The 44,585-nt window shown below is 48.1% G+C and carries 35 protein-coding genes and 1 pseudogene; 12 read left to right on the top strand and 24 right to left on the bottom strand.

The annotated features are described in order from the left end of the window. The first annotated feature begins 350 nt into the window (after window positions 1-350). Window positions 351-1,109: a helix-turn-helix domain-containing protein gene (locus tag AC5RDV_RS11805; protein ID WP_282747329.1), complete on the top strand. Its 759-nt coding sequence runs from the start codon at window positions 351-353 to the stop codon at window positions 1,107-1,109. 199 nt (window positions 1,110-1,308) lie between these two features. Here the strand turns inward: AC5RDV_RS11805 and AC5RDV_RS11810 are convergent, their stop codons facing one another. The 4 genes from AC5RDV_RS11810 to AC5RDV_RS11825 all read right to left on the bottom strand — a co-directional run bounded on the left by AC5RDV_RS11810 (window position 1,309) and on the right by AC5RDV_RS11825 (window position 6,833). Further along, the gene (locus AC5RDV_RS11810; RefSeq protein WP_282747331.1) at window positions 1,309-4,269 is read right to left on the bottom strand and encodes a PEP/pyruvate-binding domain-containing protein; all 2,961 of its coding nucleotides are present in this window, start codon (window positions 4,267-4,269) and stop codon (window positions 1,309-1,311) included. Between the two features lie 141 nt (window positions 4,270-4,410). Then, the gene (gdhA, locus tag AC5RDV_RS11815; protein ID WP_008624504.1) at window positions 4,411-5,748 is read right to left on the bottom strand and encodes an NADP-specific glutamate dehydrogenase; all 1,338 of its coding nucleotides are present in this window, start codon (window positions 5,746-5,748) and stop codon (window positions 4,411-4,413) included. A 236-nt stretch (window positions 5,749-5,984) separates the two neighbouring features. Further along, the gene (locus AC5RDV_RS11820; protein WP_008616818.1) at window positions 5,985-6,185 is read right to left on the bottom strand and encodes a winged helix-turn-helix domain-containing protein; all 201 of its coding nucleotides are present in this window, start codon (window positions 6,183-6,185) and stop codon (window positions 5,985-5,987) included. Between the two features lie 180 nt (window positions 6,186-6,365). Then, window positions 6,366-6,833, bottom strand: a complete 468-nt coding sequence (locus tag AC5RDV_RS11825) for a C-GCAxxG-C-C family protein (RefSeq protein WP_008624503.1) — start codon at window positions 6,831-6,833, stop codon at window positions 6,366-6,368. 68 nt (window positions 6,834-6,901) lie between these two features. Here AC5RDV_RS11825 and AC5RDV_RS11830 point away from each other — a divergent pair, with 68 nt between their 5' ends. After that, a complete protein-coding gene (locus AC5RDV_RS11830) occupies window positions 6,902-7,327 on the top strand; it encodes a DUF8479 domain-containing protein (RefSeq protein WP_282747334.1) in 426 nt (141 codons plus the stop codon). Window positions 7,328-7,448: 121 nt separating this feature from the next. Here the strand turns inward: AC5RDV_RS11830 and AC5RDV_RS11835 are convergent, their stop codons facing one another. From AC5RDV_RS11835 to dnaB, 5 genes are all read right to left on the bottom strand, one after another. Next, the gene (locus AC5RDV_RS11835; protein ID WP_008624500.1) at window positions 7,449-7,700 is read right to left on the bottom strand and encodes a TIGR03905 family TSCPD domain-containing protein; all 252 of its coding nucleotides are present in this window, start codon (window positions 7,698-7,700) and stop codon (window positions 7,449-7,451) included. Window position 7,701: 1 nt separating this feature from the next. After that, window positions 7,702-8,433 carry a YebC/PmpR family DNA-binding transcriptional regulator gene (locus AC5RDV_RS11840; RefSeq protein WP_008624499.1) on the bottom strand — a complete coding sequence of 244 codons (732 nt, stop codon included), beginning with the start codon at window positions 8,431-8,433 and terminating at the stop codon, window positions 7,702-7,704. A 32-nt stretch (window positions 8,434-8,465) separates the two neighbouring features. Continuing rightward, window positions 8,466-8,624, bottom strand: coding sequence for a hypothetical protein (locus AC5RDV_RS11845; protein WP_172604661.1), 159 nt, complete (start codon window positions 8,622-8,624; stop codon window positions 8,466-8,468). Window positions 8,625-8,632: 8 nt separating this feature from the next. Further along, complete coding sequence (gene pheT / locus AC5RDV_RS11850) at window positions 8,633-11,140, bottom strand: phenylalanine--tRNA ligase subunit beta (RefSeq protein WP_282747339.1); 2,508 nt, start codon at window positions 11,138-11,140, stop codon at window positions 8,633-8,635. A 128-nt stretch (window positions 11,141-11,268) separates the two neighbouring features. Beyond that, window positions 11,269-12,828, bottom strand: a complete 1,560-nt coding sequence (gene dnaB / locus AC5RDV_RS11855; RefSeq protein WP_282747340.1) for a replicative DNA helicase — start codon at window positions 12,826-12,828, stop codon at window positions 11,269-11,271. Between the two features lie 132 nt (window positions 12,829-12,960). On the opposite strand from dnaB, the gene ispE reads away from it, so the two are divergent. Further along, window positions 12,961-13,842 (top strand): 4-(cytidine 5'-diphospho)-2-C-methyl-D-erythritol kinase, encoded by an 882-nt coding sequence (gene ispE, locus AC5RDV_RS11860; protein WP_282747342.1) that lies wholly within the window; start codon window positions 12,961-12,963, stop codon window positions 13,840-13,842. Between the two features lie 351 nt (window positions 13,843-14,193). On the opposite strand, the gene AC5RDV_RS11865 is transcribed toward ispE, so the two are convergent. The 11 genes from AC5RDV_RS11865 to AC5RDV_RS11915 all read right to left on the bottom strand — a co-directional run bounded on the left by AC5RDV_RS11865 (window position 14,194) and on the right by AC5RDV_RS11915 (window position 28,517). After that, window positions 14,194-14,940, bottom strand: coding sequence for a hypothetical protein (locus tag AC5RDV_RS11865; RefSeq protein WP_282747344.1), 747 nt, complete (start codon window positions 14,938-14,940; stop codon window positions 14,194-14,196). 28 nt (window positions 14,941-14,968) lie between these two features. Then, entirely contained in the window at window positions 14,969-15,730 is a 762-nt protein-coding gene (locus tag AC5RDV_RS11870; RefSeq protein ID WP_282747346.1) for a hypothetical protein, read from the bottom strand. 10 nt (window positions 15,731-15,740) lie between these two features. Then, window positions 15,741-17,171 carry a DUF707 domain-containing protein gene (locus tag AC5RDV_RS11875; RefSeq protein ID WP_282747347.1) on the bottom strand — a complete coding sequence of 477 codons (1,431 nt, stop codon included), beginning with the start codon at window positions 17,169-17,171 and terminating at the stop codon, window positions 15,741-15,743. Beyond that, window positions 17,171-17,374, bottom strand: coding sequence for a hypothetical protein (locus tag AC5RDV_RS11880; protein ID WP_008624471.1), 204 nt, complete (start codon window positions 17,372-17,374; stop codon window positions 17,171-17,173). Before AC5RDV_RS11880 ends, AC5RDV_RS11875 begins: the two co-directional genes overlap by 1 nt. Continuing rightward, window positions 17,371-19,587, bottom strand: a complete 2,217-nt coding sequence (locus AC5RDV_RS11885; RefSeq protein WP_282747349.1) for a peptidase domain-containing ABC transporter — start codon at window positions 19,585-19,587, stop codon at window positions 17,371-17,373. The genes AC5RDV_RS11880 and AC5RDV_RS11885 overlap by 4 nt, the downstream gene beginning before the upstream one ends. Window position 19,588: 1 nt before the next feature. Beyond that, a complete protein-coding gene (locus tag AC5RDV_RS11890) occupies window positions 19,589-22,480 on the bottom strand; it encodes a TonB-dependent receptor (RefSeq protein ID WP_282747350.1) in 2,892 nt (963 codons plus the stop codon). A gap of 458 nt (window positions 22,481-22,938) precedes the next feature. Then, window positions 22,939-24,549, bottom strand: coding sequence for a vitamin K epoxide reductase family protein (locus AC5RDV_RS11895; protein WP_008624464.1), 1,611 nt, complete (start codon window positions 24,547-24,549; stop codon window positions 22,939-22,941). Then, window positions 24,546-25,304 carry a galactosyltransferase-related protein gene (locus AC5RDV_RS11900; protein WP_008624462.1) on the bottom strand — a complete coding sequence of 253 codons (759 nt, stop codon included), beginning with the start codon at window positions 25,302-25,304 and terminating at the stop codon, window positions 24,546-24,548. The genes AC5RDV_RS11895 and AC5RDV_RS11900 overlap by 4 nt, the downstream gene beginning before the upstream one ends. After that, complete coding sequence (locus tag AC5RDV_RS11905) at window positions 25,286-26,905, bottom strand: glycosyltransferase (RefSeq protein WP_282747351.1); 1,620 nt, start codon at window positions 26,903-26,905, stop codon at window positions 25,286-25,288. Before AC5RDV_RS11905 ends, AC5RDV_RS11900 begins: the two co-directional genes overlap by 19 nt. Then, window positions 26,902-27,504: a hypothetical protein gene (locus tag AC5RDV_RS11910; protein ID WP_276786382.1), complete on the bottom strand. Its 603-nt coding sequence runs from the start codon at window positions 27,502-27,504 to the stop codon at window positions 26,902-26,904. Before AC5RDV_RS11910 ends, AC5RDV_RS11905 begins: the two co-directional genes overlap by 4 nt. 35 nt (window positions 27,505-27,539) lie before the next feature. Then, a complete protein-coding gene (locus AC5RDV_RS11915; RefSeq protein ID WP_282747353.1) occupies window positions 27,540-28,517 on the bottom strand; it encodes a UDP-glucuronic acid decarboxylase family protein in 978 nt (325 codons plus the stop codon). A gap of 186 nt (window positions 28,518-28,703) precedes the next feature. Here AC5RDV_RS11915 and AC5RDV_RS11920 point away from each other — a divergent pair, with 186 nt between their 5' ends. The 8 genes and pseudogenes from AC5RDV_RS11920 (at window position 28,704) to AC5RDV_RS11955 (ending at window position 35,738) form a co-directional block, all read left to right on the top strand. Continuing rightward, window positions 28,704-29,441 carry a helix-turn-helix domain-containing protein gene (locus AC5RDV_RS11920; RefSeq protein ID WP_130893209.1) on the top strand — a complete coding sequence of 246 codons (738 nt, stop codon included), beginning with the start codon at window positions 28,704-28,706 and terminating at the stop codon, window positions 29,439-29,441. A gap of 116 nt (window positions 29,442-29,557) precedes the next feature. Continuing rightward, the gene (locus AC5RDV_RS11925; protein ID WP_282747355.1) at window positions 29,558-30,028 is read left to right on the top strand and encodes a hypothetical protein; all 471 of its coding nucleotides are present in this window, start codon (window positions 29,558-29,560) and stop codon (window positions 30,026-30,028) included. Then, window positions 29,997-32,250 (top strand): annotated as a pseudogene (bioA, locus tag AC5RDV_RS11930) (adenosylmethionine--8-amino-7-oxononanoate transaminase). Before AC5RDV_RS11925 ends, bioA begins: the two are co-directional and overlap by 32 nt. A gap of 24 nt (window positions 32,251-32,274) precedes the next feature. After that, window positions 32,275-33,438 carry an 8-amino-7-oxononanoate synthase gene (locus AC5RDV_RS11935; protein ID WP_008624440.1) on the top strand — a complete coding sequence of 388 codons (1,164 nt, stop codon included), beginning with the start codon at window positions 32,275-32,277 and terminating at the stop codon, window positions 33,436-33,438. A gap of 13 nt (window positions 33,439-33,451) precedes the next feature. Next, on the top strand, window positions 33,452-34,120 hold the full coding sequence (locus AC5RDV_RS11940; RefSeq protein ID WP_282747359.1) for a DUF452 family protein: 669 nt from the start codon (window positions 33,452-33,454) through the stop codon (window positions 34,118-34,120). Further along, window positions 34,105-34,866: a malonyl-ACP O-methyltransferase BioC gene (gene bioC, locus AC5RDV_RS11945; RefSeq protein WP_276786388.1), complete on the top strand. Its 762-nt coding sequence runs from the start codon at window positions 34,105-34,107 to the stop codon at window positions 34,864-34,866. Before AC5RDV_RS11940 ends, bioC begins: the two co-directional genes overlap by 16 nt. Continuing rightward, complete coding sequence (bioD, locus tag AC5RDV_RS11950) at window positions 34,863-35,504, top strand: dethiobiotin synthase (RefSeq protein ID WP_282747361.1); 642 nt, start codon at window positions 34,863-34,865, stop codon at window positions 35,502-35,504. Before bioC ends, bioD begins: the two co-directional genes overlap by 4 nt. Before the next feature lie 21 nt (window positions 35,505-35,525). Next, the gene (locus tag AC5RDV_RS11955) at window positions 35,526-35,738 is read left to right on the top strand and encodes a hypothetical protein (protein ID WP_172604663.1); all 213 of its coding nucleotides are present in this window, start codon (window positions 35,526-35,528) and stop codon (window positions 35,736-35,738) included. A gap of 91 nt (window positions 35,739-35,829) precedes the next feature. Here the strand turns inward: AC5RDV_RS11955 and AC5RDV_RS11960 are convergent, their stop codons facing one another. From AC5RDV_RS11960 to AC5RDV_RS11975, 4 genes are all read right to left on the bottom strand, one after another. Beyond that, window positions 35,830-36,945: a hypothetical protein gene (locus AC5RDV_RS11960; protein ID WP_282747363.1), complete on the bottom strand. Its 1,116-nt coding sequence runs from the start codon at window positions 36,943-36,945 to the stop codon at window positions 35,830-35,832. Continuing rightward, window positions 36,921-38,063, bottom strand: a complete 1,143-nt coding sequence (locus AC5RDV_RS11965) for a DNA cytosine methyltransferase (protein ID WP_130893216.1) — start codon at window positions 38,061-38,063, stop codon at window positions 36,921-36,923. The genes AC5RDV_RS11960 and AC5RDV_RS11965 overlap by 25 nt, the downstream gene beginning before the upstream one ends. Before the next feature lie 376 nt (window positions 38,064-38,439). Further along, on the bottom strand, window positions 38,440-39,498 hold the full coding sequence (gene mnmA, locus AC5RDV_RS11970; protein WP_282747364.1) for a tRNA 2-thiouridine(34) synthase MnmA: 1,059 nt from the start codon (window positions 39,496-39,498) through the stop codon (window positions 38,440-38,442). 599 nt (window positions 39,499-40,097) lie between these two features. Then, on the bottom strand, window positions 40,098-43,052 hold the full coding sequence (locus AC5RDV_RS11975) for an outer membrane beta-barrel protein (RefSeq protein ID WP_282747365.1): 2,955 nt from the start codon (window positions 43,050-43,052) through the stop codon (window positions 40,098-40,100). Between the two features lie 291 nt (window positions 43,053-43,343). On the opposite strand from AC5RDV_RS11975, the gene AC5RDV_RS11980 reads away from it, so the two are divergent. Beyond that, window positions 43,344-44,327 carry a hypothetical protein gene (locus AC5RDV_RS11980; RefSeq protein ID WP_282747366.1) on the top strand — a complete coding sequence of 328 codons (984 nt, stop codon included), beginning with the start codon at window positions 43,344-43,346 and terminating at the stop codon, window positions 44,325-44,327. Window positions 44,328-44,585 lie beyond the last annotated feature (258 nt).

A 44,585-nucleotide genomic window follows, 5' to 3' on the forward strand; every position in this document is an offset into this window, starting at 1 on the left:
GTTCTTTGAAGGTTACGCAACGCGCAGAAGTATATTTAAGGAGATAACTCTCTTATTCGTAACCTATTACCATAATGAGCGAATAACCTATGCTCATTTTCAATATCTTAGGCCTTTTTCATAACTTCCTGGAACAAATATAAATTGTTTGCGCGAACACCACCAAACAAACAAGCTTATCTTTGTGCACAGACACACTAAATGCACACAAAAGTGTGCAACGAATTACGAAATTCATCAAAAACGGGAAACATTCCTTATTTTTTTTAACCAAACAAAGTAAATTTGTACCTCAAAATGAGACGGGGAGGTTAAAGACCTAATTTCACATATTAATGACGCAAAAAATCATGGACAAACACCTTTTTGAGTTTTTCAAAACCATCAGCGAGCCACACAGACCATACGAACGTGACAACCTGCAAACAAGCTTAATCGAAAGAACCGCCGATGCCTTTGCAAGGAATACGCACTTGTGCATGTACATCTCGAATGCACAAACTCAGAAGTTCTTCTATGCATCAGGGAAATTCGAGCGTTTGTCAGGCCTGACGGCAGAAAAAGTCAAGGAAATGGGGTTCCGGTTTTATTTGGACTTCGTACCCGAAGAGGAACACCGCATACTTTATACGGCATTCAAAGAAGGACTGCATTTTTTTTGCAACCAACTTTCGTCAGAACGCACGGAATACAACATCTCATGCGACATACATCTCCTGAACGGCAGGAAAAAGCTGTTAGTCCACCAAACCGCAACCCCCATCCTTATAGGACGGGATGGCATGCCGTTGTTTTCCCTATGCATCATGAAACATTCCGTAATGCATGAAATAGGAAACATTACCGTAAAGAGAAAAGGGCACCGTGCATTTTATAAATATGACATGGACAAGGGCGAATGGATTAAGGACAGTGGGATTATATTGAACGAGACGGAACGCGGAATCCTCACGTTATCTGCCCAAGGCCATAAGATGGAAGACATCGCAAACAAACTTTGCAAGAGCCTCGATACGATAAAATCAGCCAAAAGGAGGCTGTTCCTCAAAATGCACGTGAGCAACCTCCAAGAAGCCGTAGCTTACGCAGAATATTATGATTTATTATAATATATCCCGACAATCCGGACACGAAAAATCGTTTGCCTGAGAAATGAAAATCAATCTCAGGCAAACGATTTCTCATTCTCCTGCAAACGATTTTTCATTCTGCGGAGAAAAACAAGAGGCTCTCAGCATTGCCTCAAACATCTATCAACCAATCATTTACAAAATTCGTCTTCTTATTCTGCCAATAGGCCATAAATCTTTACTGTTCCACTCCGGGAAGCATGACCACCCCTTCCTTTTTCATCCCGTCCACCTTGATGACCACGGGCGAAGAAAAGCGCACATGGCGCACGTGGGCCGTTTCTTCCACAGCCGGTTGGCTGTTCAGGAAAGCCTGGTTGTATACCCCGTCGCCCAAAAAGTCATTCACCGTGAAATATCCCACGCCGAAACTGGTCAGGTTCTGGAAGAAGTGCGTGCCTTGGCTAGGGTCTACACGGTAATTCGTCAACCCGGACTCCACAATGACACGGGCGGCTGAAATGTTGGGCCATTTCACCGGAACGCCTAACCATGGGTCGCTACTGCCCCACCGTCCCGGGCCGACTAGCACATAGTTGCGCCCCTCCTCCAGGAAGCGGCGGTTGATACGGTCTATCTCGTCGGCTATGGCCGGATTGTTGTAAGCGGAATAATCGCCGGTCTTCACATAGACCACATCGTACACCTCGTTGCTCACCCCTTGGCCGATGGCGTTATGCGAACGTATCAGCGTCTTCTCGTCGGGAATCTCCGTCAAGTCTTCGTCGAGCATCATCTTATTGTCCACCATCGGACGTATCTGCAACAAATAGAACACCCCCGTACGGTCGGGATTCAGCTTCACGGCAAATTCTATCTCCACCTCGCGGCGCATGCTCTCACGCCCAAGTTTCAGAATCAGCCGCAAAAGCTCCGGAAGGGGAAACACCCCCTGTTGCAACACGCCGCAGAAGGTGACGAGTTTACGTCCTCCGTCGTAAATACCGTCGCGAATCACCATGTCGTAAGGGTCGTACGTGGAAGCAATGAATTGCAGCGAACCGTCCAGTTCGGCCTCCTTCACCGGAAGTTTCAACAGGTTGAAACCGTCGTCCACCCTGAAATCCTCCTCCACGGCTTTCATTTCGAGGGCATAAAACCGCGTCTGCGTCTCGCGCAAGGCTATTTCCATCTCGCTCGTCTGCAACACCTTGTCGGGATGGGCCGGACAGACGCGCAGGTTCATGCCGCCGTCCACGATGTATTTCCCCAACCCGAGCGCAAGGTTTACCGTGCCGTCTTCGGCCTTTTCGTCCCCGATGGGGTAGTAGTTCACCGAACGGGCCACACCGGAGATGTTCGGGTAGAAACGGTCACCGTAACGGTTTCCGGCCACTTCCTGAAGAATCACCGCCATTTTTTCCTGGTCGATGACGTTGCTCGTGGCCGTCATATACGCCTTGCTGTCGCGGTAGAACACCGAAGCGTATACCCCCTTGATGGCATCGCGCAACATCTTCAGCCGCACGTCACGACTCTCCACGTAAGGTATCATATAGGTGGAGTATATCCCGGCAAAAGGCTGGTAATGTGCATCTTCGAGCAAGGAAGAGGAACGGATGGCTATGGGTTGTCGCACGACATCGAGATAGGCCTCCAAGTCACCAATCAGGCGTTCGGGCAGCCGGGCTTGCAAGAATGCACGGAGAATCTCTTCGTCCGGAATGTCCGAAAGCGCAATCTGGTAAAGTTCGTTCGTGTCCATGAACTCGTCAAAGATATCCGTACAGAGCACCACCGTTTTGGGTATCATGACATCCGCGTTGTCGAACGCGTTCAATTCCGGATGCTGCTTGATGATGTGGTCCAGAAAAGCCAGGCCACGCCCTTTTCCGCCCAACGACCCTTCACCGATACGTGCGAAATTGCTGAAACGGTCGAAACGGTCGCGGTGGAACACGGCTACCACGCCCTGGTTCTTCATCCGGCGGTAGCTCACAATCGCGTCATATATGATTTGACGATGGGCATCCACGTCTTGGAGCGAACGCCATGTGATATGTTTCAGGAACTCGGATATGGGGAACAATGCCCGCGAGCACAACCAACGCGACACGTTGTTGCGCGTAATATGATAAAGGAGCGATTCCTTGGGCAAAGTGAAGATATTGTTCTGAAGGTCTTTCAGGTTCTTGATGCGCGCCACCTCTTCCATCGTGTTCGGGTCGAGGAAGACAAAATCTCCGAAACCGAAATGCCGACGTACCAAACGTCGCAAGTCGACCCCTATCTTCTTGGAATTCTTGTCGATGAAATGCGCCCCGCACTTCTCGGCCCAAGCACTCTTATCAGCTTCCGTAGACTCCATAATCAGCGGCACGAACTCGTCTTCGGCACGGATGGCCGACAATAACTCGTAACCGGCCATCTCGTCCGTCTTCCCGTTACGGGGAAAGCGGCAGTCGCTGATGACCCCTAATGTATTCTCTTTATGACGAGTGTACAAGCCCCAAGCTTCTTCATACGTACGTGCCAACACGATCTTAGGCCGCCCACGCATGCGCAACGTCTCGAGTTGGGCGTTCAGTGCCTCTGTGGCAAATTCCAGGCTTTGTTGGAGCACGAACCGGTAGAGGTTGGGCAAGATGGAGGAATAAAAACGGATGGAGTCTTCTACCAACAATATCATCTGTACTCCGGCCGCCACGTCGTTCTCCAAGTTCATTTTGTCTTCTATCAACTTGATGATAGAGAGCAACAAGTCCGTATTACCCAACCAACAAAACACGTAATCGAAAATAGAAAAGTCCATGTTCTCCATACTCTTCCGGATACCATGGCTGAACGGAGTCAGCACGACGATAGGTATCGTGGGATTGTCCGTCTTGATGCCCCGTGCGATGTCGAACACGTCATTATTGTCCGTTCCGGGCATACAGATAATCAAATCGAAAGTGGTCTTGCCCAACTCTTCTTCCGCCTCTTCCTGCGAAGCGACTTGGAAAAAACGGGGAGGATAACGCAAACCCAATTTCACGTATTCATCGAAAATCTTTTCCTCTACCCGTCCGTCATCCTCCAACATGAAAGCATCATACGGGTTGGCGATGAGCAACACATTGAAAATGCGCCGCTTCATCAGGTCCACAAAAGCGGTGTCCCGCAAGAGCGGGCATTCTTTGTTTTTATCGTCTGTCATAATAGCCTGTCCTTATCTCTGATTGCGGAAACAAATAAACACAAAAATCCGCAAGCATGCAAAAAATGCGGCACAAAAAAGCGGTACCCGAAAATGATTATTTCCGGCACCGCTCCCTTTTCTACCTCATGACAAAACCACCTATACTACTCCTTGCGCCATCATGGCCTTGGCCACTTTCATGAATCCGGCCACATTGGCTCCTTTCACATAATTGACATAACCGTCCGGCTCAGTGCCGTATTTCACACACTGCTCATGGATACCGTGCATAATGGCATGAAGTTTCTGGTCCACCTCTTCGGCCGCCCAACTGAGGTGCATGGCATTCTGGCTCATCTCCAATCCGGATGTGGCCACGCCTCCGGCGTTGACAGCCTTGCCCGGAGCGTAAAGCATCTTATGGGCAATGAACGCATCAATGGCTTCGGGCGTACATCCCATATTGGAGATTTCGCCCACGCATATCACTCCGTTTTCGATAAGGTGCCGGGCATCTTCTCCGTTCAGCTCGTTTTGCGTGGCGCACGGCAAGGCGATATCGCACTTCACTTCCCACGGACGACGGCCTGCCACGAACTTAGCCCCCGCAAAGCGTTCCGCATAGGGGCTGCAAATATCGTTCCCGCTCGCACGAAGTTCCAACATGTACGCAATCTTTTCTTCGTCGAGCCCGTCTTCGTCATAAATGTATCCGTCGGGACCGGAAATAGTCACCACCTTGGCGCCCATCTGTGTGGCCTTTTGGGCAGCGCCCCAGGCTACATTGCCGAATCCGCTGATGGCCACGCGCTTGCCCCGGATGTCGATACCTTTGTCGGACAACATTTCACGCACAAAATAGAGCCCTCCATATCCGGTGGCCTCGGGGCGCACCAACGAGCCACCGAATTCAAGCCCTTTTCCGGTGAGCACACCGCTCCAATCCCGCGTAAGCTTCTTATACTGCCCGAAGAGGTAGCCCACTTCTCTTGCCCCCACACCGATATCACCAGCCGGGATGTCGATTTCCGGACCGATATAACGGTAAAGCTCGTTCATGAAAGCCTGACAGAAACGCATGATTTCGGCATCGCTCTTGCCGCGTGGCGAAAAATCGGAACCTCCCTTACCTCCCCCCATGGGCAGTGTGGTCAGTGCATTTTTGAATGTCTGCTCAAAACCAAGGAACTTCAATATGGAAAGGTTCACGGACGCATGGAAACGCAATCCACCCTTATACGGGCCGATGGCACTGTTGAACTGTACCCGATAACCCAAGTTGACCTGAACCTCTCCCTTGTCGTCCACCCAAGGGACCCTGAACATGATGATGCGTTCCGGCTCCACCAACCGTTCGATTAATTTGGCACGTTCAAATTCAGGATGGCGATTATACACGTCTTCTATGGAGATAAGCACTTCACGAACTGCTTGCAAATACTCCTTTTCACCAGGATGCTTGGCCTCAAGCTGAGCCATTATTCTCTGAATATCCATAGCCTACAATTTTAAGGACATCTAACATTATGTTGACTAACACTGGGGCAAATCTACAAAAACAAGCCAACAAAAGCAAGAAATAGAAGATTAAATATCCTATATAGATACCAAAATGTCAAAAAACAAAAGAACCACAAAAAAAGAAACATGTCTTAAGCGGTATTTCCTCCGCCTAAAACGAAAGATTCCGCGCTTACGACATGCTTTCTTGTCAGTCAATCAAAGCCCCTTTATTACTTCAAAGAGAATACGGGTTCTTTTTCCGTGCCTGCAACAACCAATTTATCTTCACGAAGCAACCAACCCAGTGCAAGATACAATTCTTTGTCTGTTTTCACTTTTGCTGCTTTCTTCAGATCTTTTGCACTCAACGGTGCACTCTCATTCAAGGCATTCCATACAAGGCCTGCCACCTCACCAGCATTTTCAAACATAATACTCAAATACTTTTAGTTAATAATCTCATCCTCTCAAAGGATATTCTTTCATAAATACGTACAAAGGTAGTATTTTATTTGTATGCCATATAAAAAAACTTAAAATAGTTGTGGGTTTATATGCTATTTTAACGCAAAAAAGACTTTTTAGGTGTATTATGTGGCAAAACATTGACATCAACGACCGATAGAGTCCAAATAATCAGCAAAAATGCGGGCAGCCGACTCTACCATCTTCGGACAAGGACGCTTGGCATAATAAGCCGCCGTACGGGCTTCTGCCTGGTTGCTTACCGGTGCATCCCGTTTCAATCCCAACAATTCCCCGCAGGTTATGGAACCGTTTTCTGCTTTGAACCTGGCGGCAAGCTCTTGCACGATGGCATAATTCCGCGATTTCGTCTCACGGTCTTTGCCTTCCATGGCTGCCACTTCCAGTCCCACCAACTGGAACATGCCACAAGCCGCCCCGCAGGTGAGCCGCATGCGGCCTATCCCTCCGCCAAACGAAGCAGATATATGCAAGGCCTGTTCATGCGTAAAGCCGTACAGGTCCGCAAAAGCCGCCACTACGGACTGCGAACAATTATACCCCTCTTTGAAATATGCCACAGCACGGGCTATCCTTTCTTCTTTGTCTTTCATATCATTTCAATGGATTGATTTGCAAAATTACAAAGAATAAATTAATTTCGCACGTAAAACCATCAGATATGAAAAAGATTAATACCACACTTTTACTGGGTACGCTGTTGGGGGTCTGTGCCTGCCACTTTGAAAGTTTCGATGAACGTTGCGCCCGCGAAGCACGGGAATACACGGAAAAGCAATGCCCCCGCAGAATGGACCAGTACACCCTTATGGACAGCCTCACGTATGACGAGCATTCGCGTACACTAAATTATTATTATACTTTGGAAGGAGTTTTGGATAACGACACGGTGATGAACGCTCAAGCCTGCGAATCGCTTAAGGATCTTTTGCGCAAAAACGTGGTCAACTCCGTGGATTTGAAATCCTACAAAGAGAAGGGTATCAGTTTTTCCTATTGCTATTATTCCAAAGCATCGGGAAAAGTGCGCTTTCAGGTACGTTTCACCCCCGAAGATTATGACAGCCACTATAGCCCGGACCGCTAACCTCCAAAAACGATGGAAGACAGGTTGAACACCCAACTTCCGTCACCAGACGACTCCTCCCCGTCCCTACCTTATATTATATAGAGGTAAGGACGGGGAGGAGTCCTTTATAATCATGCCATCAAGACCGGGAAACAGCCTGCTGCAGAGCCAACGTTAGTTGGTCCGGACACGAAGTTGGCTTCATGCCGCAACGAATGCCGCTCAAACGGCTTACCACATCTGCGACCGGCATGCCTTCCACCAAACGGGCAATCCCTTGAAGGTTACCATGGCAACCGCCCAAAAAACGTACGGACTTCACCACGTCCCCGTCAACCTCCAGTTCTATCTGCTTGCAACAGGTTCCCTCCGTCTGATAAACCGTTTTCATCTTATTCTTCTTCAGGCTTCATATTCGTATAAACCGTCTGCACGTCGTCGAACTCTTCCAGTTTTTCCACCATCTTGTTCAACGTTTCACGCTCTTCGGCCGACACTTCCTTCAAATCATTCGGAATATAAGTGAATTCACCACCGACATCCTCGAAGCCCTGCTCTTCCAAGTGCTTCTGGATAGCACCGTAACTCTTCGGGTCGCCGTAAATCGTAATCGTACCTTCCTCTTCGTCCATGTCGTAATCCTCTTCCACCCCGAAATCTATCAAGTCGAGTATCAACTCATCCATGTCCACCGTAGCCGGTTTCTTGAAGGTGAATACACACTTATGGTCGAACAAGTAAGCCAAGGAACCCATCGTACCCAATGTTCCTGAGAACTTGTTAAACACCGAACGGACATCCGCCACCGTACGTGTCGGGTTATCGGTCAGAGTATCCACGAATACAGCAATACCGTGAGGACCGTATCCTTCGTAAGTCATGTTCTTATATTCGCTCTGGTCTTTTCCCATTGCGTTCTTGATGGCACGCTCGATGTTATCCTTCGGCATGTTCTCACGCTTGCAAGTCGCAATAATCGAACGCAACGTAGGATTGTTTTCGGGTTCCGGCCCACCGGCCTTTACGGCTATGGCGATTTGTTTACCCAATTTTGTAAATGTCTTGGCCATGTGGCCCCATCTCTTCAGCTTTGCAGCCTTTCTATATTCAAACGCTCTTCCCATTGGAATAAAATTTTAAATATGATGATTTCTATTTATCTTTTTCTCATTTTATAGTTGAGCACCAGGCCATATACGATAAGCACCACCGTAGGGACAATCAACGCACGCGTGTACCCCTGAAGGGTGATCTGCAACAACCAACAAAACACCAGTACATAATATATGGCCTTGGCTACGACTAATCCTTTCATATCGCGGGTTATCTCAATTTAGCACCCAACTTGGCCTGCAAGTTTGCAATCAACTTATTCATGATTGCGTCGATTTGCTTGTCGTTCAAAGTCTTCGTCTCATCTTGCAGCACGAAGTTCACGGCATAACTCTTCTTCCCGGCTTCCAGGTTCTTTCCTTCGTACACATCAAAAAGCGTCACTTCCTTCAGCAGCTTCTTCTCTGTGGAATAGGCCACCTTTTCTACTTCGGCAAATTCCACACCCTTGTCCAACAAGAGAGCCAAATCGCGGCTCACAGCGGGGAACTTGCTGATTTCCGTGTAACTGATCTTGTTGTTGCGGATGGCCTTCATCAGAAGTTTCCAGTTGAGGTCGGCATAATAGACTTCCGCGTCCACATCCATCATCTTCCGTATCTTCCGGCTCACGATACCCAACATGGCCAAGACCTTACCGCCACGGTTTTGAATTTCGATACCTTTTGAATAGATATCGTTACGGCTCGGCGCAAAAACCAATGCACCGAAATTCACACCCAAACGGGTCAGGATGTTCAGCACGTAAGCTTTCAGTTCATAAAAGGAACTGTCTTCGTCGGGATGCGCCCACGAACCGCTCACCCGCTTGCCCGTCACCCACAGTCCGAGGTGATAGTCTTCCGAATAAGCGTCGAGCACATGCTTGATGACCTCCGGGTCGCGGCTGCTGCTCACGCCGGGAATGATGTCGGGACATTTGTCCTCTTCGCGGAAATAGTAGCAATTCCCGAACTCGAAGAACTTCAGGTCGGCATTCTTGCGGTTGGCGTTGTGCGCCACACATTCCAACCCGCCGAACAGCAGCGTCTGGCGCATCGCGTTCAGGTCGGAACTCAACGGGTTCATCAACTTCACCAAATGCGAAGCCGGATAACTCTCCAACCCGTCATAATAGGCCGCACGCTGCAAAGAATTGTTCAGGATTTCATTGAAACCGCAACCTACCAACTGTTCTGCCACGAGGTTCTGCAACTTATGGCTTTTGTCTTCATCGCCTTTGACATTCAGCGTGGATTTCACAGATGAAGGAATCTCCACATTATTATATCCGTACACGCGCAAGATGTCTTCCACCACGTCGCACGGGCGCTGCACGTCCACACGGTAGGCCGGCACCTGAAGCTTCAATCCCTCGGCCGTTTCCTCCAGAATCTTCATCTCCAGGCTCGTCACGATGCTTTTCACCGTGTCCGCCCCGATATTCTTTCCCATCAGGCCGTAAGCGTATTCATAATTCAAGTCCACGATGAAATCAGGCAACGGGTTGGGATATACGTCCTTAATCTCCATGGCGATTTCCCCGCCTGCCAGTTCCTTGCACAACATGGCAGCCTGTTTCAGTGCATAAATCACACCATTCGGGTCGATGCCACGCTCGAAACGGAAAGAAGCATCGGTGCTCAAACCATGACGGCGTGCGCTCTTGCGAATCCACGTCGGATTGAAATAAGCACTTTCCAACAATACGTCACGGGTCGTTTCATACGTTCCGCTCCCTTTTCCGCCGAACACACCGGCAATGCACATCGGCTCTTCCATGTTGCAAATGGCCAGGTCACGGTCGCTCAGCTTATGTTCCTCGCCGTCGAGCGTCACGAAAGGCGTACCATCGGGCATGGTCTTCACCACCACTTTACCCCCTTTGATCATGTCGGCATCGAAACAGTGCAAAGGCTGCCCATAGGCGAACATGATGTAGTTCGTCACATCCACGATATTGTTAATCGGACGCAAGCCGATGATGCGCAATTTGTCCTGTAACCATTCTGGACTTTCCTTCACCTCGCAATTCCGGAGCGTCACGGCAGCATAACGGGGACAAGCCTCCACGTTTTGCACTTCGATGTCGATGTCCAACTCGTGGCTGTCCACCTTGAAACTGTCGCACGACGGACGATGCAAAGCCGTCTTATGGCCGTTCTGCACCAACCAGGCATACAGGTCGCGGGCCACACCGTAATGCGAACAGGCATCCGCACGGTTGGGAGTGATGTCCACTTCGATAAGATAGTCGCTCTTCAGGTTATAGTATTCCGCAGCCGGGGTTCCGGGCACAGCCGTCCCGGGCAGCACGATGATGCCGTTGTGGTCCGTACCGATACCAATCTCATCTTCCGCACATATCATGCCATTGCTCTCCACCCCGCGCAACTTGGATTTCTTGATGGTAAAACATTCGTCGCCGTCATACAATTTGCAACCCAACGTAGCCACCACCACCTTCTGTCCGGCTGCCACGTTCGGCGCACCGCACACAATCTGTACTGGTTCCCCCTCGCCGAGGTTCACCGTACATACGTGCATGTGGTCTGAATTGGGATGGGGCACGCAAGTCAGCACCTCACCGACGACCAGTCCCTGCAAACCGCCCTTCACCGGTTGCACTTCTTCCACGCAACCCACTTCCAGGCCTTCCGACGTCAACGCATCGGCCACTTCCTGAGCTGTCAAATCAAAATCGACATACTCTTTCAGCCAATTATAAGAGATATTCATATCTTAAGATTTTAATTTATTTCGAAATAACGCGCAAAATTACACTTTTTCAGGCAATCCGCCAAGAAGAATGCAGACAAAGCCTCAAGAAGCCAACGAGTTTCATTCCACCACCGAAACCACCGCTCTCAAAAAGGAAGAGGCCCCTCGGGCAAAGGCGCACCGAAAGGAGAAGCCGCATCCGACGGAGGCATCATGTCGGCCGCAGGCAAAGGCACATCCGGCCCCCGCCCGGTACCAAAAGCCACTGCCTCGCCCGGCATGGGCACGTAGGCATCTTCTTCCGGGTCCTGGAAACGGGCGTATTCTCCACGGAATTTCAGCAGCACGTCGCCCACGGCACCGTTACGGTGCTTGGCGATGATGATTTCCGCCATGCCGTGCAGGTCGTGCCCCTTCTCGTCCTGATATATCTTATAGTATTCGGGACGGTGGATGAAACAAACCATATCCGCATCCTGCTCTATGGCACCAGACTCACGCAAGTCGCTCAACTGCGGACGCTTGCCGTCGATTCCCTCACGGTTCTCCACCCCACGGTTCAGCTGGCTCAGCGCAATAATCGGAATGTTCAATTCCTTGGCCAGCCCCTTGAGCGAACGCGAAATGGTGCTGACCTCTTCCTGACGGCTGCCAAACGACATGCCGCTGGCATTCATCAGTTGGAGGTAGTCTATCAGGATAATCTTGACCCCATGCTCGCGCACCAAGCGACGGGCTTTCGTACGCAATTCGAAAACGGACAGCGAAGGCGTGTCGTCCACATAAAACGGGGCATCATACAGTTGGGTGATTTTATTATCCAACTGCGACCATTCGTAAGGCGCCAACTGCCCGCTTTTCAATTTCTCTCCCGGAATCTCGCACACGTTGACAATCATACGGTTGACCAACTGCACGTTGCTCATTTCCAACGAGAACATAGCCACGGGAATCTTCATGTCCACCGCCATCTTTTTGGCCATGGAAAGCACGAAAGCCGTCTTTCCCATGGCCGGGCGGGCCGCGATGATGACTAAGTCGGAGTTTTGCCAACCGGAAGTCATCTTGTCCAACTTCTCGAAACCGCTGCTCAACCCGCTCAACCCGTCGCTGCGCGCCGCCGCCTTCTGCAACATGTCGTAAGCCTCGCGAATCACGGGATTGATTTGCGTATAGTCTTTCTTCATGTTCTGCTGCGAGATTTCGAAAAGCTTTCCCTCGGCCTCCTGCATCAGGTCGTCCACGTCCACCGTCGCGTCGAAAGCCTTCGTCTGCACCAGACTGGTGAAGGTAATCAGTTCGCGCGCCAGGAATTTCTGCGCGATGATACGGGCGTGATATTCGATATGGGCGGAAGAAGCCACTTTTCCACTCAACTGCGTGATATAGAACGGACCACCCACTTCCTCCAATTTGCCCATGGAGTTCAGGTGTTCCGTCACCGTCAGGATGTCCACCGGCTTCTGTTGGAGATTCAGCGTGCGGATGGCCTCATAGATAAGTTGGTGGCGGTGGTCGTAAAAGCTCTCGGGACGCAATATCTCGCTCACCTGCGAATAGGCATCCTGCTCTATCATCAAAGCACCCAACACAGCCTCTTCAAATTCAAGAGCCTGCGGCTGCACGTGCCCGTAGGCATCCTCCTCCGGCACGTTCACTTTGGCGCGCGCGGATGTGCGCCGCCCTGTCTTTCTCGTTTCTGCCATATCAAGTCTGGTTTTGCGTGCAAAGATAATCCTTTCCATCCTAAAAAAAGCCTGTGGGCTGCATTCTTTTATGAAGATTTTATCTACCGTTGCCAAACATTGCTTACCTTTGCATACATAAAACATCATATCATGATTTGCCATCCCAACGCTAAAATCAATTTAGGACTGAACGTCACGGAACGCCGTCCCGACGGTTACCATAACCTGGAAACCGTGTTCTACCCCATCCCACTGTGCGACACTTTGCAACTCGAAGCTGCCGGCAACACGGACAGCCGCCCGGAAGGTATCTTTCCCGACGGCATCCCCGTGCAAGAACACGCCACGGAAGATTATACATTCCGGTGGGGCGGCATCGGCATCGACTGCCCGCCGGAACAGAACCTGCTCGTCAAGGCTTTGCGCCTGATACAGGAACGCCATTCCCTTCCCCACCTTTCCATATCGTTGCATAAGCAAATCCCGTCGGGCGCAGGCTTAGGGGGCGGCTCGTCGGACGCGGCCCATACGATGAAAAGCCTCAACCAAATGTTCCACCTCGGCCTGTCCGACAACGAACTGGAAGAACGTGTAACCGGCTTGGGGGCCGACTGCCCTTTCTTCGTACGCAACCGTCCGGTATTTGCCACGGGCATCGGCAATATCTTCACTCCTATAGCCCTTTCCCTCTCCGGATGGCACCTCGTTCTGGTGAAGCCCGGTATCTTCGTGTCCACGAAGGAAGCCTACGCCCGAATCATCCCCCGAAAACCCGGAATACCTGTAACAGACATCATCCGCCGCCCCGTAGAGGAATGGAAAGGCCTCCTGACGAACGATTTCGAAGAAGGGGTCTTTGCCCTCCATCCCGAAATCGCAGACATCAAGGCACGGCTGTACGGTCAAGGAGCGGCATACGCTTCCATGAGCGGTTCGGGTTCGAGCGTCTTCGGCCTTTTCCGGACGGCACCGGAAGAAACGGACATGCGCAGGCTGTTCCCGGAAAGCTTTTATTTCCAGGCCTTGCTTTAGGTGAATGCCCTTTCCCCACCACATCTTTCACTATAAGTCGTTGAATAACAGCATCAAAGCAAAAATGGTGAAGGATGTTTTCACACCGCGAAAACGCATCCCCGTGAAAGCACGGTGAAGGCCAAAAGCACAGAGCCTTCACCATAAGTCACTGTCATTGAGGCAGTATGAAGGATGCGAACCCTTTTTCCGCATTCTCGTATAGAAAGGGGTGGAAGACGGGAAAAAGCCTTCCATACATGCCTCAAACGATGTCATCCGATTCAAGAATCGTTTGGCTGAGATTGAAAATTCATTCGGCTGAAAACGGAAAATTATTTGGCGGTCATTGTCGCGGCCGTTTGACGTCCCTTAGGGCATATCTCCTGCTCCCCAATCTACGATATCCAAATCTTTCACCGGATGATAGAACGTATCGGGCATCCGTTCGTCCATATACTTGCTTTCGTAAAGTTCTGCCGGCCCCCAGGATACCTGAAAACGATAGCCGAAATTCTCAAACTGCCGAACCAGATAATTGCCGTTATACGCCATGGTGGGCAGCAGGAACTCGTAGTAAACGGAATCATTACGTGCCATGAACTCTGCCACGTCCGTCAGGAAGCCATGACTGACATACAAGATATGGCACCAAGAGAAATAAAGATGCTCAAAAGGACAGGCCTGTATATACCGGACAGGCCAATGTTTTTGCGGACTGCCCTCCACATCGGTGGCAATATGGATATAATCCACCGCGTCCTCGGCATTGACCCGTTGGACGAAACGGTGAAAATCCCCATGTAGCACAATATCATTTTCCATCAGCAGATAATGGTCGTAACGATATTGTTTCGCACATTCCGCCAAAGCTACAAAAGTGTTGGGTAGCAACCTCTCATTCTGATGGAAAAAACCTTTCAATCCGGTAGAATCGAAAAAATAGAAATTATATTCCGGATGGTCTTCTCTCTTTATAGGGCTGTTCGACCGATCGTACAAGATCAAAAGGTCCATCACTCCTTCCACTTCCTTTTTGAGGTTGGATAGGTAATCCAATATGCCTTCGTCCAATTTATGTGTGGCAAAGACCAAACAATTATGATTGTAATTTTCCATTATCTTCTATCTTGCTTGTTTTAGTTTATTACTTCACCGGATGATAAATCATATCGGGCAATGCCATCCCACCCTCCGTATGAGCCGGACGGAAGCGATGGGTACACTTGTCCCCGCAAACATCATTCGGATCATCCGTATAAAACAATCCCGGACAACCTGTGTATATAAACTTTCCATTCCCTCCGAAATCGGATATTTTCAAGTTGAAGTATTTGAACAATGTAGGCATCAACACCTCATTGTGTCCCCTGTCGCCCAATAGGCATCGCTCGTTCAGTAAAGAAAGCGCCCTGTCAGAGAAACGGCATATCGGATTGAAAGAACGTAACAACATCTTATGATTCAGTTTGATATTGACCAATTCTATCTCTTTCCATCTTGTCCATCGGGTATCCCCGGAAAAGTCTCTAATATGGGCGGAAATAAAATCGTCATCCTTATCCGCAAAGAACCCGAAATAGTTTTTCCAATCCCCATTAAAACGGACATCATATTCTATAAGCCAATAATAGTCGTAACCGGCATGCTTGAGATAAAAGTCCAACATCACGAAATGGAAATTCCCGTCCATCAACGTACAGCCCCACGAACGATACCCCAACCTGTTGAGTTCCTTGACGGTGAAGGGGAAAGAATGGATGCCGTCCGGCAACGTGATTCTCACCTTGTCTGCCTGAAAGCCAACATACAACGTGGCAAAATCCTTGGTTTCCTCATCTAACTTGACGATTTGACGTTCTATATCCTCATTATAAATATGCGTCACAAACAAAATTGCTGTCTTCATAGCCTCCTCCTTATTCTACAGTGTGATACATGATTTCAACTAACATTACCGCATCCTCCAATGTCATCAACTGCGACCGAAGGTTTTTCATTCCCTCTTGCACCCTGGCCAAGAAATAACCGTCGTGCGTCAACAGATAAAGACGGAACTGCATATATACACGTTCCACCTGAGTACACTCCATACGTTCTATCTTGCGTTCCAAAACCCGAAGCTGCTCCCCCGTTTCCATTCCGCAAGCCTGCATCAACGTGAGGGCATCCACTGTAACCGCAGGATCCTCCTCCCCCATTCGGCCTTGCAACAAAACGGCCATCCTCTCGCAGTCATCGCGATGTTCCTTCGTAGGGCGGTTCTGCATCTTGGCCAAGTAATAACGCCCTATCCCGGCCAAGTCCTCCACCGGCATCGTTTCCCCGATATTTTGCCTGATATACGCATCCACCGTTTCAAGCAAATCTTCGGGATTCTCCTCTATAAGCCCTTCTTTTGACAGATATTCTATCAGCCAACAACATCCGCTTATGCCGCTCCGGAAAGTCATATCGTGCATCACCGTCCCCAAACAGTCTTGTGCCTTGCACAACAAATCATAACCCGCGTCCGCATAGTTTCGCATCTGTGTCATACGGGCAAACAGGAACAGGAAGTGTACATATCCGAAGTATCCGTCCTCACCCGCCGAGAAAGCCGATATTCGTTCCGCCCCTATCCAATGCCCCAACGTGTTACAGAGTTCCCTGAAGGTATTCCTGTCGCAGCAATACCGTCTTTCAGAAGGCAGACAATCATAATGAAGCACCTTGGTAGACAGGTTATATTTTCGCAAGTAAGCAGCCAGTTCCCTGTTATGGATGGCCTGTCCCGATTGGATGGGACGTGTATGCACCACGCTTACTTCGTCAATGACGGCCATGTCCCTTTGCGAAGCATCAATCAGCACCGGCCAATGGGTTTCCGTCCCCCATCCCGTCTCGTTCTCATTAAAAGTGAACAACACTTTGTTTAACGCCTCACGTGAGAAACACGGCACCATCATTTCCACAAAATTGATGTACCGCAACTTGCAATACCGGTCTTGCAACGTATGGCTCCACGTGTAATAAGACATACGCAATGCCGGCTGTGCAATCTGCAAACGGTAACGCCGCATGGACTCGAAGAGGGCATTGATGGTCGCGGCATCCATTTGGATGTCATCATCCGGAAAGAAGAAATAATCATACCGTTCCTTCAACTCCGGATGCATCTCAAGATACCGGTAAATGACTTTCAACTTATACCCTTTGATGTGGCAAATATACTCCGTGTCTCCGCGAAACTCTTCGATGGAATCATCGTAGACCACCAAGTGCAAGTCAAAATTGCACCCTCCTTTCAGCCACATACGGTGCAGGCTGTTCCGCCCTACTGCCGAAATCACACAATTGGAATGGTTCATTATATTTTGTTTTTTATTTGTTGGACTGTATGTTCCATAATATCCCTCATCAGTTGCTGCGACGGTCCTCCCGACCACAGCAATCCGGCACACACCAATGCCATTACAATGACCACGATGGTTATGCCGTACCGTGTAACAAACGGCAGACGGCCTCCCATGAGCCGCTCCACTTCCGGACAATGTTGTTTCTGCTGTTTCATGCCATGACACTCATTTGATTTTTCACTAATTCATAATACCTGCCCCGTTTTTCCAACAAGCTTTGATGGTTGCCCCGTTCCACTATCTTTCCCTTGTCCATCACGATAATCTGGTCGGCATCCTTTACGGTACTCAGGCGATGCGCACTGACCACCACCGTACGCCCTTCGTAAAACCGGTGCAGGTTGTCCATGATATGGGCTTCATTGGTGGCATCGAGCGAATTGGTCGCCTCGTCGAGGAAAATATATTCCGGATTCTTGTAGATGGCACGGGCTATCAGGATGCGTTGCCGCTGTCCTTGGCTCACCCCCTTGCCTTCCATGCCGATGACGGTGTCATAACCCAAAGGCAGAGACTCCACGAAATCATCAATCCGCGCCATGCGGGCGGCACTTTTCATTCGTTCTTCATCCGCTTCGTCCGTATTGATAGCAATGTTCCCCTCTATGGTATCGGAAAAGATAAAACTGTCCTGCATCACCGAACCGGTGGCCGCACGCCAGGTATGAGGGTTGATGTCCGAGAGATTGACTCCTCCCACCTTGATACTGCCACGGGTCGGTTCATAGAATCCCTGAAGCAGTTTGATCAGCGTGGTTTTTCCGCATCCGCTTTCACCCACGATGGCCGTCACCTGACGCTCCGGAATATGGAGCGAAACGTCCTTCAATGCCCAATCCCGCTCCGAACCGGTGTAACTGAACGAAAGGTGGTCAATGCAAATGTCCCGTTTGTGGGGGAGGATTGCCAGTTTTTTCTCTATATCCGTCTCCTCGTCATCCTGTGAATGTATCTCATTCAACCGTTCCAAACTGATTTTCGCATCTTGGAACGATTGTGCAAAACCGATGAACTCCCCTATCGGGGCAGATACCTGCCCGATAATGTAGGTCAGGGACATCATCATACCCAGGGTCATCGAACCGTCCACCACGGCTTTCGCCGCGATATAATAAATAAGGATATGCGTGGTTTGCGTGAAAAATACCGAACCGGACTGCTGCACCTGCCCGATGCGAAGCCCTTTCAGGCCTATCTGAAAGAGCTTGACCTGTATCCGCTCCCATTCCCAACGCTTCTGGCGTTCGCTGTTATTGAGCTTGATGTCCTGCATGCCCTGTACCAACTGTATCATCTTGCTCTGTTCCAAAGCGGACTGGTTGAACCGCTTGATGTCAAGCTCCCTCCGATAGCGCATAAAGAACGAAATCCATGCCACATACAAAGCATTGCCCACAAGGAAAATGGTCAGCACCACCATGTTATAATAGGCCAGAATACCCAAATATACAATGAAATTCACTATCGAAAACACGATACGCATGCTGTTGCCCAGCAGAAAGTTCTTTATCCGCCCATGGTCACCTATGCGTTGCAAGATGTCGCCCGTCATGCGGGAATCGAAAAACTGCAAGGGCATGGCCGTAAGTTTGATCAGGAAATCGGCTATCAACGAAATGTCGATACGCGAATTCATGTGCAGCATAATCCACGAACGGATGTAGTCGATGCTCAGCGTGGCCACGAAAAACCCCAACTGCGCCAAAAGTATCAGGGTGATGACATCCAAATTGCGCCCATTGATGCCTTGATCCACCATCGCTTGCGAAAGGAAAGGCAACACCATCTGTATCAAACTCCCGACAAGCATGGCCAACAGCAACTGGCCTATCATGCAACGGTAAGGCATAAAATAACGGGTAAACGAAAGAATGCTCCGGCTGTTCTTCCGATATTCATCTTCCACTTTCCCCCAATTATCCCCCGGTTCCAACATCAAAACCACACCGCACCCTTTATCTTCGGCACGTCTTCCAATCCAACACTTCTTAAATTCTTCTTGGGTATAGGTAAGGCGTTGTGAAGCCGGGTCTGAAATATGGATTTTATAACCTCCCGCCTTATCTCTTTCTATACCGTAACAAACCACAAAATGGTTTTGGTTCCAATACAGGATACAGGGAAATACACCCTCCTCCGCTAATTGGCTAAATGTCATTTTCATCCCAATTGTATCAAAACCAATATATTGCGCTCCTTCACTTATGCCCTGCATGTTGACACCACGGCGAGAAATATAGCAATGCTTTCGTAACATCTCCGCAGAATAGTTTAGGCCATAAAAACTGGCTATCATACGCAAAGATGTCGGGCCACAATCGGAGGCATCAAGCTGCTTAAAGTGTGGAAAACGATTTAATAATTTCATATTACCTTTTCTTTTTAGAGGAAAGAGACCAATTGAATCGTATACTTGCCAAGACATAGGCCGGTATATATTGAGTGGCCATAGTTTCAATGTGCCCTTCTCCATTCATAACAAATTGTACATGTTTACGTTGATGGAAAATATCTATGGCACTAAGGCTTAATTCTACTTTTTCTTTATAAATTGATTTGGAAATATGTGCATCGGTGAATATAAATGTCCTGTTCAGTGTCTTCATTTCAAATCCAAACCGTGAGATAAAATTACAATTTACAGAGGCATTAATACCTGCCGGCAAATGACTAGTTATAGATAAACTATTAGTGAGTTCTTGTAATTTTTCGTTAGAATCCGCATTGGAAATAATGCCATTACCATTGGATGCAACAGTGTAAGCCACTTCTACGTTTCGGGATGTATTGTTCCATTTAAGATTGGCTTTAACACGATAACCATATAGTTTCATATAGTCAAATCCTTGGTTGTTACTATTATCAAACATCATATTGGCACAGCGTGTGTAGTTGGCTCCAGCCGACAAGTTTAGCCAACAGGTTTGGTTGGAAGCGAGCGGCATACCATAGCCACATTCTAAAGAAATATTATACTTTCCATCTACATTAACGGGCATAAGAGTCCTCGTTCCATTTTGTTTATCATAGATAGACTGAATAGCTATGGCATTCCACGTATTTGTGCTACCGAATGTGGCATAGGTGTTATGCTTGTTACGTTCGAAGTAATGGCGGAATCCCAATGAAAGCCCTAAATCTGTTTGTTTCCGCAACTCTGGATTACCCATATAAGTATTTAATGGATCAGAGGTATCAGTCTGGTTTAACAGGTAAATCTCTTTAGGAGTCGTCTGATTGCACCAACCTTTCAAATTCAACGATGTTATACTTCCTTTTCTGTCATCTGCTTTTGGATACCATTTCATTTCTAAAGTGGGCGAAAGAAGTATATATTGCTTGTGTTGTCGATTGGATGCCGTCTCATGGATAAGCTGCACACTCACATCCTTTATATGAATAGGCATTTGACCATTGAAGCAAACCCATCCCTTCTGATGCAGTTGCATCTCATGAATCCAATACAGTCCTAACGTATGAGTTTCTGATTTTTCTTTAATCCTTCTACTATTATCCACATCTATATGACTTACCTCCGATCCGTCATTTTGTGGCTCAAATAAAACCAATTCACGATAATCATGTGCTTTCTTATGTATAAAAGTGTAATATGGTGTCAGTATTCCTCGCTTGCTACTATCCTCGATGTAGTTGATATTGTATTCCAACTGCATAGTCGTGGCTACATCTTTAATTTGTGTGTCATGAAGGCTCTTGCGTTTGGCTTCTGTTTCTTCGTCTTCAAACACTCTGTTTATATATCGTTGATTGATATTACCATTATCCCCGTGCATATCATAGTCAATTTTAAATTTTAATAAATTGCCCCCCAATGCCAAGTGCCATTCTGTTTCAGCCTTATGCTCATACGCATGACGCAAAGAAAGTACGCTGTCTTTATATATGTTTGTTATTCCTGTAGGAACTGTTGCCTGCATTTGCCCAATTTGCAGCCATACGGAATCACTTATATTGATGTCCCGCAACGATGTTATGGAGTATCCTTTACTTTCTTCTGTATCTTTTCCATATTTGAAAGAATACATGAGTTTTCCATATAGCCCCTTACGCGGACGTAGAGTCATTGACATTCCACCTCTATAATAATCATTTATTTTATTACTTGTTTTACTATACAATTTATATATATCCGTGCTATTAGAAAGATCCAACTTCTGCTTTTCTTTAACCCCAAATTCCGTATCCTGTCTTCTTGCAACTCCGTTTACATCAAAACGTAATTTGTCCGTAGGATGATAAGAATAGTTTAGGTTCAATTGATGGTTTGTCAAGTCTCTATCATCGTATGCACTTTCTATGGTACAAATATCTGTATTTTCTCGTTCTCGACCTATGTTGTTGGCATCAGCACTAATAGTGAAGAACTGCCTGTCATCAAAACGCATAATAAAGCCTAATCCCTCCCAACGCTTTTGTGTTCCTCCTCCTGCTTGTGCATTGCCAAGCCATGCTGCATGATAATCACGCTTGAGATATACATCCATCACATAACTGGCATCGTGCATATCCTTACCCATCGTTTTGCTTTTTTCTCCTTGTTGGTCGTAAAATTTTAACTTGTCTACGATATAAGCTGGCAACATTTTCATAAGTTGCATGGGATCGCTTGGCATAACATCTTTTCCACTGATTATGATGCTTTCTACAAATCGTCCATTAGCAAAAACCCTTCCATCACGCAGTTCCACCCCAGGAAGCATTTTTACGAGATCCTCCAGAACATTTTGCTTGTCCAATACAAAGGCATCCGCATTATAGACAAGCGTATCCCCGCTATGATATATCTTTAATTTAGTAGCTGCCACTGTCACTTCTTCCAGAGCCTTCTGCTCTTGAAAAAGGTAAATATCCCCTATTTCCAACTTTTTTCCATAATCTTGGGGCACATGAAACAGCACTCGTTTTGTCTTATATCCCATCATACTGACCACAGCCGTATAGCTCCCGTTTTTTGGCACTATACACTCAAAGAAGGCACCGCTATTAGGATTTTTGTTCTTTTTGACCGCCCCTTCAGAATGTATTACTGTATACGGAATTTCAGTTGTAACGAGAGCTACAACATTACTATCGCTGTTCAATATCTTCACATGTGCGTTTTCAAGTCCACGGTTGTCAAAAGCATCTCGCACTATTCCTTGAACAATGATACCCTGTGTTACTCCTTTCAGGCTGAATAGTTGGCTAAAAATCACGAATATTACTATTTTCTTAAAAAATGTCATTAGTTGTCCCCCCACATAATATTATTTATATAATTAATTAGTAAACTATGTTTTTCGTATAGTTTTCATTTTATTCAATTAAATGACATGTATTTTGAAGCAGAATATAAAAAGGCATTTTCAATATGTACTTTGACTAAATTATGCAAATATGAATTTGAAAAGGATTGGCGACCATGGCCACCAATCCATTCGTTTATTCGCAATATTTCCACTCTTCTCTAGTCGGACCAACACATACTGCGTATTGCCCTTCCTTAGTAAAACAGTCTCCGTTACAATTGGTGATATATATGGAAGGATAAGAACCACAAGAAGTACCACAAGAAGTAGACCTTGCAGAAAATCCCCCCACTATACCAGTCATTGCACCTATATCCAGAGAATGACATGAAGGATTTAACACAAATCTTTTAAGCTTTTTCATTACTGTGTTATTTATTTGTTAAACAATCACACTGACTATTCTGCAGTTAGCTATTCTGCTCCCAATGGCGTAGTGCTTCGGCCATTGATATCTCACAAGATATTTTTTCAGTTATAACCAAATTGTCAATCATAGCCAAATCCACCAATTCATATTCATTGGGAAGTTTATAGCCATTTACTAAGATTGTCGGGGTTTCAATTAAAGATGTTTTCTTACGCCACATCCTATGCTTTTCCATTTCCATTTCAACCTTTTCTGTATGTATATGCACCTCATCCCTTTTAATAACTCTCTCGTAATCAAACTTTTCTTTATTGTACCAAAGAGCAAATTTACGTAACACCTCATCTTTACGATTATTCATGTAACAAGATATAAGATACCTACTGCTATCCTCCAACGATTCGTTAAATGACGAAAAGATATATTGTACACAGATTTTATTTTCACTCATATCCAACAATTTTTCTACTTGTGTATGCATATATGCACAAGGATTACAATGAGGATTACTCAGTATCGTCACACGCACCTTTGCTTTTGGATTTCCGAAAATTATTGATGAATCATTGAGTGTAGTCTCATAAAAATCACTTTTTTCAAAGAGTACTTTAGCTACATCACTATTGGCTTTAAGAGCCCGATACTTTTGCACAGCACGTACACGTTCCTTTTCTGTTACATAAGCCGAAGCATATTGGTGTACAATCAAAATATTGATGGAAAAGACCATACAAGACAACAATCCACAGAGGATGCCGAAAGTAAAAGGTACTGTCAAATATGAAATGATTGCTGTTATTCCCATAGCCCAAATAACAGCCTGAGCTATTAGGCACAACACACACCAACTTTTAGCCACACGCCATTGGTAATAAATACTCCATACCCCATAGAGCATAGCTACCCAATTAATGACAGCTATGAATGCAGATGCTTCAGGTATGAGTGACAGGAGCAATATGTTGGCCATGAAATATCCCAAACCGACCTCACTCCAACTGATACCAAATACTTTCGCCATAGGTCCATCAAGCACACTATTACAACCTGCACGATGAAATAGACTACATACTTTGTCACCATAATGACTCACTCCGAACAACTGTTTCTCCATAAGCATAGCACAGACAAGGATACCTACCAAGCTTAACACTATGCGTAAAATATCAAAAGGAACTATAATACCCCAATTACTTACTATACCCATAAGGATAATTAATATCAACATCATAGAAATACTATATGTTTTCACCATTGAAATCAATTCGTCTCGCTGATGCATCCCATAGTTTGGCTCTACTGCGTCCGTAGTTTCTTCTACTACAAGAGCATTACCTGTCCAAATGCGTTTGAACATATCATGGTTTACTGTTGTCTTCTTACCATGCTGCAAATAAGTTATTGTATCTGAAGCACAGTCCAATCCTATAACAAAATCACCATAAATATGTAAAATGCACGGATAGTTCAAACTGTATAAATCCTTAGTATCACTGCATACTCCTAACGCTTTTACACAATACACATCTAACATCTGCTTCAAACCGTACATATTGTACTTATGCGGATGCTCTTGGTATAGCACTTTAGTAAAATGTTTCGTATAGTTAATCTCTAAAGCATCTAAGAAATATTCAAGAATAGTCTTCATTTTGATATATATGATTTTAATTCATCCAACGACATACAGCAAATCTTTATAAACTCATCTCTCATGAATTTGGCATCTTCTTTTGACCGATAGACAGAATTGCCACGGGGATGATACAGATGATACAGTTGCCCACTCTGAGTCCATGCTACCTTGTACCCAAGAATTTTTATACGGTGCATTCGCTCCGCATCTTCGGGTCCCCAACCTACAAATCGTTCATTCTCGCCTCCACACCGCAAATATTGCTGACAATTTACCAAATAAGCACCTCCAAAAAATCTACGTCCAAAATAGTAACATAATTTCATATGGCACAAATACTCCAAATCTAGCTTCTTTCTCATTTGTACCGACATTTGTTCAGAAAGGATTGCAAACTGTCCATTATAGGGATAAGCGAGGGTGCATCCTTCAAGAATAAGTCGCACCGCTTCATCAATCTGGGCATAATCGACCAACACATCCGTATCCAAAACCGCTGCAACTTTCGTCTCGGCCATACGCAGCAATTCATTGATATACCGTGTGCGATGAAAAATCTTTGAAGCATCCTCTACAAAAATGTATTCCACCACATCAGGCCAAACTTCATCTCCAAGGGCAGACACAGCATCGGCCTCCAACACAATCATACGGCACCCCAAGCCTTCGAAATGACGTAATACAGTACGGAGATTAGTTAATCTTTCTTCACAGTCGATACGTACCGGAAAGACAAAAGTAAGCAGTGATTTTAAATCTTGCAGTTGCATATCTTTAAGGCATTTTGTATTATAACTCTATCTGACGGCATCTGAAAAAGCGCATCCGGACCGGGTTGCCGCATGAGCAAAGCGTACACGCACGTCTTATAAAAACCGTGTTGTCCCATACTTCGTATCATGGCCCACAGTTCCACAGGCAAAGGACCCGAACCGGCCACATCCTGTACCCAATCCATATAGTATATCAAATGTTCCAGTATCAGGGAAGCTTGGAAATCCTCTTCTTTCCTGTCACATAAATCCAACACCCTTTTCCATAAATATACGCCGATTCCTCCCATCCCGTAAAAATCCGTATCTATGTCGGGACATTGGTTTATCAACTGTATCATACGGGAATCTATATGTTTCAGATAGTCGGGCGACACGGTATAATCCGGCCTGTCCCATGAACTTTCCATCACACAGCACGTGGCATGCACCATATTCGGCACCTTATAACGGTCTTCATACAATTTGCCCACGGCATCTGCCGCCCGTTGGTATGCCTCCACGTCCGACAACAACAAATCCAGACAAGACACAAGCCGCCCCGTAAACTCCTCCTCCATCATATTATCTTCATCGATGGATACGCGCAACTCCGGTGTGGCATCCAACATCTCCGCCAACCCCGTTGTATCCGTGCCAACCAAAGGTATTTTATGACGCATCATCTCAATAGCCGTATAGCTGCATTGTTCATGAAAAGAAGGCATTACGCCGATATATGCAGACCGATAAACGTCTTCCACCTCACTGCTTGACACTTTCCCTAAAAAGGAGACACGACCTTGCAAATCCCTGCACTGCGACAAATAAAGTTGAAAATCCCCGTCCCCGGCAACCACCAAACGGATATCCGCATATTTGTCTGCAATATGCCTGAACGCATGAATCAAATAGTTCAACCCTTTAATCTCGTCCAAACGACCGACAAACAGAATTATGCGGCCATTTCCTACATTTTTATCTTTGTCGAAACATAAACCATCCCCCAAACCATTATAAACCAAGTGCATCTTATCCGAAGAAACGCCATAGCCTTCAGCCAGAATCTGTTGTGTATCTTTTGACAAGACAATGACCTCGTCTGCCAAATGCAAAAACTCTTTTTCGTTTTCTACGCCCGCCAACAAGCCTCTTTCCTTGTCATCTTTCGGTTGATACCCTTCGGCTATCAGTTCACGGAAACGGGTCTTGTTACCTTTCAACTCGAAACACCACCCTAAATAGTGTACCGTAAAAATAATCCGGCAATCAAAGTATTGCCCTTTCAGCAAAGCGGCAAGCGGCTTATGCTGGAAATAGTTGAAATGGAACACCAACCGCTCATCATCCTCCGCCTTGATATGCCTGGCTAAAAAATAAAACACATTGCGGCAATAAGGCTCATTCTCCATGCCCGAAAACAAAGCCGGAACCTTGTAATGACGGCATCCGCGTTCGTCTTCCGCTATCGAATACTCTTTCACATCCGAAAACATGTCCACAAAAGACACTTTCACGCCGGAATGTCCAAAAAGCCCGTCTGCCAACAAACGTACATAAGTGCCTATGCCATAATTGGCCGCACGGCTCGCATTATTGAAGATGAATATGTGCATCATACCAGTATGGATTTTAATATATAATAAGCACATCCCCCGTCTATGCCTAACGGCTTCTCGATATATTCCGCCTCTGGAAATGTGGGTTCGTTCAAAACATCCATGAAGTCCAACGTCCGGCAAGACAGGTTGTTCCTTTCCACCGTGTCCTGTAATTCCATCATATACCGGCTGTCGAACGTCGTCACAGCCTCCACGCTTTGGCGCAGACCAAGGTAAAGCATCAATCCCCTCAAACCTGAACGTACAGACATGTCTGTCAGCCTACGCGGATCACGTTCCATAATCTTGCGGTCTATGTCTTCCAAGATGTCATTCAAGCTACATTCCACCAAACCGCGTTTACAGAGGAACGTCGTGCCGTAACCGATACCGGCCAAACCGCGTTCCAAACCTACCGGCATATCGGTATGCACCCCGTCATACACTTGTTGGAACAACTCCCATGCGTACTCGCGCATCACCTCGTCCCCATAAGCATCAGCATACAGATACAACGCGACCACCACGCCCATCTTGCCATGAAACAGCCCAAGCTCTTGCAGATAACCACTCCGTAACAGCAAATAATCCGCGATTTTATCCATTTCTTCTTTCATACACTTACTAAGTAACAAACAACCGTATTCTTGCTTCATACAACCTGGTTCATATTCTGACGGAAATAGGCTATAGTCTGCGACAAACCTTCATCCAACCCCACCACCGGCTTCCACCCGTCCAACACGGATGCGGCCAATGTAATGTCTGGCCGCCGTCGACAGGGGTCGTCCTGTGGAAGAGGTTTATACACAACAGGCGATCGGGAACCGATCATGCGTAACACCCGTTCCGCCAAATCGTTTACCGAAATCTCGTAAGGGTTTCCGACATTGATGGGGCCATGCGGCACTCCGTCCCGCATGGTGCGGACTATCGCCTCTATCAAATCTGTCACGTACTGGAACGAACGTGTCTGAGTGCTGTCGCCATGGATAGTCAAAGGCTCGCCGCGAAGTGCCTGCACAATGAAATTGGACACTACACGACCGTCCTCCGCACTCATCTGCGGCCCGTATGTATTGAATATGCGAATGATACGTGTATCTACACCGTATTCTTCATGATAGTCGTGGAACAAGGTCTCGGCACCTCGTTTCCCTTCGTCGTAGCAACTGCGGATACCGAAAGGATTCACATTGCCCCAATATGATTCGTTTTGGGGCGAGACCTGCGCATCACCATACACTTCGCTGGTGGAAGTAAACAGGATTCTTGCCCCTTTCTCTTTGGCCAGTTCCAGAAGATGGATGCTGCCAAGGACGGAAGTCTTGAACGTATGTATCGGGGATTTTTGATATTGCACAGGAGAAGCCGGACAGGCCAAATGGTAAATCTCATGCAATGCCCCGGATACGGGCAACCCATTTACGATATCATGCTCAAAGAACCTGAAATGCGGAGAGCATAACAAATCTGCCACATTGGCTATCCGGCCGGTCTGCAAGTTATCCACACAGATGACTTCCCCATAACCTGATTGAAGAAGCCTCCGGCAAAGATGGCTTCCTACGAAACCCGCACCACCTGCAACCAACGCCCTAAGATTTGTTTTCCATTCTTGTTTTGTCATGGCCTTACGTTTAAGTTTATGCAAAGAATGTGATTTGACTCCGTTTCGCCAAATTTTGAATGATGTTTTTATAGTTCCAAAGGCCATTTTCACCCTAAAGTGTGAAAATTATCGTTTTTTTTTATTATTCTATTAAAAGGATTTTTATACCTTTGCGACAGTTAACTTGATTTCAATGGAGCTGTTATGAAAACTCAACCCACATATTTTATTCCTTACATATCACCGGAGGAATACGAAAAAACGAAGCCGCTTATAGAAGCTTTCAAGATATTTTTCGGAAGTACCACATATATCTATATTATCGATTACTTTAAAAGGGATTTCCTGTACGTATCCGACAAAATCGCCAGACTTTGCGGGGAGAAAACGGACGGAAGCAAAGGTTTCAGTTATGAAACGTACTTGAAACATGTCCCGGAAGAAGAACGGGACATGCTTTCGGAGATTCACGAAAAAGGCCTTGGCCTATTCCACACATTCCCTGCCGGTGAAAGGAAAAGCTTTACCCTGTCCTATGACATAGACCTTATCCGAAACAGGAAAAAAACACTCTTAAACCACAAACTCACTCCGTTTGCGCTTGCCCCGGACGGCCGGGTCTGGATTGCGATATGCATCATATTACCTTCGGCACATAAAGCCCCCGGACACGCCCTCATGCTGCACACGGAGACCGATACGTATTACAAATACGACCTGCTATGCCACGATTGGTACAAAAAGAAAATAAAAGGATTGAGCGAGACGGAACGTGAAATCCTGCTTTTGTCTGCCAGAGGATACACTGAAAAAGAAATCGCCGAACAGACATGCAAGTCGGTAAACACCATCAAAACCACCAAACGGAACCTGTTCAAACGCCTCGAAACGGACACCGTCGTGAGTGTCTGGGTGGACATCATGAACCGCAAGCAGATTTAAAACAAATCCGAATGTGTGCCTGTACGTACTAATGTCTTTTTTAACCTATTTCTACGTTAGCTTGTTCCGGGGTTATCTTTTTTTTCATACTTTTGCAATGGCTAAAGGACTTTTGAATGCACAAGACTGTCATCTACAACGCTGAGAAAACCATCCGTTTCCGTTGCTGGAGCCGGAAAGGATATGCCATATTCAGAAGCCTGCATAGCCACGTCACGATAGGACGCGTATGCAAAAGCATCGCTGACTCCGCATTAAGCAAGGACAAGAACACAATGAACCTTGGAAACGGAAGCAGAGGCAGTGATACCCGAACACAAAAGGAAGAAGAACCACAGCCACCGGAAGGCAGTCCGGAACTATTGTCCATCCTTTTTCTTTTTCCGGCGTCCGGATTATCTGCGGCCATAAAGCTTACGAATATCCCGGAAGCCCCTGTCACGTATTCTCATTTATTTGTCATCCATACAAGCGGAGTGACGAAAGAACCCCACCACATCCATACGGATGCCCATGGGTTTTCTTCGTCACTCCGCTCTTTTTATACTTATTATTATGATAGAAGAACTGGAAAAGAAAGTGCATGAAGGCCAGGCCCTCACACCGGAAGAAGTGATCCGAACAGTAGAAAAGGCGCCCCTTGACGCCCTATGCGATGCCGCCCACCGCATCACGTTGAAATATGCTTCGCGCAAATTCGATTTATGTTCCATCATCAATGCCAAATCGGGACGTTGTTCCGAAAACTGCAAATGGTGTGCGCAATCGGCACACCACCCCACCGGAATAGAAACTTACGGAATCGTCCCGAAAGAGGAATGCCTGCGCCATGCGCGTATCAACGAGCAATCGGGCATACGCCGGTTCTCGTTGGTGGCCAGCGGAAAACGCCCCACAGACCAGGAAGTGGACACATGGTGCGGACATCTCGCGTATCTGCGCGAAACCACCGGACTCAGCCTTTGCGTCTCACTGGGGCTTGCCTCCGAAGAACAGTTACGCAAACTGCGCCAGGCAGGGTCAAGCCGCTACCATTGCAACTTAGAAACAGCTCCTTCCTACTTTGCCCGACTATGTACCACCCATACGCAAGCTGAGAAAATAGAAACTTTACGTGCCGCCCGCCGGGTGGGCATGGAAGTATGCAGCGGAGGCATCATCGGAATGGGAGAAAACATGCGGCAACGTGCGGAACTGGCCTTCACGCTCAAAGCATTGGAAATCCCTTCCATCCCATTGAACCTGCTACACCCCATCAAAGGGACACCGCTCGAAGCCATACCGCCGTTGAGCGAAGAAGAAATCCTGCGCACCATTGCCTTGTTCCGTTTTGCGAACCCTTCCGCATATCTCAGGTTTGCCGGAGGGCGGTCCAAACTGAGCGACGAAACGGTACGCCGGGCCATGTACGCGGGCATCAATTCGGCCATCGCAGGCGACTTGCTCACGACGGTCGGCTCCAATGTAGAAGAAGACATAAAACGAATAAAAGAAACGGGCTATGAATTATGAACTGATTACCGACAACTTCGACCGGGAACACCTGTGGCACCCCTATACCTCCACGATTGACCCGCTCCCAACCTACAAAGTGAGACGGGCGGAAGGTTGTGTCATTACGCTGGAAGACGGCACGGAACTCGTGGATGGCATGTCGTCGTGGTGGTGCGCCGTGCATGGATACAACCACCCGGTATTGAACCGTGCCGTGGAAAACCAGTTGCGGAACATGTCCCATGTCATGTTTGGCGGACTGACACACGAACCGGCCATCGAACTGGGCAAACTGCTATTGGACATAGCCCCTCCTTCCATGCAAAAGATATTCTATGCCGACAGCGGTTCGGTGGCCGTGGAAGTCGCATTGAAAATGGCCGCACAATACCAATATGCTACCGGGAAGCCGGAAAAGAACAACTTCGTGACCATCCGTTCCGGTTACCATGGCGACACATGGAACGCCATGTCGGTATGCGACCCCGTTACGGGCATGCACAGCCTGTTCGGCTCCGCCCTCCCCATACGGCATTTCGTCCCGGCTCCCCAATGCCGGTTCGACGGGGAATGGGACGAAAAAGACATACTTCCGCTGCGCGAGACCATAGAGCGGCACCATAGCGAACTGGCCGGACTGATACTGGAACCCGTCGTACAAGGTGCAGGAGGGATGCGTTTCTACCATCCCCGCTATTTATGCGAGGCGGCAAAGTTGTGCAAGGCATACGGCCTGCTGCTCATCTTCGACGAAATAGCCACCGGCTTCGGACGGACGGGAAAACTGTTTGCATGGGAACACGCCGGAGTGGAACCCGACATCATGTGCATCGGCAAAGCCCTGACGGGCGGCTACCTGACTTTTTCCGCCGTACTGACGACTGACCGGGTAGCCACCTGCATTTCAGCCCACGCCCCGCACACCTTCATGCACGGCCCTACGTTTATGGGCAACCCGTTGGCCTGCACCGTGTCTTGCGCTTCCGTCAGGCTACTCCTGTCTTACGGATGGAAAGAAAAAGTACTACGCATAGAAAGTCAGCTCCGCAGGGAACTGGCTCCGGCCCGCGACCTGCCCCAAGTGGCCGACGTACGGGTGTTAGGTGCCATCGGAGTGATAGAAATGGAACATCCCGTGGACATGGCATGGATGCAACGCCGGTTCGTGGAAGAGGGAATATGGGTACGCCCGTTCGGACGGCTGGTATACGTGATGCCTCCGTTTGTCATCCGGACGGAGGAACTGACAAAACTGACAAGCGGACTCTTGAAAATCGTAAGAGAAATACCCGCTAGACAAAGGCAGCCATTATAAACCGTAACAAACCACACACCGAAAATGGAAACACCGGAGAAAATATATACCGACACGCTCGAAGCCTTGCAACGTTCAGGCAACTTGCGAAACCTGCCACAAGCCGGGCACCGGGACAAATGGATGATACGAAACGATACCGACATGTTGAACTTGTCATCCAACGATTATCTGAGCCTGGCCTCCGACTTGTCACTACGCGATGAATTCATGAAAGGCCTTTCCGAACGCGATTTCTTGCTCTCGGCTTCCTCCTCACGTTTGCTGACAGGCAATTTTCCCGTCCACGACGAACTGGAAGAGATGCTTTCCGGATTGTTCGGACGGGACGGGGCACTGGTCTTCTCCAGCGGTTATCATCTGAATACAGGCATATTGCCTGCCGTGACGGACGCAAGCACACTGATACTGGCCGACAAATTGGTACACGCCAGCCTGATAGACGGCATCCGCCTGTCGGCTGCAAAATGCATCCGCTACCGTCATCAGGATTATACGCAGCTGCAAGCCCTGTTGGAAAAGCACCGTCATGACTTTTCCAGAATCATCATCGTGACGGAAAGCATTTTCAGCATGGACGGCGATGTGGCCCCCCTCTCCCGTTTGGCCGAGCTGAAAAAAACATATCCCAACGTCATGCTTTACGTAGACGAAGCACATGCCGTCGGAGTACGCGGACAAAAGGGACTGGGAATAGCCGAAGAACAAGGCTGCCTGAAGGACATAGACTTTCTGTGCGGCACGTTCGGCAAAGCACTGGCCTCAGTAGGGGCATACGTGGTGTGCAGCCAAACGATAAGGGAGTATCTGGTCAACCGCATGCGTACATTGATCTTTACCACAGCCTTGCCTCCCTTCAATACCGCGTGGACAAAGTTCGTGCTGTCCCGCCTGGACACGTGGGGCGAGCGCCGCGACCGGCTCGCCAAACATTCGCTCCACGTGCGGCAAGCGATACAAGAGAGTGGCAAATCCTGCCCGTCTTCGAGTCACATCATTCCCGTGGTAATAGGAGAAAGCCGCGACACCATCCTGAAAGCGGAAGACATGCAACGCAAAGGATTTTATGTCCTGCCAGTCCGTCCACCTACCGTGCCGGAAGGGACTTCGCGCCTGCGCCTTTCACTCACCGCAGCATTGACCGACGAGGAGACAGACCGTCTCTGCACGACATTGGCTACACTTTAAAGATAGAACAAAAATGAAACAAACATTCATAAAGAAAGAAGGAAATCCCCGGCTCATGTTGTTTTTTGCCGGATGGGGAAGCGAAGAAAACCTGTTCCGACGCCCCGTGGAAGAAGGTTATGACTACCTGCTTTGCTTCGACTACCGCACACTGGATTTCGACTATGCCTCAATCAAGGGCTACACAGAAATCAGACTGTTGGCATGGTCGATGGGCGTGTGGGCGGCAAGCCGGGTCTTCGCAGAGCGTTCCTTTCCGTGGCAAATGAAACTGGCTGTCAACGGGACGCCTTTCCCGATAGACGACCGGCAGGGAATCCCCGAAATGATTTTCAAAGGCACATTGGAGCATTTCTCGGAAGACACGTTAGCACGTTTCCGCCGCAGGATGTGCGGCTCTTCCGGACAAACGGAAGAATTCCTGTCCCATGTCCCCACCCGTACGGCGGAAGAGCTCCGCGAAGAACTGGCCGCACTGGCACAGGTAATAACCACATGTGCAGCCCCTTCCTTCACCTGGGACAAAGCCATCATAGGAAACCGGGACAAAATATTTCCGCCACGCAACCAACACAAGGCATGGCAAGGAACAGAAATCATGGAAACAGAAGCCGAACACTACGATACACCGCTGTTCAGCCGTCTGCTTGAAGGAAAGGGGGAAGAATGGACAAGGCATTGATACGGCAACGTTTTGCGAAAGCTGCCGGCAGCTACGACCGACAAGCCGGAATGCAAAGACACGTGGCCCGGCACATGGCCGGGGCCATCAAAAACCACATCCCCGACAGCAACGGTTGGAACGTGCTTGAAATCGGATGCGGGACAGGGCTGTTCACCCGTGAATATCTCCGTGATGCCCGTCCCGGAAGCTTGCTCCTGAACGACATCTGCCCGGAAGTGGAGCCTTACCTGTCCGGACTGCCGGACACTCCCCGATTCCAATTCCGGGCCTGCGACGCAGAGCCTCTGCCTTTCCCCAAGGGACAGGACTTAATCGTTTCATGCTCGGCCATACAATGGTTCGAGCATCCCGAACGGTTCCTCTGCCAATGCAAGGACTTGCTGAAGACGGAAGGCTATCTGGCCTTCAGCACTTTCGGCCCACAGAACGTAAGGGAAGTGGCCTCGCTCACTTCCGAAGCGTTGCCCTACCGCTCATTAGAGGAACTGCGCCGGATGCTTTCTGGCGTATACCAAATCGTGTACAGCCGGGAAGAACTCCTACATCGCACATTCTCCTCACCCTTGGATGTACTGAAACACTTGCAGGCCACCGGCGTGACGGGCATACGGAACCGGAAATGGACCAAAGGACAACTGGAAGACTTCTGCCGACGCTACCACCGGCAATATGCCGCACCGGACGGAACGGTCTCCCTGACTTACCACCCTATTTATATGATTTGCAAAAAACAAGAACAATGAAAGAAAACGTATTTTTCGTAAGTGGCATCGATACCAACATTGGCAAGAGTTATGCCACCGGCTATCTGGCCAAATCATGGAACGGACAAGGCATCCGTACGATTACGCAAAAACTTATCCAAACGGGTAATACCGGACTTTCGGAAGACATCGAACTGCACCGCTGCATCATGGGTACGGGACTGCTGCCCGAGGATGCCGAAGGACTGACCATGCCCGAAATTTTCAGCTATCCCTGCTCTCCGCATCTGGCGGCCGAGATAGACAAACGTCCGGTGGATTTCGACAAGATAGAACGTGCCACGCAACGGCTCAGTGAGACCTACGATGCGGTCTTGTTGGAAGGAGCGGGCGGCCTGATGGTGCCCCTCACCCGTGATTTGCTGACCATCGACTACATCGCCCTTCACCATTACCCGCTTATTTTCGTCACCTCCGGCAAATTGGGAAGCATCAACCATACCTTATTGAGTCTGGAAGCCATCGCACGCCGGAATATCCGGCTGCACACGGTCGTGTACAACCTATACCCCGAAGAGAAAGACGACATCATCCGGCGCGACACGGAAAGCTACATCCGCCATTTACTGGAGAAGGAATATCCGGAAACCCGGTTCGTGACCCTCCCGCTCATATAGCCGGAAGCCGTGCCCTGCACGATGCTGGCGGCCTTTCATGAAATGGGGTTAGTGGCGCGTCCTGAAGGTGACATCCACTTCCGGCGCGTCGCCCCACGGGTTTTCTGTAATGAAATACGCGGGTTCATCGTGACCATCTGCGGTGCGCTTTCGGCTTACTACTTCTTTGAAAACAAACCGGAGACATTGCCCGTGCACATGGAAACACCTACGCAAATGAGACTTCTCGCTTGAAACTTATCCCGAACTCGCGTAAATATGATTGGAAGATTAAGAGAGGCCAAAGCGAGGACATAAGCCTATGAGATAGGATTGTTACACTTTCCTAAAGTTGGATAATAATTGAAAGTGATTTCTTCGCAAGTGCAGCAAGCAACACTGATTTTGGAGGACATACTGAAGCCAAAACAATATCTTGAAACGATGGGGATATTTTCTGATTATCTTTATACGGCCGTATTGGTCCTGCGAACAATGTGGAGTCTGTAAGTTCTATTGTATCGCCCTTTGAGGGTGACTTGAATTTTTCAGAGTATGAAAAAGACAAGATGTTGACTTCAGATAATTGTTCTGTGATAAAATGCTTGAGGTCTAGAGCCGTACTATTGGATATGTAGTCCGCCAGCACATCCTGAAGAATCCAAATAGTATAACCTCCCCAAGTATTGGCTGCTTGCGATTTGACTATCATTTGACTAGCCATCCGTGCCCACACCTGCCTATAATTTATGCCAGGTGCATTATGTGGTTTTCCTAAAATGCAATCTTCAAAAGATTGAGGGATGCAACTTCTAATACGTTTATTTCCTCCTGATGTGCTTGAAGTCATTACTTCCACAATATAGGGTGAACCAATTGGGAAATCTTCAATCATGATGTTTCCATTAACAAGTGCAAGCGTATAGCCCGCTACAGTCAGTTTTCTTTTTAACTCGTTTTCTGACATACCTGTCTGTATGGAAGCAGATTCCAAACTAACCCTTCCGAGCCTGGAAAGCACATAATCAAATGTGTAATCAAACAAAGCATTATCTTCTGTTGATTGTTCCTTTACATATTTTACTTTTGTTTCCGCCCAAATCCCAATTCGAGAACCTGTCGGGAAATTGCATTTGGAAAGCAGCCTCTGTTGCGTTGCGCCTTTAAACGTATCCTCATTGGCTTTACTTCCCATATACAGCAATCTTCGAGGACAGATAATCCATGGCGGAGTATTCTCAGACAGTTGAATTGAACATATTCCAGATGGAACCGTTTCCATAGAGTTGAAAAACATCTGTAATTCCGGATGCTCTTTCAGTAACAATTCTGACATAAAACGATTGCCACCACCATCACAAGTGGCATTCATGAAAGGGCAAAAAGCCTTTTTCCGCGATTGAACAACTTTCTCCGAGTTGTCAGAAGCCGGATAACCTAAAAGTTCAAAGATTTGTGGCATGCCATTATTTCTTTAATTTGTAACGCTACTGATTTAGCCAAAGGAGGCGGAACAGCATTACCTACCTGTCGATGCTGATCCAAGTCCTTAACAGTTCCCGTCCTACCTCTTATCGGCCCCCTCAAAACATAATCATCGGGAAAGCCATGAATCCGCATGTATTCTCGTGGGGTAAGATACCTATCAGCAATAGGATGATAAAATATTTCCCCACCCCTAAGAGTGTTTGATGGCTTACTCCTATTTAACCGAAGAAATTTGGTGGTGTCTTTTTTTGTTAACCTCCCTCTTTGTTCTATGGGTAATTGTAACTGTGAAGACAAGTTTTTACCTTCAGGAACTCCATGAATTCGCTCCCTATCCCTTTTTGGTGTGACATCATAATGGCTGTTGTCTGGAATGGTACTTGTGTCTGTTTTTTGCAAAGGTTCTTCCAAATCGTTAATCACGTCTCCTACTGTAACGTATGGCAACAAAGCGAACAACCCACTGCATCTCTCCGGGGAAGCATGCGTAGGGCTAGGAAATACAAAACCATTTGGTTTCCTCGTTGCAACCAATATGACACGTTCTCTTAGCTGTGGAACACCATATTCAGCGGCCAACATGACTTTCCACTTTGGCACATAGCCAAGTGCTTCTAATTTTTCTATAAATGAGTTGAATACTCCTCCCGGATTTCCATTTAAGTCTTTAGCGGTAAGCAGACCTTTTACTTGTTCCATCATTATGGCATGAGGCTTCAAGGCTTCTGCATATCTGAGAACTTGATACAACAACATTCCGCGATCGTCTTGCAGGGAAAGCTGCTTTCCTATTTGAGAAAAAGCTTGGCAGGGCGGACCACCAAACAGCAGGTCTATGTGGCCTTCTTTTATGCTCAAATCATTCATAATGGATTTAGGGGAAAAAGTTCGGATATCTCCTTCATATACTTTTGTTTCCCGATTCTCTCTTTTGATGTTTTCACGAAGAGTATCGCAGCAGTTATGATCCAATTCAATGCAAGCCAATATTTCAAAGCCTGCTTGCATAACACCAATATCCATTCCCCCTGCACCCGAGAATATAGAAAATGCTGTTAATTTACCAATATCTTGACTGCATTCCTTGATCATAATAATTACTTTCTATCGCTTATTACCTGGGTTATCATTAATTAAAAGTTCTTTCACATCCACTTCCAAAAGTTCATGGGACGCTTCTTATTACCGATTGCAAATATACACAATTAAGTTGCGAAACTAGCACAAATGCCGGATTATTTCTGTGTTAACCGTACATTCCTGGCATTTGAATAAAACTCTTGTGTCTTGTAGGCACTATTTCGTTTATCCCTTGCGCTCCGAGCTGCCATGGGTAGGTTCAAACAATCCTCTTATTGTGACATCAGATTGACATTTTTAGAAATTATCCCATTTTACAAGTGATTGGAAAATGTATTTTATATTCAGGCATATGCAATAAATATATAAAAGGTAAAGCGGCAGAAGCCTAAACCCCTATTTCGCCGCTCCCGATGCAAATCTCCGCCGCCGCATCATACACTACACCGAACTGTCCGGGAGCTATCCCCTGTATCCTTTCGGGACTTTCCAACCGGTAGCCGTGCCCTGCGCGATACAGGCGGCCTTTCATGAAATGGGGCTGGTGGCGCGTCTTGAAGGTGACATCCACTTCCGGTGCGTCGCCCCACGGGTTTCCCGTAATGAAATGGAAGTCCTTCAGATTAAAACTATGTCCATACTGCAAAAGCGTGTCATAACCATGAGACACGTAAAGAATGTTTTGCTCCACATCCTTCTTCACCACAAACCAAGGTCCGCCCCCTAACCCCAAGCCCTTGCGTTGGCCAATGGTATGGAACCAATACCCTTTGTGAGTACCAATGCGACGTCCGGTTTCGATTTCCACTACCGCCCCTTCCCGTTCGCCCAAGAAACGGCGTACGAAATCATTATAATCTATCTGCCCCAAGAAACAAATGCCCTGACTGTCCCTGCGTTTGGCCGATGGCAGACGCTGCGTTTCCGCAATGCGCCTCACCTCTTCTTTCATCAGGTCGCCCACAGGGAACATCAGCTTTGCCACTTGCAAGCTGTCAATCTGCGCCAGAAAGTCCGTCTGGTCTTTCACGGGGTCGCGTGCCGTACCCAACCATATTTTACCGTCCCGCTCGCGTACCGTGGCGTAATGTCCCGTGGCGATTTTGTCGTACCAGTGTCCCACCTCCTGTTCAAAGCATCCGAATTTGATAAGCTTGTTGCACATCACGTCCGGATTCGGGGTCAGTCCCCGCCGGGCACGCTCCATGGCGTAGCCCACCACAAGTTCCCAATATTGCTTTTGCAGGTCCACCACCTCAAGGTGCAGGCCGTAACGGCGTGCCGTAGCCGTAGAAAGCTCTATGTCCTCCTCGGCCGTACAGCTCAGCCCTTCGCCCTCCATTCCTATCTTGATATAAAACAAATCCGGCTTATATCCCATTTCGCAAATCCGATGGACGGCCACTGCGCTGTCCACTCCGCCTGAAATCAATACTGCTATCCTCATATCCGCAACCTTTGGTCTTTATTACGGCAAAGATAGCGTTTTTCTGGCAAAATGCCATATCCTGGCAATTTGACATTCTGCCCCCTCCTCCTTCGTCCATACACACCCAGAGTGGGATTTGACTGCAAATAAATGATTCTCCCACATCGGGATTTTATCATTCTGGCATCCGAACGGGGCAAAACGGGAAATAAAGACAGAGACTGTCCGCTGACTTCCGCCATAACGGATTTATCCGTTTTGCCTTTACAGCAATTCACTGACATTTTGCACCCGGACTCTTGTACGAAAAAAGGGTCTAATAATTCATAAAAGACGAAAAAAGGAGGCAAATCTGCCCGTGAAAGCCTCGTCTTTTCACGATTGAAGCCCGCTTTTTCCCTTGTCGGCTGACATCCTCAAACTTTTCTCAGCCGAACGATTTTCCAATCTCAGCCGAACGATTTTTCATTCGGCTGAGAAAAATCCCTTTTTTTTAAGAAACACCCTTCCGGAATGCTTCATACAAGCATTCCGGATAAATTGTTTTTCACATTCTCTTTCTGGATTCCTTTTTCAGACAGGCCGAAAACCGGGTCGGAAATGACATTTTGCACGCCTTACTCCCGCTTTTTAGGATTTCGTGTCAACTTCCACCACAAAGTAAGCATATAGTAGCCTTTCACGATATTATAATAAGTCTCTGTCTTCCCCTGCACGTTCACGTCCATATAAACGGAACGCATCTGGCGCAACAAATCCACGCCTTCCACCTTCACCATCAGGCGGTCTTTCAGGAAAGAACGCGAAAGGGAGGCGTTCCATATCAGATAGTCCGTATTCATGGCGGCTTCGTCATAGCCCCTGCGGCTGTACATGTTCAAACGGGTGGACAAGTGGATTTTCCACGGCATCGTGTATTCTCCCAAAAGGCCGTAACGGAAATCGAAAGCATCCACGGTGTTGAAGTCCGCCCGGCTGCCGTCGGCATGGCGGTAAGTGGCATCGCATCCCACATTCAGGGTCAGACTTCCGCGCTGGTAACCGGTGGAAAGGTAGGCCTTCGTCTCGTGGTTGTGCACCTTGCTCAACACGCTCTCCGTCATCCCCTCCACGGACGAGAGGTCCACGCTACGGTGAAAGTCATAGTTCAAATTCGCTCCCACATTCCAATATTCGGCCATACCTTCTTTCTGAAATGCCAGACTTCCATTGATGCCCCGATTACCGTCCACGTTCTGCGGACGGTAGGTGTACACTCCGGTTTCGGAATTGTAGCTGAACCCCTGTGCCACGTCGTTCACCCCAAGCCAGGCATTCACGTTCACTTGTGTAAACCACTTTTTCTCCGAGCTGCGGTGCAAGAATCCCGTGCGGAAGTTATACCGCCAACTGTTTTGCAGGTGCGGATTCCCCACACGTACATGCAAGGGATCGGAAGCATCTCGGACAGACAAACGGTTCACAAGGTCGGGCGTGCCCAAAGCCATGTCGGCATTGACCATGAACGTCCTGAAATATCTTGTACCTCCAAACCAATAGACCAAATAAGTGAAATCGGGCTGGACACGGAACACGCGACGTTGCAGGCCGGCATCTATCTCCTCCCGGCGGTAGCGCATGTCTTCCTTCGACTGTGTGAAAGGCAAATGGAAATTGAACCAGATGTATTTGTCCTCCGTCCGCCGGGAATAGAACGTGCGCAGCCCTAAAGTATGCACCCGAGAAAGGTCATGCCGGTAGTAACTGTTCGGCACGTCCAATGCTGCGGACAATTCGCGTGCGGAAGGCAATTCGCCCAAATGCCGAACCGCTCCCACCTCCCAACCGGCCAGACTGTCCAGACGATAGCGTGGCGAGGAATCGGAACGATAATCCTGCTTATATATATAATAGGTAAGGAAATGCCAGTCGTTCGGAAAGTTGAAAGTGTATTCCGCCGAGGGTTGGTAATAATAATTACGCCGACGTCTGCGGTCGTAACGGTTGCGGCGGTCGGCTTCGGACTCGGACGAAGCATAATCCAGCAGGTAATGCTCGAAACGGTCGTTCTCCGTCCGGCTGAGAGAGCCGGTGAATCGCAACTGGAGATTGTCACCCCACGGCAACTTGGCGTCCCACATCATGTCATGCCCCACATTGTACTTCCATTCCTCGAAAAGCGACCGGGTGGAAGAGCGGTTCAGCCAACGCATCCGTGCGCTTCCGGACGAAGGAAGGAGAAAAACGGAATCGAGCACCTCGTCGATGCCCCCCACGGCCGAAGGGTCGGCGTCGAAAGCCGCATCACGGGCATGACCGCGCATGTCCGTACAATCGTAACCTACGTAGGAATGCACGGTGAGCAAATGGTCCTTTGTTTTCCACGTCAACCAGTTATTGGCATTCACCCCCGTATAATCCACGTCTTGAAGGGAAGAAGAACGGGTGTAACGGTTGCCTTGCGGCAGATAAGCCTCTGTCGCCGACTTTTGGTTGACGAACTGGTCGCTCCATTCGGCATTGGCCGTGAGTTTGTCCTCAATGCCCCTCGCCTTGTTCTGCCAAAAAAACTCCCCACCGGCCTGCCGGGTGACAAACTCACCGTTGGTCAGGCTTTCCTCCGGCCATTCTCCGTTTTCGCCCGGCCGGTCGTAACGGGCATTGGTGTTGTTCATCCCACCGAAGAGTGTCACACGCGAGCGATCGGAATAACGCAGGCCGAAAGCCCGTCCGGCATAGCGGCTGTCCGTACCGCCTCCCGCCGCGACATTGGCCATATAGCCGGTGTTGTATTCGCGTTTGAGGCTCACATCCATCACGTAGGCTTTTTTCTCCGTGTCGTAACCGAGAAACTCGCTGCGGTCGGTCGTCTTGTCATACACTTTCACTTGCTGCACCGTGAAGGCAGGCAGGTTGTCGATCATCTTACGGTTGTCGCCCTTGAAAAAGTCCGTACCGTTCAGCGTCAGGTAATCCACCTTGCGGCCATTGACGTAAATCTCGCCGTTCGGCTTCAATTCCGCTCCGGGCAACTGGCGGACCAGTTCATTGAGCATCGCCCCTTCGGACAAGTTGAAGGCATCTGCATTGTAGACCACCGTATCGCCCCGGTAAGCCACCCGGATTTTGGTAGCCTTTACCACCACTTCTCCCAAACTGCGGTCTGCAAACGACGAACGCTGACGACGGCGCATCTCATGATGCCGGGCATCAACGTAGGAATTGCGTGCCACGTAACGCACCGTGCAGTCCACGTATTCCGGATAGTAATCGGGATGCTCGGCTTTGATGATGTAACGCGCCCTCCGGGGAGGTACATTGAACCTGTAATAGGTGTCTTCCTGCGGTGTGCCGGGATCTAAACACTGCACGTGCATGGTATCCACCACAGTGCTGTCTTCGCGCATCAATGTGACGAACGTGCCGTGAAGGGCGGCATAGGTGAAACCGTCCTTCACATGCCCCCAAAGGGCAATGGTGCGTGATTTAACCGTGTCCTCCTTCGCTACCTCCTGCCGAGCCTGAGCCACAGCCCCGGACGATAAACCCAACAACAGCCCCCACACCCATATCGCTTTTAAAAGTCCTTCCATTCGGCTTCCTTGTTTTTCCATTTATCAAAATAAGGCTTTCCGCAAGCCTCCCATCTTGCCTTCTCAAAAGTAACGATTTAAATGATGAACGAAGATAATTCTTTTAACTTTCTCTTTTTACCCCCCCCATTTTTAAAGTCTATTAACCAATCTTTTCCCAAAAACATTCTCCTCTTGTATGATAGGGAAACGCCTACCGCAAAATAGGAAAAATCCTTTTCACGTTCCATGAAAAAGCCGGATATTTGCAATGTAGAAAAGATGAAGTACGAACCGTTAAACAAAAAAGACATGAAAAAGTTATTAGGACTGATTACTGCTCTATGCTTCGGACTGGCCAGCCTTAATGCCATGTCTTACGAAGAAGCCCGCGACCGGGCCAGGTTCCTGACGGACAAGATGGCGTATGAACTGAACCTTAACGACCAACAATACAACGACGCCTACGAAATCAATCTGGATTACCTGATGAACATCAGGACGGCAAGCGACGCTTCGAGCGTGTATCTGGAATACAGAAACGCCGATTTGCGCTTTATCCTCTACGATTGGCAGTATGCTTTGTTTCAGGCTGCCACTTACTTTTTTCGTCCTGTGATATGGAGAGCTACGGGGTGGTTCTTACCGGTGTATACCATTTACAGCCCGAGCCGCTTCTATTACAGTCCACCAAGAGTATACCGGGTGTACAGGGGCGGACACTACCGTTACCGGCACGAGCATCGGCAGAGCTTCTACGCTCACCGGCGCCCGGTATGGAACGGAGGTTTGAGAGGGGAACACAGAGGCCCGTTACCGGGGCGTCCTGCCCTGCCACCTCACCGTCCCGGGCCACACAAAGGCAACGGTGGTTCTGGTTTTCATTTCGAATCGCCCGGCAGACCGCCACGACCAGGACAACGCCCGAACGGGCACCATGGTAATGGTTTCCGTTTTACCCCCGTACAAAGACCTGGAAATCAAGTCATAAGAAAGGACAACGACAATAAACGACCGCCTGTCGTACGGCCACATTCGGACAACAGAAAACGGGAAGAACCGGTGACGAACCTGAGGACGAAGAGCCACTACAATAGACGGAGTTCCACCCGGACAACAGTAAACCGTCCATCGGTGCACCCGGAAATCCCAACGGCAAAATCGCCAATGTCTCCGCGAGTGCAAAGTACACAACGGATACAAAGGAGTCCTACACGTTCGTCTTTCTCTAAACCGACACCCTCGGTCAAAAGAAGTCCGGCAGCCCCACACAGCAAACGCGACCCTAAGAGATAGCAACCTGTGTTTCATTCTGGACAAAGAAACATAAATCAAGGAAAAAACTATGAATTGAATCTAAATAAGGAAACCTCAACTATGAAAAGTCAGTGTTTTCACTGACTAAAAGAACGGCCTCTCCGTGAAGGAGAGACCGTTTCTGCTTTTATATAACCCGACAAGCCAACACCTTGTCCGGCAAATCAAATAAGAATAATTTGGGCTCAGTAGATTTTTAGTGGGGATAGCCATATAAATTTGCTATGCGGAAAAGGA

It is taken from the genome of Paraprevotella sp. (assembly GCF_986071375.1).

What these genes read in the sequence shown, in the direction of transcription:
- AC5RDV_RS11805 (WP_282747329.1), top strand. Translation starts at nt 351, where the DNA reads ATGGACAAACACCTTTTTGAGTTTTTCAAAACCATCAGCGAGCCACAC.
- AC5RDV_RS11810 (WP_282747331.1), bottom strand. Translation starts at nt 4,269, where the DNA reads ATGACAGACGATAAAAACAAAGAATGCCCGCTCTTGCGGGACACCGCT.
- gdhA (WP_008624504.1), bottom strand. Translation starts at nt 5,748, where the DNA reads ATGGATATTCAGAGAATAATGGCTCAGCTTGAGGCCAAGCATCCTGGT.
- AC5RDV_RS11820 (WP_008616818.1), bottom strand. Translation starts at nt 6,185, where the DNA reads ATGTTTGAAAATGCTGGTGAGGTGGCAGGCCTTGTATGGAATGCCTTG.
- AC5RDV_RS11825 (WP_008624503.1), bottom strand. Translation starts at nt 6,833, where the DNA reads ATGAAAGACAAAGAAGAAAGGATAGCCCGTGCTGTGGCATATTTCAAA.
- AC5RDV_RS11830 (WP_282747334.1), top strand. Translation starts at nt 6,902, where the DNA reads ATGAAAAAGATTAATACCACACTTTTACTGGGTACGCTGTTGGGGGTC.
- AC5RDV_RS11835 (WP_008624500.1), bottom strand. Translation starts at nt 7,700, where the DNA reads ATGAAAACGGTTTATCAGACGGAGGGAACCTGTTGCAAGCAGATAGAA.
- AC5RDV_RS11840 (WP_008624499.1), bottom strand. Translation starts at nt 8,433, where the DNA reads ATGGGAAGAGCGTTTGAATATAGAAAGGCTGCAAAGCTGAAGAGATGG.
- AC5RDV_RS11845 (WP_172604661.1), bottom strand. Translation starts at nt 8,624, where the DNA reads ATGAAAGGATTAGTCGTAGCCAAGGCCATATATTATGTACTGGTGTTT.
- pheT (WP_282747339.1), bottom strand. Translation starts at nt 11,140, where the DNA reads ATGAATATCTCTTATAATTGGCTGAAAGAGTATGTCGATTTTGATTTG.
- dnaB (WP_282747340.1), bottom strand. Translation starts at nt 12,828, where the DNA reads ATGGCAGAAACGAGAAAGACAGGGCGGCGCACATCCGCGCGCGCCAAA.
- ispE (WP_282747342.1), top strand. Translation starts at nt 12,961, where the DNA reads ATGATTTGCCATCCCAACGCTAAAATCAATTTAGGACTGAACGTCACG.
- AC5RDV_RS11865 (WP_282747344.1), bottom strand. Translation starts at nt 14,940, where the DNA reads ATGGAAAATTACAATCATAATTGTTTGGTCTTTGCCACACATAAATTG.
- AC5RDV_RS11870 (WP_282747346.1), bottom strand. Translation starts at nt 15,730, where the DNA reads ATGAAGACAGCAATTTTGTTTGTGACGCATATTTATAATGAGGATATA.
- AC5RDV_RS11875 (WP_282747347.1), bottom strand. Translation starts at nt 17,171, where the DNA reads ATGAACCATTCCAATTGTGTGATTTCGGCAGTAGGGCGGAACAGCCTG.
- AC5RDV_RS11880 (WP_008624471.1), bottom strand. Translation starts at nt 17,374, where the DNA reads ATGAAACAGCAGAAACAACATTGTCCGGAAGTGGAGCGGCTCATGGGA.
- AC5RDV_RS11885 (WP_282747349.1), bottom strand. Translation starts at nt 19,587, where the DNA reads ATGAAATTATTAAATCGTTTTCCACACTTTAAGCAGCTTGATGCCTCC.
- AC5RDV_RS11895 (WP_008624464.1), bottom strand. Translation starts at nt 24,549, where the DNA reads ATGAAGACTATTCTTGAATATTTCTTAGATGCTTTAGAGATTAACTAT.
- AC5RDV_RS11900 (WP_008624462.1), bottom strand. Translation starts at nt 25,304, where the DNA reads ATGCAACTGCAAGATTTAAAATCACTGCTTACTTTTGTCTTTCCGGTA.
- AC5RDV_RS11905 (WP_282747351.1), bottom strand. Translation starts at nt 26,905, where the DNA reads ATGATGCACATATTCATCTTCAATAATGCGAGCCGTGCGGCCAATTAT.
- AC5RDV_RS11910 (WP_276786382.1), bottom strand. Translation starts at nt 27,504, where the DNA reads ATGAAAGAAGAAATGGATAAAATCGCGGATTATTTGCTGTTACGGAGT.
- AC5RDV_RS11915 (WP_282747353.1), bottom strand. Translation starts at nt 28,517, where the DNA reads ATGACAAAACAAGAATGGAAAACAAATCTTAGGGCGTTGGTTGCAGGT.
- AC5RDV_RS11920 (WP_130893209.1), top strand. Translation starts at nt 28,704, where the DNA reads ATGAAAACTCAACCCACATATTTTATTCCTTACATATCACCGGAGGAA.
- AC5RDV_RS11925 (WP_282747355.1), top strand. Translation starts at nt 29,558, where the DNA reads ATGCACAAGACTGTCATCTACAACGCTGAGAAAACCATCCGTTTCCGT.
- AC5RDV_RS11935 (WP_008624440.1), top strand. Translation starts at nt 32,275, where the DNA reads ATGGAAACACCGGAGAAAATATATACCGACACGCTCGAAGCCTTGCAA.
- AC5RDV_RS11940 (WP_282747359.1), top strand. Translation starts at nt 33,452, where the DNA reads ATGAAACAAACATTCATAAAGAAAGAAGGAAATCCCCGGCTCATGTTG.
- bioC (WP_276786388.1), top strand. Translation starts at nt 34,105, where the DNA reads ATGGACAAGGCATTGATACGGCAACGTTTTGCGAAAGCTGCCGGCAGC.
- bioD (WP_282747361.1), top strand. Translation starts at nt 34,863, where the DNA reads ATGAAAGAAAACGTATTTTTCGTAAGTGGCATCGATACCAACATTGGC.
- AC5RDV_RS11955 (WP_172604663.1), top strand. Translation starts at nt 35,526, where the DNA reads ATGCTGGCGGCCTTTCATGAAATGGGGTTAGTGGCGCGTCCTGAAGGT.
- AC5RDV_RS11960 (WP_282747363.1), bottom strand. Translation starts at nt 36,945, where the DNA reads ATGCCACAAATCTTTGAACTTTTAGGTTATCCGGCTTCTGACAACTCG.
- AC5RDV_RS11965 (WP_130893216.1), bottom strand. Translation starts at nt 38,063, where the DNA reads ATGATCAAGGAATGCAGTCAAGATATTGGTAAATTAACAGCATTTTCT.
- mnmA (WP_282747364.1), bottom strand. Translation starts at nt 39,498, where the DNA reads ATGAGGATAGCAGTATTGATTTCAGGCGGAGTGGACAGCGCAGTGGCC.
- AC5RDV_RS11975 (WP_282747365.1), bottom strand. Translation starts at nt 43,052, where the DNA reads ATGGAAGGACTTTTAAAAGCGATATGGGTGTGGGGGCTGTTGTTGGGT.
- AC5RDV_RS11980 (WP_282747366.1), top strand. Translation starts at nt 43,344, where the DNA reads ATGAAAAAGTTATTAGGACTGATTACTGCTCTATGCTTCGGACTGGCC.